Genomic DNA, 57671 nt, shown 5'->3' on the forward strand with positions numbered 1-57671 from the left:
TCATGATGATGCTTTCGTTAACTACGACGGCAACACGGTCCAGTGCAACGGGCTCTGCAAGCACGGAGCTGCTTGAGAGGGCAAAAATCGCCGATGCGATCAAATGTTTAAAAGTTGTCACGGTCATCCTCGTTATAACCCGTTAAATCCTCAAGGAACTGACGACCTTCGCTCTGGCCAAAGGCGCCCAGACCGCGAAGAATGAATTGAATGTAGAACTTGTTCTCACGTTCGAAATCGCTGCTGCCGTCGACAATGCTTCGCTGTCCGGTAAAGCGGACCTTCCAACAGCAGTTTTCGTACTCGATACCGGCAAGCGTCTCTAGGTTTTCAGACTCTTTGATATCTTGGGTGTATCGTGCAACGCCGCTCCACTCTGTCGTGATCGGCCAACGCGTGGCCAGATCGATCTGGTTGAAGGTGTTGTTGCCGTCACTGCTCTGCGTTTTACGTAGGTTTGCGTAGAGTAGTCGCTCATCATCTGGACGGTAGTAGGCACGATAGTTTTCGGTCAGTAGCGCAGCTGTTTCACGATCAATGCGCGAGTCATGGCTCAGCGTCAGCACTTCAGAGGGCTTCCAGCTGGCGTAGACAGCGTAATCCGATTGATCTGCTGTACCGGTTGAATCGCCTGGGCGAGCATCGTGATCACCAAAGTAGTGAGCCTGTGCAATGCCTGCCGAGATCAGCTCACGCCCCGTTAGACTGTAGACTTTGCTCTCTAGACCTAGGGTTGCTTGATCGGTATGGCTGACACGGTCATTACCGGAGTAGCCTAAATTATCGAACAGGTTGCCGTAGCTAAAGCCAAGGGCGCCTGAGTCAAAGTTAAGTGTGTCTGTATCCTCACCATCAACATGTATCAGTTTGATGCGTGGCTCTAGCGTCTGAGTGGCAATCTCGCCCTGACGTTCAAAGATCAGGCCTGAATCCAACGAGGCAAACAGGTTGGTGTGCGACGCACTGCTATTATCTGAGAAGTCATAGCTTGAGTGCCAAACGCCCGCTTCAGGTCGTAGGTAACCCCAAGTGGTCTCCGCGCTGTAACCGATTGACTGGCGGGCATGAAGACGACTGCCGTCGGTTGCGCTCTCATTGGTTGAATCAAACTGTGTGTACTGCACGGCGAGATTCAGCACTGTCTCATTCAGACTTTGGCTGGTACTGAAGTTGAGCTGAGGCATGCGCTTGTAGCTGGTTGAGTTATCTAGAATCTGATAATCATTAACCAGTGCCGATGCACTCCAGCCATTACCGCTATAGGCTACTTGAGCACGCTGAGAAAGTACATCAGCAGCCGGTACTGCCAGCGTTACCGGCGTTAGGTCGTCAAAGTAGTTGTCATCACTGACGCGAGTGAAGCTGACATCACTCGACCAGTTGGGTGCCGGAGTGCCGGTATGATTGAAGTCGATCAACCAACGTTCACTCCCCTGAAGATCATCATCGGGAAGCCAGCTGGTATTCAGCGTGTTCATGCTGAAGCTGTTGAGGTAGCGCGCCTCGTTTTCAAACAGTACGCCACGCTGTTCGATGATGCGCGTCGTTAGCGTGTCATCGATGTTAGGCGCAATGTTGAAGTAGTAGGGCAGAGCCAGATCGTAACCATCCTGCTCGCTGGTGCTGAGGGATGGATAGAGTAGGCCCGTTCTGCGCGTGTCATTCAATGGCCAGTAGAAGTAGGGCAGGTAGAAGACCGGTACACCAGCAACTTCAAAGCGGGTATTCCACGCCTCTCCATACCCCTCTTGAGGATAGAGCTCCATCTGCGCAGCTCGAATACCCCAATCGTTATTACCCGGTTCACAGTAGGTAATCAGTGTATCTTCGGCTTCAACGCGCTGATCACCAAAGCGAGTCATCGATTCTGCATCACCGCGCATATGTTGATCATGCATGACGAAACGCGCTTCATTGGCGATGGCGATCTTATTGTTCAGGTCAGCAGACATGGCATCTGCAGTCATCAACAGGTTGGGTTCACGGTAACGCACATCGCCACGCAGTAGGGCTTGTCGCGATTGCGCTTCAAACTCGGCAAGGTTGGACTTAATCTGGCGACCAGACTCTTCGATGATGACGTTGCCACGTAAAATGGATAAGCCATCGAGATCGGCATCGGACTCATCAGCGTTGATGACGGTGCTGCTCTCTTCGTTACCGGGAGCCAGATCGCCAACCCAGATGTCAGGCTCATCATAGCGACCTTTGCAGACCAGTCTTTCAGCATCCAGAGGTGCTAAACGAACCCAGTCTAAATTGATGTCACGTCGGTCATCACTTGGGTCACGAATGATGGCCCGAGCTGGAAGAGTGACTGCCTCAATCGGTTCATCTGGCGCTACGCTCGTTGCAGTCGTTGCAACAGCTTTTGTGTCAGGCTCTGGTTTAGCGTCCGTTTTAACGGGTTCAGGTTTGGCGGCGATTGTCTGTTCTGGTTTCTGCTCTGGCTCGGCGGTCAGAGAATTTTTGGGCTCTTGCTCTTTTTTGGGCTCTGGCAGCGGTTTAGGCAGCGGTTTTGTGATCTGTGCTTCGATCGCATCTTCAGTTGCTGAGATGCGAGTTAACGGAACCGGTTCAGGTTTGTAATCGGCAGAAGCACCGCAGCTCCAACCTCGGTCAGTCTGCTGACAGTCCCAGGCGCCCGCTGCATTAGCGGCGTTTGAACCACCTGCAACAACCAAGCCTAAAATGATTTTTGTAATTGCGTTTTTTTCGAAGGGCATTGAATGCGATCCGCTGGCTACCGAGACGACGTTTAAGTAGCCTCAAAAGTCGAGTAATATTGGGCACTTATAATAAAGATTCCCGCTCTTCAGTACCAGAGGTTAACGTAAATGGGTTCGCGCCAAGCGCAATTAAAAAACTGGGCTAGACAGGTTTGGCCCTATGCCGATCGCGACCAGCTAGAGATTACCCCTGTCAGCGGTGATGCCAGTTTCCGTCGATACTTCCGTGCGTCGACACCTACAGCAGAGTTAATCGCTGTGGATGCCCCACCAGAGAAAGAGAATTCAGAGCCATTTGTGCGTATCGCTAAAGAGTGGTCTGAAAAAGGCATTCATGTGCCTGAAGTGGTGGCTGATGATCTTGCTTTAGGCTTTATGCTGCTGGAGGATTTTGCTGATCAGCAGCTCTTAGATCGCCTGAAATCCGAAGGTGATGCGTCCTATCTTCAGGCATTAGAGACGCTGTTGGGTATTCAGATGCTGCCGGCTGAGGGCTTGCCCAACTATGATGCCGCCGTGCTGACACGTGAGATGAATCTTTTCCCAGAGTGGTTCTTAGGTGAGATGCTTGGCATCACAGAGGGCTGGGATAGCCTTCTAGAGAAGACCTATCAGCAGTTGATCGAATCGGCGTTCAGTCAACCTCAAGTTTGTGTGCATCGCGACTATCACTCGCGCAATCTAATGCCGTTAGTCGATGGCGGACTGGGTGTGATCGATTTTCAGGATGCATTGATCGGTCCTGTCACCTATGACTTGGTGTCACTGTTACGTGATAGCTACATCGAGTGGCCAGAGTCAACGGTCGCTGAATGGGTAGAAAACTACCGCCTCATGCTGATGGATGTCGGTTTCTCTTTGCCAGACTCAGTAGGGTTTAAAAAGCTCTTCGATCTGATGGGCATGCAGCGTCAGCTCAAGGTGTTGGGTATCTTCTCCAGACTATACCTGCGTGATGGGAAATCGGGTTACCTTAAAGATATTCCATTGACCTTCGAATACCTCTATCGAGCTGCTTCGACCCATTCGGAATTCTCCGATCTAAAAGAGGCGCTATCTGGGCTGATACCTGCCATGCGTCAACACGAGCTGCTTGGTCAGCATATCGCTTCAGAGTGGCCAAAACCGTGAAAGCTATGATTTTAGCGGCGGGCTTGGGAACTAGAATGCGCCCGCTGACACTAACAACCCCCAAGCCTTTGATACCGGCTTTGGGAAAGCCTTTGATTGTTTATCAGATCGAAAATCTGGTTCGCGCGGGCATCACTGATATTGTGATTAATCACGCTTGGCTCGGTGATCAGATTGAGCGAACACTGGGCAGTGGCGAGCAGTTTCGTTGCTCACTGCGATATTCAGCTGAGCAGGAGCCTCTTGAGACGGCAGGTGGTATTCGTAAAGCTCTGCCGATGCTCAAATCAGAAGATTCAGATCAGCCTTTTATTTTGGTCAATGGGGATGTCTATCTCTCCCAAGAGTACTCAGATCTGGATTTAACTCTGGATTCAGACGACCTGGCTAAACTCTGGTTGGTTGATAATCCAAGCTGGCACAGCGATGGCGACTTTGCCCTGTCTGATCAGCGAGTCTCACTTCAGGGTGACGAAAAGCTGACTTTTGCGGGTGTGAGTCTGTTACGACCTTCACAGTTTGATGAGTTGGCGCTTAACGAAAAAGCGGCATTAGCGCCGCTTTTACGCAGAATGATAGAGCAGTCTAAAGTGGCCGGTGCTAAGCTAGGCGGATATTGGAATGATGTGGGTACGGTGGATCGCCTTGCCGATGTTGAAACCTTTTTGAAAGAGGCGGGTTGATGAATCCTCAAGCCATAGGCGAACAAATTTTTCGATACCGTACCGGTGTAGTCTTAGGTGCACTGGTAGGCCTGTTTACCGGTGGTATCTGGGGTCTGATTTTTGGTGGTTTTTTAGGCTTTCAGTTAGAGCGTGGCATTCGTTCAGCTAAGCAGATGGCACCACAGTTAATATTCTTTCGAGCGACCTTTGCCGTCATGGGGCGTATCGCAAAAGCGGATGGGCGAGTGACCGAGGATGAGATCGCATACGCCCGCTCCGTGATGGATCGAATGCAGCTCGATGAGTCCAAGCGTAGAGAGGCGATAGAGTACTTTACCGACGGAAAGTCCCCTGACTTTGACTTAGACCCGCTGTTGCGTCCGTTGGCTGCGGTCTTTAGGCACCGTAATGACCTGCGCATGATCTTTTTTGAATTGCAGATGGCAGCGGCTTTTGCCGATGGTGAAATCAGCGATGCCGAGCGTTTGGTGATTGTCGATATCTGTCAGCGACTGGGTCTTAAACGCGATGCCATTGATGCTCTGATTCGTCGAATGCAGGCGCAAAGCAGTTTTCATCAGCACTGGCAGGGTGGTGCACCGACTCAGCAGCGTATCGATGAGGCCTATGGTGTACTCGGTGTCGATGCCAGTGCCACTGATGCACAGGTAAAAAGGGCTTGGCGTAAGCTGATGAGTCAGCACCACCCTGATAAGCTGGTCTCAAAAGGTTTGCCAGAAGAGATGATGCAGCTGGCTAAAGAGAAGGCACAAGAGATCCAGGCGGCCTATGACCTGATTCGAGAGGTCCGCAAAGCCAGTTAACGGCCCATTAAAAGAGTCTTCAGTTTTTCTTTCTGTTGTCTCTTTTAGCACTGACTTAAAATGAACCCAATTAAACAGCTAGGTTAGACCCATGAAAGATTTTTTGATTGCCCCTTCGATATTGTCAGCGGATTTTGCTCGTTTAGGTGAAGAGGTTGAAAACGTATTGGAAGCAGGCGCCGATATTGTCCACTTCGATGTGATGGATAATCACTACGTTCCTAACCTAACCATTGGCCCAATGGTCTGTAAGGCACTGGTTAACCATGGCATTAAAGCGCCAATTGATGTGCATCTGATGGTTAAACCTGTCGATCGTCTTATCGGTGACTTCATTGATGCTGGCGCCAGCTACATCACCTTCCACCCTGAAGCGTCTGAGCATATCGATCGCTCACTGCAGATGGTGCGTGACGGGGGTTGTAAGTCAGGTCTGGTGTTCAACCCAGCAACGCCGCTGCACTACCTTGATCATGTCATGGATAAAGTCGACATGATTCTTCTAATGTCGGTGAACCCGGGTTTTGGTGGTCAGAAGTTCATTCCAGGAACGCTGGATAAGTTGCGTGAAGCACGTCGTCGTATTGATGAGTCTGGTTTGGATATCCGACTGGAGATAGACGGTGGTGTAACGACCAGTAATATTGCAGAGATCGCTAAAGCGGGTGCCGATACGTTCGTTGCAGGCTCTGCGATCTTCAATACCGATGACTACAAAGCAACCATCGACACAATGCGAGCGGAGCTAGCTACCACGCGATGAGACTCTTTGCCGATCAAGCGCCCAAGCTCATCATGTTAGATCTGGATGGAACTCTAGTCGATTCCGTTCCAGATCTTACCGTCGCGGTTGATCAGATGTTGAAAGCTGTTGGTAAACCCGAGGCGGGTGATGCCAAAATTCGAACCTGGGTTGGTAATGGTGCGCATGCGCTGGTCGCTAGGGCGCTGTCGGATGCAATGGACTATCCAGCTGATCTTCAAAATACGCCGGAGTATCAGCACGCCTATCAGTTGTTTCTTCACTACTACGAAGCGTCTAATGGCGTGACGGCTTGTACCTACCCTGGGGTTAAAGAGGCGCTAGCGCGTTGGAGTCAAAAAGGCATTAAGCTGGCGGTTGTTACTAATAAGCCTATGCAGTTCACAACACCATTAATTGAAGGGGTGGGTATTGCTCATCTGTTTGATTTTGTGAGCGGTGGCGACTCGCTACCTAAACGTAAGCCCGAACCTGATCAGTTACTGGATATCATGGTTAAAGCGGGTGTGAATGCCGACGAATCGCTCATGGTGGGTGACTCTTCCAATGACATTAATGCCGCTCATGCTGCCGGCGTAGCCGCTCTGGCAGTGCCTTACGGATACAATCATGGGCGCCCTATTGAAGAGTGCAACCCAGATCAAGTAGTCGAGTCACTGGACTCTTTTCACCACTAATTGGCTATTAACTTTCAAGGATTGATGGTTAGCGCTTTATGGATAAGCTCTCCTTTTCGCTGTTCATTATTTTTGCTGGTCTGGGCAGTGGCTACCTGCTGCGCAGAGTCGTTGAAGCGTCTCTTATTAGGCTCCCTTTTGCGTTAACAACACTCAGTCGTGTGACGCGTGATTTAGGTATCATGGTGATGATACCCATCGCCTTTCTATTAGCGATCTGGGTGCTCGAGTTTACCGATACGACTCTGCTGGCACTGCCTTTGATCTGCCTATTTGCTTTGATAGTCGGCGGTCTGTTGGGGTATGGCTTAGGGCTATTGAATAAACAGGATCGTCCCGGTCGCGCTGTGATGGGTCTAACCACCAGCTTTACCAACATTGGTGCCATGGGCTCCTTGGTGGTCTACCTCTTTTTGGGTGAAGCAGGTTTTGCATTGGTTACCCTCTATCGCCTGTTTGAGGAGATCTTCTATTTTTTGGTGGGGTATCCGGTCGCGCAGTGGGTTTCAGGTAAAGGGAGTGAGGGGCTGACTCGTTTTCAGCGACTCATTAAGGTGATTAAGCAGCCATTTCTTATCGCCATTTTAACGGCGTTTAGCCTTGGGTTTCTGTTTAACCTCAGCGGAATAGACCGCCCTCTATTTCTAGACAGTGCGAATGATTGGGTCATTCCGATCGGGACCTTCAGTATGCTGGTGTCGGTCGGCTTGGGATTGAAAGTGACCAGTATCGCGCGCTACGCCAAATATTCACTGCAAGTGGCCATTACCCGCGTCACTCTGTTACCGCTGTTGACCCTCTCTATGGCCTGGTTGGTTGGATTGGGCGAATACGCCGGTGGCTTGGCGCTCGGCGTCGTGTTGATATTGAGCTCCATGCCCCCTGCGGTCAACTCAGTGGTGGCCAGCGCCTATTACGATTTGGATGTTGATCTGGCTAACTCAAATTGGATTGTCTCGACGCTTTCGATGGCGTTGGTGGTTCCTTGGCTCTACTTCGCTCTGCATTTAATGCAATTGGTCTAGGATCGCCTAAAGGCTAAGGATTTTCTTCTAAAGAGGTTGCGAACCCGATTGGGATTGGGCATCGTACAGCATCACCAAAAGATAACAGTGATTGTTATAACAGTTGCGCGTGCGCTGCGAGCACGAAGAAAGGAAATACCATGGATATTAAAGAGGCATTAGCCTTAGTTGTTGCGGGGCATCACCTATCGCGTGATGAGATGACCGCGGCTATGCGCCAGATCATGACAGGTGAGGCGACCGACGCACAGATTGGTGCTTTTCTAACAGCGCTTCGCATTAAGGGCGAAACGGTAGAAGAGATTACCGCAGCAGCCGATGTTATGCGCTCTCTAGCAGTGCCGGTGAGTGTCACAGACCCTCAAGCGGTCGACATTGTTGGTACCGGCGGGGATGGTTCAAACCTGTTTAATGTCTCTTCTGCGACCTCGTTTGTTGTCGCAGCTGCGGGCGGTACTGTAGCAAAGCATGGTAATCGTTCGGTCTCTTCAAAATCAGGTGCTGCAGATCTTCTTGAGGCGGCGGGTATTCACTTGGCGCTGAACCCAGAGCAGGTGGCTCGCTGTATTGATGAGGTGGGAGTCGGCTTTATGTTTGCGCCTCAGCATCACAGTGCGATGAAGCATGCCATCGGTCCTCGTCGTGAGTTGGCGATGCGTACGCTGTTTAATGTTCTGGGTCCTCTGACCAACCCAGCGGGTGCTAAGCACTACCTCATGGGTGTGTTTGATGAGTCTTTGTGTCGCCCAATGGCTGAAGCTTTGCGCAGCTTGGGTGCCGTGCACGCTTTGGTCGTTCACTCTAATGATGGTCTGGATGAGATCTCGCTTGCGACCACAACGCAGGTGGCAGAGCTGAAAAACGGTGAAGTGACTGAGTATGAAATTACCGCTGAAAGCGCCGGTTTAGAGGCGCAAACCTTAGAAGGTTTGCAGGTGGCTGATGCGAACGAAAGTCTTGCTCTGATTCGAGCAGCGATGAGTGGTGCCAACCCTAAAGCAGCCGATATGGTAGCGCTGAATGCGGGTGCTGCACTCTACGCGGCAGACAAGGTTGAATCACTTAAAGCGGGTGTCCAGTTGGCGGTCGAGACGATCGCATCCGGTGCGGCGTTAGCGAAAATGGAAGAGCTGGCTCGTTTCAGTCAGGCGTTTAAGGAAGCCTAATGTCAAATATCCCAACGGTACTAACCCGAATTATTGATCGTAAATTTGAAGAGATTGCCGAGCGTTCAGAGCAGGTCTCTATCACTGATCTGAAAGCTCAAATTGAAGCGAACCGAGGCGGTGCCACTGATCCGCGCGGTTTCGTGAAATCGATGCGAAATGCATTGGCAGAAGGTCGCTCGGCCGTCATTGCTGAGATTAAAAAAGCGAGCCCCAGTAAAGGGGTGCTACGTGAACAGTTCCACCCAGCTGATATCGCGCAATCTTATGCCGTCGGCGGTGCAAGTTGTCTGTCGGTATTGACCGATGTTGATTTCTTTCAGGGGGCTACTGAGTACCTACAGCAGGCTCGTGCAGCCTGTTCGCTACCGGTCATTCGCAAAGACTTTATTGTCGATGAGTACCAGGTCTATGAAGCGCGTGCCATGGGTGCGGATTGTATACTGCTGATCGTCTCGGCGCTGGATGATGCCAAAATGAAAGAGCTCAACGACCTAGCTATATCGCTGGGTATGGATGTGCTAATCGAAGTGCACGATCGTGACGAGCTGCTCCGTTCTCTGCCGCTGGGCAACACCCTAGTGGGTATTAATAACCGTAACTTGCACACCTTTGACGTTAGCTTAGATGCCACCATACAGCTGTTGGCGGACATTCCTGATGATCGTATTGTAGTCACCGAGAGTGGTATTTTAGGGCCCGACGATGTGGCGCTAATGCGTCAGCATCAGGTAAACGCCTTCTTGGTGGGTGAGGCATTTATGCGTGCCGACGTGCCGGGTGAACGTCTGGCTGAGCTGTTTAAATAAAAGGATTTTATTATGCATGTTGAAGTGAGCTGGGAAGGGGAAGAGCGTTTTAAAGCGATTACCGACTCTAAGTTTGAAGCACATATTGATCGTGATTTAGAGACTGGGCCGCGTCCAATGGAATACATCCTGGTTGGCTTAGGTGGCTGTGCCAGTGTTGATGTCATGAGCATTCTGAAAAAAGCGCGCCAAGATGTGGTGAGCTGTGTTGCCTCCATTGATGCAGAGCGAGCAGACGCTGTGCCTGCTGTCTTCACTAAGATCCATCTGACCTTTAAGGTCACTGGCCACAATCTTAAACCGGCCGCGGTTGAGCGCGCGGCTCGTTTATCGGCAGAGCAGTACTGTTCAGTCTCTAAGATGTTGGAAGGCGGTGGAGTCGAGATTACTCACAGCGTGGAGATCAACGACGTATAATCCCGCACTGGACTTGCAAAAGGGCGCGCAGATCAGTATGATCACGCGTCCTTTTTTATATCAACCTCCTTGCTTTTGGAAAGATCGGCTGTAAAGGGGCCGGTCACTGACGATCCAAAGGCTAATAAACCGTAAGGAGCTACAATGCGTCACTACGAAGTACTGTTCATGGTTCACCCGAACCAGAGCGAGCAAGTGCCTGCAATGATCGAGCGTTACACGACTCTGATCGAAGGCGATAACGGCAAGATCCACCGTCTAGAAGACTGGGGTCGTCGTCAATTGGCTTACTCAATTAACAATGTACACAAAGCACACTACGTTCTTATGAATATCGAAGCTACTCAAGCTGTAATGGACGAGCTAGAAAACTTGTTCCGCTACAACGATGCTGTGCTACGTAACATGGTTATTCGCACTAAAGAAGCGATCACAGAGCCATCTCCAATCAAAGCTGCTGAAGCACGTGAAGAGCGTAAGCCTCGTCGCGAAGAGCGTCCAGCGCCAGCTAAAACTGAAGAAACTGCTCCAGCAGCAGCTTCTGAAGAATAATTTAAGTAGGAGATATTCAGATGGCACGTTTTTTCCGTCGTCGTAAGTTCTGTCGTTTCACTGCAGAAGGCGTTACTGAGATCGATTACAAAGATCTAGACGTCCTAAAAGGTTACATCACTGAAACTGGCAAGATCGTACCTAGCCGTATCACTGGTACTAAAGCTAAGTACCAGCGTCAGCTAGCTACTGCTATCAAGCGCGCTCGCTACGTAGCACTTCTTCCATACACTGACGGTCACGACCGTTAATAGTGATTGATAGCTCTATAGCTATCTTTGGGTGATTGTTTAATTTTTTACTGCAGGTATACCTGCAGCCTAAATGAGGTTTGAGAGATGGAAGTTATCCTCCTCGAGAAGATCGGTAAACTAGGTGCACTAGGCGATAAAGTTAACGTTAAAGCTGGCTTTGGTCGTAACTACCTGATCCCACAAGGTAAAGCAGTTTCTGCAACTGCTGCCAACGTTGCACGCTTCGAAGAGCGTCGTGCTGAACTAGAAGCGGCTGCTGCTGAAGCACTTGCTGCTGCGACTGCACGCGGTGAAGCTCTAGAAGGCAAAGAAGTAACTATCACAGCTACTGCTGGTGATGAAGGTAAACTGTTCGGCTCTATCGGCGCACGTGACATCGCAGAAGCGATCACTGCGGCTGGTGCTGAAGTAGAGAAGAGCGAAGTTCGTCTTCCAAACGGTGTTCTACGTAACATTGGCGAATACGAAATCGTTGTTCAACTACACGCAGAAGTATCTGCTACAGTGAACCTTAAGATCGCTGCTGAGTAATCAGACGCTTTCTTAAAAAAAACCGCGCTTCGGCGCGGTTTTTTTATGCCTAAACAGGTATAGTTACTTGCTCTAATCATTTTATTTCTGCAGTAATTAGACCATGCTCGATTTCCAAGACGACGATCTCACACAGGCCAAAGTACCCCCTCACTCGATAGAGGCGGAACAGTCGGTGCTGGGTGGCTTGATGTTGGACAACAACGCATGGGACGTTGTGTCGGAAGTCTGTCTGGAACAGCACTTCTACACCGGTGGGCATCGCATGATGTTCCGCACCATGCAGAAGTTGATCGATCAAGGTCGTCCAATCGATGTGGTGACGCTTTCTGAAGAGCTGGACCGTACCGGCGAGCTGGAACGTGCTGGCGGGCTAGAGTATCTAGTTGATCTTGCGCGCAACACGCCAAGTACATCCAACATTCGAGCCTACTCAGAGATCGTTCGCGATCGTGCCTTGCTGCGTCAGATGATTTCGGTCTCAACAGAGATCTCAGACTCCTCCTTCTTCCCTGATGGTCGTTCGGCCGATGAGGTGTTGAATGAGGCGGAATCTAAGATCTTTCAGATTGCAGAGAACCGTCCCAACCAGAGTGGCCCTCAATCGGTTAACCCACTGCTTAAAGCGGCCGTTGAACGTATTGATGAGCTGTTCAGTAATGGCGATGCACTGACCGGTCTAACCACTGGCTTTGACGACCTGAACGAACGCACCGGTGGTCTCCAGCCGTCAGATCTGATCATCGTCGCCGCAAGGCCCTCGATGGGTAAATGCATTGTTTCAGGTTCACGATTAGTCGATCCTAAAACGGGTTCACGATTAACGATCGATGAGATGGTTGCCGAACAATATGGTTCAGTTACTGCAGTTAATGATCAGTTTAAGTTAGTGGAAGCCCGTGCTTCACAGTTTGTGGATGACGGCGTTAAACCTGTATTTGAAGTCAAAACCGCACTCGGTCGATCGATTAAAACAACGTTAACTCACCCATTTTTAACGGGTAAAGGGTGGAAGAAACTAGCCGATATTTCCACTGGTGAAAAAATTGGTGTGCCAAGGGTGCTGCCAATTTTTGGCTCGACACCCTTGCCAGAGTATCAAGTTAAAGCACTGGCTTATTTCTTAAGCGATGGCGGTACCACGCAAACTAACCCCATCTTTACTAATGTAAATAAAACCATTGTTGCTGACTTTAAACAGGCCGTTGAACAGTTTAATTCGGTTAAGGTGACTCGTACGAGTTACGATCATCGTGCGCCAAGCTACCGTGTTTCTGGGCGCTCTGAAAATACCAATCTAATGAGAGTTAGATTTGCAGCATATTTAGAAAACGCGATGCAAAGGTTTGGACTCTCAGGTAAGTCGTTAGCCAATAGATTATCACTCCAGCCGTCGACAATTAGTGCCTGGCGTAATGCCGTTTCTGTGCCAAATCCATTAGGTTACCAGTCCCTTTGTGATTTTTTTGGAAGCGAATTTCAACAGGAGACTCATGAGGTTTATGAGTCTAGTTCAACGTTAATTAACCCGGTGACAGTGTTCTTGAAAGAGCAGGGTGTTTGGGGTTGTTTAGCGCATGAAAAGGTTATTCCAGAAGCAGTTTTTAGCTTGCCAAAAAGTCATTTGAAGCTCTTCCTAAATCGTATTTTTGCATGTGATGGTGGAGTCTCATTCAGTTCAACTGGGCAGATTCGGATTAGTTACAGCAGTGCCAGTGAATCCCTAGCGAGTGATATCCAACATTTGCTTTTGCGTTTTGGAATAGTTGCCAAGCTAAGAACTAAGACGCACCACAAGCGTGACCAGTTCGAAGTTGAGCTGATTTCGCGCGAATCGATAGAAACCTTTATCAATCAGATAGGAATGATTGGTAAAGAGGATCGTCTTGCAAAAGCCAAAGCTGAGTTGTCATTAAAAAGATCTCACACAAACCGAGATGCACTGCCGGATTCAGTCAACGACTATATCCTTGAACTGAAAGGCGAGCAGAGCTGGCCAGATCTATTTGCACAGAAAGGGTTAGAGTGTCCGAATGGATTTAATCCACATTTACAGGGTGTAAGTAAGCGTTCGTTAAGTCGCCAAAAAGCTCGTTTTTATGCAGAGCTCTTTGATGATAGCTATCTGATGAGTCTCTCTAGTTCTGATCTATATTGGGATGAGATAGTTTCGATCGATTATGTTGGAAATGATCAGGTTTATGATTTAACCGTCCCTGAACTACACAACTTTGTCGCTGAAGATATTTGTGTCCATAACACCACCTTCGCTATGAACCTGGTGGAAAACGCCTTGATGGGGGATGACAAGCCGGTTCTAGTCTTCAGTCTTGAGATGCCTGCCGCTCAGTTGATGACGCGTATGTTGTCATCGCTTGGTCGTATCAACCAGACGCGTGTACGTAACGGTCAGTTGGAAGATGATGATTGGCCAAAGCTGACTGCGGCCGTCAACATGCTGAAGAACAAACCCTTGTATATTGATGATCAGCCGGGTATCAGCCCCAACGAGATGCGAACCCGTGCCCGTCGTATTGTGCGTGAGCATGGTGAAATCGGCATGATTATGGTCGACTACCTGCAGTTGATGCAGATTAAGACCGGTAAGAGTGAAGGGCGAACTGCCGAGATCTCTGAGATCTCTCGCTCGTTGAAGGCGCTAGCGAAAGAGATGAACTGTCCAGTGGTGGCACTGTCGCAGCTTAACCGTTCCCTAGAGCAGCGCCCAAATAAACGCCCAGTGAACTCCGACCTTCGTGAATCGGGCGCGATCGAGCAGGATGCCGACGTCATCATGTTCATCTACCGTGATGAGGTTTACAACGAAGATTCACCCGAGAAAGGCGTTGCAGAGATCATCATTGGTAAGCAGCGTAATGGCCCGATCGGTACCACTCGATTGGCCTTTATCGGTAAGTACACCCGTTTCGAGAACCTGGCACACAGCTACGAATACCCACCGGATGAGTAAACAGCAGGAAAGTGACTGGCTTTAGCCTGTCATCTGCTGTTGCAGCCTTTTCTAGAGATTCACTGTTTGTAGTGAGCGGATGACAGGCTGAAGCCAGTCACCAAGACCTTGGGAGCTCGCTGACACCGTCAATAAAACTCGGTCAGATGAAACGGCTCAGATGCTTTTAACGGCTTACACCACTCTACCAGTTTCGCTCTTTCGGTCGCGTTCATTTCTGGAAAGCGAAACTCTAAGTATTCAAGCGCACACAGTAATAGTATCTGGCCCATTCCAGGCGTGGCTCCAACGACTCTTGGCGGGTGTTCAGCGAGCTCATCTAACAGGCGTTCAATGGCTCGTAAGCGACGAGTAGGTAGTACGCTGTTACGGTTCTCGTCAGTCGCCAGTGATTTGTTAAAGAGCATCATCCAGACGGTTGCATCGAGTAAACCGATGGCTCTGCCTGCCAGCGACATCTCTTGAATGGCTTGAGCATTGGGAAAAAGCGGAGGGTTGGGTGCGCGGCGCTCCAAGTACTGCATGATCAGCAGGGTTTCGGTCAGGGTAGTGCCATCATCCAGAATCAGCGTGGGGACTTTGACACTGGGGTTGGCCTGAACCAGTTCAGGAGTGTTTGATGCGGGATCAACCCAAACCATGCTGCACTCTGAGTCTAGCCCTTTAAGCATGATCGCGATGCGCACCGCCCGTGCATAGGGCGAGGTATGTGAGAGCATTAACTGCATGACTAAGCCTCTTTTAACAAGTTAGCTCGAAACGCCTCTGGTAATCCCACCACTTTGCGTGCGTCATAATCAAAGAAGACGATGCCAGTTTTTACGTGGGCTATCTCAACGGCTGTGGCTCTGTTGGTCATCAGGTAGAAGATGTCGCAGCCATACTTGTTGAAGTCCCCGACCGTGATGTCGATCTGGATTTGGTCACCATGGAAGCCTTCCGCTTTGTAGACAATGGCGCTGTCGGTCATGATGATGCCTAACCCCTCCACGTCCAACTCTGTATATCCGTACTGTCGCAAAAAACGGGTACGTGACTCGTGTACAAAACTCAGCACACTGTCGTTACTTAGGTGGTTTGCGTAGTTGATATCGCTGATACGAACATCCATTACCGTCGAAAATAGGTAGTTATCGGGCATATCAATTTTAATACGTGCCATGGGCTGTAAATCCTTCTTGTAACACTAATCCCTATATGAGAACTTAGCCTGTTATCGCACACAGCACTAGTGCTTTTAAGGAAATCTTATGTCTTCTGCCTCAACCAATGTAAAACTCTACCCCGTTGCGCAAGCACTAGGGGCTTCGACCCCGCCGATCATCATCTCGTTGGGCGGCCTGGTCAGTCTCTCTCTTAATGCACCGCAAGATCTGATCACCATGCCGGTGTTTCTGTTCAATTTAGGTGTTGCACTCAGTACTTTGCCAGCGGCCTTTATGGTGCGACAGTTCGGTCGAAAAGCCGCTTATCTGTTTGCCGCCATGGTCTGCGTATTGGCGGGCATTGTCGCGGGGACGTCGATCATCAACCAGTCGTTTATCTGGTTCTGTAGCGGTACCTTCTTGGCGGGTTTCTACGCGGCGCATGTTCAGAGCTACCGGTTTGCCATTACCGAAGGGGTGGCGAGTGAAGAACAAGGTAAGGCGATATCACGCGTTATGATTGGTGGTCTAGCGGCTGCGATTATTGGTCCACAGGTCGTTGTCTGGACCGAAGGCGCACTAGAGGCGCAATATGCCGGTAGCTTCCTGTCCATGTCCGTGTTGGGTTTGCTGGCCATTGTGCTGCTGACTCAGCTGAAACCGGTAGAGTCTACCTCTAAAGTGAAGTCGGGTGGCTCAAAGCTGGAAGCGCTGGCTCTGCTTAAGCGCCCAGCCTATCTGACAGCGGTTGCTGCCGGTGTGGTCTCCTACGGCCTAATGGCCTTTATTATGACGGCCGCACCGATCGCCATGGTCTCGCACGGTCACGAGGTGCATCAAGCGGCGCTGGGAATTCAGTGGCACGTGTTGGCAATGTTTGCGCCGAGCTTCTTTACCGGGAAATTAATGGCTAAGTATGGCAAAGCGCGTATCACAGCCATAGGACTTCTACTCATTGCACTCTCTGGATTGATCGCGCTGTTTGGCTTGGAATTGACCCACTTCTGGGGATCGCTGATTCTGTTGGGTATCGGTTGGAACTTTGGCTTCATTGGTGCGACGGCGTTGGTGGCGCAGAGCGTTCCGGAAGAGGATAAGAGCGTTGCCCAAGGTTTAAACGACTTTTTGATTTTCTCAATTGTCGCGGTCGGCTCGTTTATGTCCGGTTTGCTGCTCAACTCGACCAGTTGGCAGGTACTTAATCTGGTGATCTTCCCGATTGTTGCGTTGGTACTTGGTTTGATGCTGTTTAATCAAAAGCGTTCTAGTTGAGGATAAGTTGGCCTGAAAATTGCTTAACTTTATTTAGGGCTTTATTGAGCTGTTTTAGCCCCATCTGTTTCGAATGAGCGGTGTTATTTTGCAAATTCTCTCTATGTATTTGCAATTTGCAACGCAAAATAGTTAAAAGTTGGTTGATATATGAACAGTGCTTCAAAAACGATTTATGACAAGTTAGCGATTAAAGTCGCCTTTTTTATGGTGTTGCTATCGCTGCCAGCACTTGTGCTGAGCCTGTGGGGCGCTATCGCTATTGATGGTTCGTTCGGGCCAGTGATGGCCCAGGGTGTCTTGTTCATCTGTTTGATCATAGCGTCGCTGCGTTCTATTCCGCTGCGTTATCAGCACCGACTAATGATTTCGATCCTGGTTATCTTTATAGCGGGTGCAGTGGCAACGCTTCGTTATTCAAACCCAACGGTAGGTTATACCTACAGCCTGATCATCACACTGTTGATGTGTCTGTTGCTTCCTCGTTTTGCGGTCTTTGCTCTCTTAGCCGTAATGAATGCCTCAGTAGGCGCTGCTGCCGTTTTTATCTTTGATCTATCAGTGGTTCGAGTGCTGCTTCAGTTCGTCACCTTTACCGGGTTGACGATCATTGGGCTTGAGGTGTTGTTTCAACTGTTAAGTCAACATATGAACTCTAATAAATGGTTTGAAGAGGAAAGTGCTCGACAAAAGGCGGTTTCATCTGAGGCTAACATCGCTTTTTTTGAATACGGTCTGGAAACTGGAATTTTAAAAGGGGATGCCGTCAATTCATCTCGATTCGGTCTGTCGGAGTCTGATACCCCGATAGTGTTTAGCGACTATACGCACTGCTTTCCAGAGGAGAGTCTGGCAGCTATTAGTGAAGTGTTTGATAAACTAATCAAAGGTCCGGTAGGCACTCATAAGAATTTTGTTCACGATATGCGTATCCAGCCAAGTGGAGTGTTGTGTAATTTTAAAGTGGTCGGTCAGTCCATAGAACGTGAGGGTGAAAAGCTATTTATCGGTGTTTCAATTGATATCACTGAAGAGGTTCAGTTCGCCAAAGAGGCCGAAGACTTAACCGACCAAATCAATCTTATTTCAAATGCTGGTGGAGTTGGTTTGATTGAGTTCTTCCCTGGGACTCGAACCTTTAAATGTAATTCTGAAGTCGCTAAGCGATTGGGTATTGATGACTCAGATGAGGAGCGTTCAATAGAGCTCTTTTACGCTCATCAGACGGAAGATATTAGACAAGCTTTTATCAAATCCAGAGAGGATTTGGCTCATTCTAACAAGGGTGAACTGCAATCTTTTGTGCACCCGTTTTACTTGGCTAATGGCGATCTGCATTACTACCGTGTGACTCGAATCAGGCGAGAGCTCAATGGTCGAGTTTCATTCCTTGGCTTATCTTTGGATATAACTGATGAGACTAATGCACAGAGATCGGCGCAACAGAAAAACCAGTTGTTGGATCTTATGGCTGAAAGTGGGAATTTCGGTTTCTTTGAGGTTGATCTAGAGTCTGGAACAATGACGGGTAACAAAGTTTTGATGGCTCGCGAGGGTCTCTCTGATACGGATACGGTTGGGATGGATCAGGTTCTGTCTAAAATACCTGAAGATGAGCGAACAGGGTTTAATGCAAATGTTCAGCATGCTATCGAGGCTGGTATCGGGGCGGTGACGTCGTTTACTCACACTTATCAACCGGTAAATTCCGATCCTATTGTTGTGAAAGTAACGGCAACAACCCTATTAAAAGACGATAAGTTATTTGCCTTTGGTACATCAATCGATGTTACCGAAGAGCACAAGGCTAAGGAAAAAGCGGTATCAGCTTCACAAAAATTACTTGCCGAACAAGAGCGGCAAAAGCAGATGTACGCCGTAATCGGCCATGAATTGCGCACCCCAGCGGCCAGTCTGCAGATGATGCTGGATGATCTTGAAGAGGGAGAGACGCTGGATAATGCGCTTGTCGGAAGCAATATTGAGCATCTGTTGGGTGTAATCGATACTTTGCGTGCAGTGGCTCAGCCGGAACGTATGGCGCAAGCCGCATTTAAAGATGTTGTGATAGATGAAATTCTCACGGCTCAGGTTGCAAACCTGTCGGGTCTTGCAGAGCGATCGGGTGTCGAACTTACCGCGAACTTAACGAGTTTAACCAGTGACACAGTTCATATTCAGTCTTCGTTACTCAGACAGGTCACCGCGAACCTCATTAAAAACGCCATCATTCACTCGGGTGGGGATAAGGTTCACCTCCATGCCAGTAGCGAATTAAAAGGGGATCACACCAAGGCGTTGACGATTCGAATCTCAGATAACGGTAAGGGTATTTCTGACTCTAAAATAGATACTCTGTTTGAGGCATATCAACGCGGTGACACTAACGCAGAGGGAACTGGCTTGGGTCTGTTTGTCTGCAAAGAGATAGTGGCTTTGATGGGCGGGGATCTTCATTATGAAACCTCTGAACAGGGCGGCGCTGAATTTGTGATCGAGTTAGTGGTCAATCTATCCAAACAGACTAGTGAAACTCCAGTGCCGATCGATAATCCACTGGAGGGTAAGCGAGTCTTGATGGCAGAGGATAATAACGTCATCCAGATGCTAACCGCCAAGATGTTGAAAAAGCAGGGCGCTAGTGTGGTTGTTAACAGCGATGGCCAACAGGCCCTAGACGCCTATGCCGAGGGTGCTTTTGATCTGGTGTTGTCTGATATCTTTATGCCGGAACTGGATGGCTACGGTCTAGTGAAAGGGCTGCGTGAGAGAGGCTATACTGGCCCCATTGTCGGTCTGACGGCAGCCACCATCGGCGCAGAGACCGATCTTATGTTAGAGGCCGGCGCTGATATCGTGATCTCTAAACCGATCGAACTGGCTAAACTCCAAGCCTTCTTGATTGAGTATGACAAATAAGCAGTGCAGTAAGTGAGTTCAGACAATAAAAAACGGGCCCTAGAGGCCCGTTTTTGTCAGTTTGAAAGGTTATTTCAAACCGAGAATGCGTGCAGCGTTCTCTTTCATGATCAGAGGTTTTACCTCCTCTTTAACGTCGAGTTTTTCGAAGTCAGCAATCCAGCGATCAGGTGTGATGACAGGCCAGTCAGAACCAAACAGCATCTTCTTCTTAAGCATACTGTTCATGTACTGCAGCAGGATTGGTGAGAAGTACTTCGGAGACCAACCAGATAGATCCATGTAGACGTTTGGCTTGTGTGTCAGTACTGACAGCTGCTCTTCCTGCCATGGGAAGGCTGGGTGTGCCATAACGATGGTCATGTCTGGGAAGTCCGCAGCGACGTCATCTAGGTAGATTGGCTGAGAGTACTTAAGACGCATGTTCATGCCGCCTGGAGCACCCGCACCTACACCGGTTTGACCAGTGTGGAATAGGGCGATAGCACCCTCTTCAGCGATCGCTTCGTATAGAACGTACGCCGAGCGATCGTTCGGGTAGAAGCCCTGCATGGTTGGGTGGAATTTGAAGCCTTTCACACCAAACTCACGAACAAGACGACGCGCTTCGCGAGCACCTAAGCGGCCTTTAGCAGGGTCGATTGATGCGAACGGGATAAGGATGTCATCGTTCTCAGCACAGATGCGCGCTACTTCTTCGTTTTCGTAACGCTTGAAGCCGGTGTTGCGTTCTGCGTCTACTGGGAAGATAACCGATGCGATCTTGCGCTCACGGAAGTAAGCCGCAGTCTCATCGGGTGATGGCATCATGTTGTGGCCAGCTGGGTTCTTGAAGTACTTCGCGAACGCTTCTTGGAACTCAAAGTAGCCGTCATCACGATCACAAGAGCAGGGCTCTTCCGCGTGTGTGTGGAAGTCGATGGCGATGATTTCGTCTAGATTAATCATTCTCTATCCCCTTAAAGTGAGATCACGTGGTCATCAGATGACTCAACGTATAGTGATTCCATTATATCAGCACGGCGAGCCATGACAGCGCGCTGGTTGATCGAGCCCTTGTCTGTGATCTCGTTGCCGTCGATCGATGGCAGTTCAGACAGTACTGTGATGCGTTTAACGCGTGTTGAACTACCGGTACTGGTGCCCGCCATCTGTTCAAGACGTTCTGCCATCACCTCTTTGACGTGTGGTTGAGCAACCAATGTCTCGTTGTCCATCTCTTTACCACCAGGAACCAGTGCCTGAAGGTGAGCCCAGTCTGGGAAGATCATCGCTGCAATGTAACCACGGTCACGGCCACAGATTACGGCATCTTGCACATAAGGGGCAAAGTGGTGAATCAGTGATGCACGCAGTGTGCCTACGCTGACCCAAGTCCCGGTATCGAGTTTAAAGTCTTCAGAGACACGGCCATCAAACAGAAGGCCGCGGTTAGGTTCGTTCGCGTCGATCCATTTAACCGCATCACCTAGACAGTAATAGCCCTCTTCATCGAACGCTTTCTTAGTCTGCTCTTCGTTACGCCAGTATCCAGGGGTGATGGTAACCGCTTTCACGCGGATTTCTGTTTTGTCACCGTTAGGGATGAGCTTAAGCGTGATGCCGGGTGCTGGGCTGCCAACAACGCCTGATGCAGACTCTTCAACGGATGCGAACAAGACAGACGGTGCCGTCTCAGTGGCGCCAAGACCTGTCACCATAGGTACTTTCTTACCAGTGTGTTCAACCGAAAGCTCGTCAAGCTGATCCCAGACGTGCTGAGCTAGGCCAGCACCGGCGAAGAAGAACATCTTCAAGTTTTTGAACAGCGATTTAGCGATTTCAGGGTTCGCTTTTAGCTCTTTCGCCATCAACTCGTAGCCTTTAGGCACATTGAAGTAGATGGTTGGCGAAATCTCTTTGAGGTTCTCCATAGTGTGGTGAATCATCTTTGGTACCGGTTTACCTTCATCAATATAGAAAGTACCACCGTTGTAGATCGCCATACCGATGTTCTGGTTACCACCAAAGGTGTGGTTCCATGGTAGCCAATCCAGAATAACGGGCTTCTCATCTTTAAGGAAAGCGTAGACAGAACGCACCATCTCTTGGTTGGCACAGATCATCTGCTGAGTGTTGATGACCGCTTTCGGCATACCCGTTGAACCCGAAGTCCAAAGGAACTTAGCGATGGCATCACCGGTTAGTGCGTTATGTGCTGCGTCTGCTTCGGCGGAAGCTGTGTAATTGATCGCATCATCTAGGTTACTTACGGCGTAGCTTAAGCCATCCGTTGCGTGGTCTGCTGAACAGGTCAGTACTGGTGCTTTATCGATGTTAACCGCGTCAATGGCATCACGGTAAGGACCTAGGTTATCGGTAAAGATAAGACCCGGTGTCAGTGTGTCAAAGACGTGACGCAGTTTGCCGTAGTCGCTCGAGATTAACGAATATGCAGTCGAGATGGGTGAGAAAGGTACACCGATGTACATCGACGCTAGAGCAACCAATAGGTGTTCTGTCGAGTTGCCTGACAGGATAACCACTGGGCGATCGTTGCTCAGGTTTTGCGACAGCATCCAGCTGGCAATTGAACGTACACGCTCAAGTGTCTGTGCGAAGGTGAGTGATTCCCACTCACCATTTTCACCGCGCTGGCTGATCAGTACAGTGTCTGGGGTCTCTTTAGCCCAGTGAACCAGTTTATCGGTTAGCTTAACTGGGTAGTCAGCCAATGGCTCTGCACTGGTGACGTATTGCACGCCTTCGGCAGCGTTCTCAATCGTCACGCCGAAGTCGTTGATATTTACTGAATGAAATTCTGCAGTCATTTTTATCTCCTGATGCCTAATGCATCTAAGCGTTAAGCATCAAATTTGTAGTCCGCAATTCCGTCAGCTGCGGAATTGAAGTTAGCCACTTTTGCATACACCTGAGGTAACTGGTGCGCATTGTAGAACTTGGCTAGCGCGATCATGTTGCCAAAGAACTCTGGATCGTTGCTCTGTTCAGCAGTTGCTTTCAATGCAATCTCGCCAAGTTGCCATGCTGTCAGTAAGAAGCCCAGTGCATCCAGCATTGGGACTGCGCCAGCATTCAGTTGCAGTAGATCAGCCTCTTCAGCCAGCAGGGCAGGGAGGGTGTCACGAACGGCTGCGGTTGCTGCGGTAAGGTCCTGGCCCAGTTTGGCAAGATCCGTGTTTGCAGTGAGCTCATTAGCGACAGCATCGATCTCTTCAAGTAACTGAGTCAGTGCTACACCCTTATCCATACGAATCTTACGGAACAGCAAGTCGCTACCTTGAACACCGGTAGTACCTTCGTAAATGGTCGTGATGCGCGCATCACGCATAAACTGTGCAACGCCCGTCTCTTCAACAAAGCCCATGCCGCCAAATACCTGAATGCCGGTACCGGTCATTAGGTTGGCCTGTTCGGTCGCGAACGCTTTAAAGATTGGAGTGAGCAGTGCAATGCGAGACTCAGCAGCTGCTTTTTCAGCTTCGTCCGTTGCTTGCTCTGACTTATCGAATAGGGCAGCGATTAGGTAGCCTAACGCACGCTGACCTGTTGCGAATGACTTCATGGTCATTAGCATACGCGCAACATCGGGGTGCTGTGCGATGGCTACGCGACGCTCACCAGTAGCAAAGTGACGACCCTGTGGACGTTCAAGTGCATATTCACACGCCTGCTGATATGCGATTTGAGAAAGAGCTACACCCTGTACACCGACAGATAGGCGAGCTTCGTTCATCAGAATGAACATTGCCATCAAGCCTTTGTTCTCTGGACCGACTAATTCGCCGAAACAGTTGTCCTTGTCACCGTAGCTCATTGAACAGGTCGGGCTACCGTGTAGACCGGTTTTGTGTTCGATGCCGGTACAGACAACGTCGTTAAATTCACCCAGTGAACCATCGTCATTAATACGGTAAGTGGGTACAGCAAATAGAGAGATGCCACGGCTACCTTCAGGAGCATCGGGTGTGCGAGCTAGAACAAAGTGAACCTTGTTCTCAGTCATGTCGTGCTCACCGTAGGTGATGTAGATCTTTTGACCTTTAATTAGGTATTGGCCGTTATCCTGAGGAATCGCTTTGGTTTTGAGCTCACCCAAGTCAGTACCAGCGCTAGGCTCAGTTAAAGCCATGGCAGCAGTCCATTCGCCGGTGATGAACTTCTCGATGTAACGAGCTTTCTGCTCTTCCGTGCCGAACTTCATTAGGATTTCGCTACAGCCCTGAATGACTGCGTGGAACATAACAAACGAAAGGTTAGCGCTATGCCACATCTCGTTAACAGGCTGCGCGATGAATTTAGGCAGCTCCTGACCACCGAAATCCATAGGTAGGGCTAGGCCCATCCAGCCGTCTGCTGCGAACTGATCGAACGCCTCTTTCCAACCGGTAGGTGTGAAGACTTTGCCATCTTCAAAGCGACAACCTTCGTTGTCACCCACAGCATTCATTGGCGAAAGCGATTTTCCAGCCAGTTCACTGGCCGCTTCTAGAATGGCTGCCACAGTATCGGCATCGAAATCAGCCAGCGCTTCATTTGCGTTCAGACCGGTATTTTCAACAGCGTTCTGAACCAAAAACTGCATCTCTTTTAGCGGAGCTTGATAGTCACTCATCGTTAACTTACCTCTGCTTAATGATTATTTGGCGGCCATGCGGATCGCACCATCAAGGCGGATCACTTCACCGTTTAACATCTGGTTTTCGATGATCTGCTGTGCAAGCATTGCAAACTCATCTGGATTACCAAGACGTGAAGGGAAAGGTACAGATGCCCCAAGCGCTGCCTGAACCTCTTCAGGTAGTTCGTCCATCAGCGGTGTGCGGAATAGACCTGGAGCAACCGTCATGATGCGGATGCCAAGTTTCGCTAGTTCACGCGCTAGTGGTAGTGTCATTGCTGCTACACCGGCTTTAGATGCAGAGTAAGCCGCCTGGCCAATTTGTCCATCAAAGGCTGCAACCGATGCCGTGTTGACAATCACACCACGCTCGCCAGAATCACCTGGTTCGTTGTTCTGCATGACGTTTGCAGTCAAGCGTGCAATGTTGAATGTACCGACTAGGTTGATGTTTACAATGCGCTGGAAGCTCGCAAGGTCGTGTGGGCCATCACGGCCAACCAGACGTTTAGCACCGCCAACACCAGCACAGTGAACAACCCCTGAGAGTGCACCAAACTTAGCTGTTGCTGCTTCAATACACGCGCTTACAGAAGCTTCATCAGAGACGTCAGTTTTACAAAAGATCGCCGAGTCGCCCAAATCGGCTGCAACACGGTTGCCGCCTGCTTCATTGATATCTGCGATACATACCTTGCCACCCATCGCACTTAGACGACGTGCCACTGCTTCACCAAGGCCTGAGCCAGCGCCAGTCACTAGAAATAGTTTATCTGCAATCTGCATAGTGAACTCCGGCCGCTTACTGCTGTGGCTGTTTTTTACGGTTTAGGAACTTCTCTAGACGAGCAACAACGTCTGGGTGAGTCTGTGTAATACCGCAAAGTAGAGACTCAGTGTACATGCCGTCGTCATGAGACATGCTGTCGATGTGACGAAGGCCTGTTGTCATAGCCCAGTTTGAGTAGGGTGAGTTGGTGGCAATGTGTGCTGCTAGCTCTTTTGCTTTCTCTAGTGACTGGCCATTTTCAACAACGTAGTGTGATAGGCCTAGGCGGTAGCCCTCCTCAGCGTCGACATCACGACCCGTTAGCATCATCTCAGTCATGCGGCCGGCACCGATAACGCGTGCAACGTTACGTGATGCACCACCACCCACGAAGATACCGTGGCGGCCTTCTGGTAGGCGGTAGTAAGTGCCTTTTTCAGAAACACGAACGTGTGCACAGGTTGCTAGCTCAAGGCCACCACCGATAACAGCACCCTGCATAGCGGCAATTACTGGAAGGCCTGAGTTTTGAATATGTCCAAAGGTGCGGTGCCACATGTTTGAGTGCTTAACAACATCTAGGCCTTGGCGTGCTTTGTGTTCCGCAAGATCAAGACCTGAACAGAACTCTGGGCCAGCACCCGAGAAAATCACGACACGTACATCTTCAGGCATGGTGATAAATACCTGTTCGATCTCAAGACACAGTTCGTCGTTGATCGCGTTTTTCTTCTCAGGACGGTTAAGGTGTAGGTGGCCGATGCCGTCTTCAACAGTGAACTGGATGTAAGTGTAGTTGCTCATAAGAAGCCTCATTTTGTTTGGGTGCTATGAAGCACAGTGTCTGTCTGATATTTGTTTATCATATAAACAATTAAAGGGTTCAGCAATATGCTTTGGTCTAAAACTGTTTAGTAACTAAACAATTTTAATTTAAGTACAAAGTGTGTTTACAATATCCCTATCTTTTTAAGTGCTTATAGCAGCTGTATTAGTGTTAAGGGTAAGGAATGGCGAGTCGTTCAAAGCGTAAAAATGAATTAGATGTGGATCTCGGGCTGCTGGGCAGCTCCCTAGGCTACCACCTGCGTCGTGCTCAGCTTGCTGCATTTAATGGCTTTTCTAAGGGGTGTGCTGAGTTAGGCATCAGTCCGGGGCTGTTTGCTGTGTTGGAAATTGTTTACCGTAACCCTGGCCTGACGCAGACTGCAGTGGCGAATACCCTTGGTACTGACCGTTCGGCTATGGTCGCAGCGATCGATAAGCTAGAAAAAATGAATCTGCTAGAGCGTTGTGCTGCCGAGAATGACAGACGATCCTATGCACTGAGAATGACTGAGCATGGTAATGAGTGGTACCAAGCAGCCGAGCAGAAGGTAAAGGCTAACGAAGAGGCCTTCTATGAGCCGTTGCAAGATTCAGAGCGTGAACTGCTGGTCGATATGCTGACTCGTTTATCGAATCGGGCTGAGGCTCAGTAAAAGCATGACCGCCTCAACGAGCATGAATCCCATTCCCCAGTTTGGGCTCTACGGTGAATCCAATATTGATGATCCGGTGTTTGTGCATGTTGAGAACATAGCCAGTCGCAGTCGCGATAATGGTTGGTCTATTCAACCACACCGACATGGACGAATGTTCCAAATCATTTTTGTCTTTGATGGCATGGCTGACGTCACTATCGATGATCATAATCACTCTTTGACAGGCCCCTTTGCGATTTCATTGCCTGCCGGTGTTGTACATGGCTTTCGATTCTCGCCCGAAACTGAGGGTGTCGTGCTGACATTGGCAGAACCGCTGTTGACCAACGAGTCCTATGAGCGTTGTGAACCCTATTTTGGTTCCCTGTTTGCTAGTGCATCGGTGATCTCTCTAGTCGGTCAAGAGCGCATTGTTCAGGAGATTCAGGGTTACTTAGGCATGATCGAGCGGGAACTGGCCTCTGTCGATATGGGGCACTCATTGGTCTCGGAATGGTTAGCCCGAGCGACGTTGATGCAGCTGCGCCGTTTGCTAGTCACTGATGCTGATAGCGCGCCATCACTTCAAGCCGCCAAACCGGTAATACGATACCGAAAACTGATCGAACAACACCTCTATGACCACCTGTCGGTAGAGCAGTATGCGTCGTTTATCGGTATCTCTGCTGATCATCTTAACCGCCTCTGTAAACAGGAGGTGGGTAAAACCGCCAAGGCGATGGTGCAAGAGCGATTGCTGTTGGAAGCCAAGCGCCGTCTGGTGTTCACCCGTGGTAGTGTCGAAGAGTTAGCCTTTGATCTGGGCTTTAAAGATCCTGCCTACTTCTCGCGTTTCTTCAAGAAACTCACTGATCAAACCCCTGCTGTCTACCGTAGTTCTCATAACTACGACTCTAATTAAGATCGGAAAAGTACTATTAATGATCGTTAATGGCCCTGTTGGGAGCAGAGCCGTCGGTCCATTATGTTTGAACGATTTTGAATCATCTCGAGAGCAGAATAATGAAAACATTGAAGACACAAGTAGCGATCATTGGTGGCGGCCCTTCGGGTCTGTTGTTAGGACAACTGTTACACAAGAAAGGGATCTCTAACGTCATACTTGAACGTGTAACGGGTGATTACGTATTGGGTCGTATCCGCGCAGGTATCCTTGAGCAGGGCTTTGCAGATCTAGTCCGTGAAGCCGGTGTTGCTGAAAACATGGACAAGTGTGGTCACGTTCATGAAGGTGTCGTCATTGCAGTAAATGGTGAAAATCATCGTATCGACCTTAAAGGTTTGACAGGCGGTGACGTCGTTGTCTGTTACGGTCAGGTCGATATTACTGAAGACCTAATGGCTGCTCGTGAAGCAACTGAAGGCTTGGATACTTACTATGAAGCATCGGATGTTCAGCCACATGATGTGAAGAGTGATAATCCTTATGTGACATTCACTCACGGTGGAGAAGAGTACCGTCTTGAGTGTGACTTCATCGCGGGTTGTGATGGCTTCCACGGCGTTTCACGTCAAACGATTCCTGAAGATGTACGTACTGAGCACGAGCGTGTCTACCCATTCGGTTGGTTAGGTCTACTGGCTGATGTGCCTCCATGTCACGATGAGCTTATTTATGCGAAATCAGAGCGTGGCTTTGCCCTAGCATCACAGCGCTCACCAACTCGTTCACGTTACTACATTCAGGTACCTTTGACTGACAAGGTTGAAGATTGGTCTGATGAAGCGTTCTGGGAAGAGCTTAAAAAGCGCCTACCTAAAGAGGCGGCTGACAATGTTACTACTGGACCAGCACTTGAGAAGTCTATTGCACCGCTCCGTTCATTTGTTTGTGAGCCAATGCAGTACGGCAATCTTTTCCTAGTCGGTGATGCGGCACACATCGTACCGCCAACAGGCGCTAAAGGTCTTAACCTGGCTGCTTCTGATGTGGCAACGCTATACAAGATTCTGACTAAAGTTTATGAAACGGGTGATCGTAAATACATTGATCAGTACTCTGAAATCGCACTGCGCCGCGTTTGGCACGGTGAACGTTTCAGCTGGATGATGACTAACATGCTTCACGACTTTGGTGACGAAGTTAGCGATGCAGGTACTGATCCAGAAATGCGTCAGCGCTTTATGGATTCTGAGCTCAGCTACTTCATGAACTACGAAAATGGTCGTCGTGTTATTGCCGAGCAGTATGTAGGTCTTCCTTACGAAGATGTAAAAGAGTAATTTTACGCATCTGCTAAAAACGCCAGGCTGCTTAGTTGCAGCCTGGCGTTTTTATTTGGTCATTCACTTCAGGTTATAGCCAATCTTATGCAGGAACAGCATGCCTGCAATCATCACAACCAATGCTCCAAGAAGTGCTCCAAGGTAGGAGCCAGATAGGTCTGCAACGTAACCGGCAAAAATCGGTGCAACGATCTGAGCAACCCCAAAGCTGATGGTCAGTTTTGCCATCGCTTTCGCTGGGTTGTAGGGGAATGCGCGTCCGACAATGGCCAGCGTTAAGCTGACGATTCCGGCAAAGGTGCCTCCCCAACAAGCGGCGGCAATGAAACTGGCCAAACTTTGGTCGGTCACAAGCGGCAAGATAAACGAAATGATTTGAATGATGTAGGCCAATTGCAGGGCTTGTATCTGTCCAATGCGGTTAGCTACCTTGTCCCAGATCAGTGCCGACGGCGCCGCACAAAGCCCCACGATGACCCACACCCAACCACCTTTGCCTGCTAACTGGGGTGTGTTTTGTAAAATATCGATAATGAACGTGGCACTGATCACGTAACCAACACCGGCACAGAAATAGGTGGCGATCAGTAGGTTCATAAACCGTGAATCAGGCTCTTCAGTTTGATTTGACGTACCTGCTTCAAATTTAGGTGGGTAGGGCATCCAAAGCCAAGCTGGAATTAGAAACACAGCGCCCATCAATGCAAGGTCTTGCCACTGTTGATCCCAGCTTAGATCGGCCGAAAATAGGGCTGTGATCAAACCGGTAAAGACAATACCGATGCCCATGCCGATGAAATGGACCCCTAATTGTGGCTTGAAATGATTGGCGCGCAACCAGTTTATGACCAGTCCAGAGGCGAGCAGCAGCCCCGCGGTACTGGAGATGCCAGAGAGAAATCTGAGTATTGACCAGAGCAGGTGATCCTCTGTAAGGCCAGTACCATACGTAGTGACCGTCGCAAGAATTAGATAAAAACGGTAGAGATGAAGTTTTGCTGACAGCTCTTTGATATTCGCCGCTAAGATAGCTCCGACTAAATAGCCGATGTAGTTGTAGGTTGCTAACCAGCCTCCCACTAACTTTGAGAGATCTGTCTGCTCTAGCATTTGCGGTAGCAGAGGTGTGTAAGCGAATCGAGCTATGCCAACCGTCAGGATCATTGAACAGATGCCAGCAAAGATAACTTTGTTGCGCTCAATGATTAAATGTCTGTTTGAATCTGTGCTGCTCACAATGCTCAATTCCTAAAGGTGATCGATCACTCTAATGCGAAAAAGTAGATAAATGTATAAAACCTTTAGTGCATCGATTTTAAGATGCGGAATGCCCATTGGATCTTAGTCGTTTCGATTTACAGAAAACCTTTAACAATAGGTCTGCTCTGGATATGAAAACCGCGAGCAGAATCAACGTGCAACCAAGTAGTTGTGACGCGGACATCGTCTCCTTCAGCCAAATCATACCTAAGATAGCCACCCAAACAGGCTCCAATGTCAGGATCAGAGCACCTCGGCTTGCGGGGCCAAGTTTCAGTGAGTAGGTCTGAACAAAAAAGCGCAGACTGGTCCCAATTAACACACTGGCAAGAAACCAGCCTAGAATCGAGATCTCGGCGTTAATGGTCCAGCTTTCGGTTAATAATGAGATCGGCAACAGAACAGCGCCCGCTGTCAGCAGTTGAATCGACGTCAGTGCTCTTAATGGTGTTTTACCGGCGGCGCGACTATTGATGTTTAGGTAGATTGCAAAAGAGATTGCTGACGCTAAGTAGTACCACTCACCCAAACCAAAGACAAAGTTAGATGTTAAGGTGAGAAAAGCAGCACCGATCACAGCAACCGGCACCGCGAACCAGGCAAAACGTGTGGGTTGGTCACCAAATAGTGGCGCCAAAAGAGGTGCAAAAATGGCACCTAAACTGGTCAGAAACGCGCCGATTCCGATATGAGTTCCGTGGAACAGGCCTAATATCCAAAACCCTAGGCCTGCGGCAAATATCACACCAACCAAGGTCACCCGCGAAAGGTCACGTAAGGTGAAGAGTAACAACTCACTGCGTGCGAACAGGGCAATCAGGAGCCCCGCCAACATAAATCGACAGCCCATGAATAGAATGGGTTCAAGACCTAGCAGAACCTCTTTAGAGAATATCCAGCTAATGGCAGCTAACAGGGAGGCCAGCAGCATGAGTAGGTCAGATTTAAGGTATTGAGGGTTCAATGTGTGATCTCGTAAGGTTGAGTGGATAGCATAAACAAAAAAGACGACCCAAGGGTCGTCTTTTTGTTGCTCAATGAAGATTACTTCATTGTTGGCATTGTGAACTCTGGACCAGCACTTAGACCGGTTGGCCAGCGAGCTGTGATTGTCTTCATGCGAGTGTAAAAGCGAACGCCGTCTGGACCGTGCATGTGCAGTGGACCGAATAGTGAACGTTTCCAACCACCGAAGCTGTGGAATGCCATAGGTACTGGGATTGGCACGTTGACACCGACCATGCCTACTTGTACGTTTTCACAGAAGTTACGAGCCGTGTCACCGTCACGTGTGAAGATAGCCGTGCCGTTACCGTATTCGTGTTCGTTGATTAGGTTCAGTGCCTCTTCATAGCTGTTAACACGAACAACCGAAAGCACAGGACCAAAGATCTCTTCGTTATAGATGCGCATGCCAGGCTTAACGTTATCGAACAGCGTTGGGCCAACAAAGTAGCCGTTGTCATGATCAACCACTTTGAAGTTACGGCCGTCAACGACAAGCGTTGCTCCTTCTTCTACACCTGAATCGATGTAACCCAATACTTTGTCAGCGTGAACACGGCTAACTAGAGGGCCCATGTGTGGCTCTGGTGAAGACATACCGTTGCCTACAGACATCTTCTCGATCTCTGCAGTCATATCTTTGATCAGGTGGTCAGCAACCGCATCGCCTACACAGACAGCAACAGAGATCGCCATACAACGCTCGCCTGCAGAACCGTATGCAGCACCCATTAGAGAGCTAACAACCTGTGATGGCTCAGCATCTGGCATTACGATCATGTGGTTCTTAGCACCGCCAAGAGCCTGAACACGTTTGCCGTGTGCACTCGCTGTTGAGTAGATGTACTCAGCGATTGGCGTAGAGCCTACGAAGCTTACTGCCTGAACTGCTTCATCTGTAAGAAGAACGTCTACTGCCTCTTTGTCACCGTTTACGATGTTGAATACACCATCTGGTAGGCCCGCCTCTTTAAGCAGCTCTGCTAGACGCATAGTCGTTGATGGATCTTTCTCAGATGGCTTCATTACGAAGGTGTTACCGCAGGCAATTGCTACTGGGAACATCCACATTGGAACCATTGCTGGGAAGTTGAATGGGCTGATACCCGCACACACACCCATAGGCATCATCTGACTGTAGCTGTCTACGCCACGGCCAACGTTTAGGCTGTGCTCGCCTTTCTGAAGGTGAGGGATACCACAAGCAAACTCAACAACTTCAAGACCACGAGTTAGTTCGCCTTTCGCGTCAGAGAAGACTTTACCGTGCTCAGAAGTAATTAGCTCAGCAAGTTCATCAGCGTTAGCTTCTACTAGCTCTTTAAACTTAAACATGACGCGAGCGCGCTGAAGTGGAGTCACTTTGCTCCAAGTTTTAAAAGCTTCTTGTGCATTGGCAATCGCTGCACGAGTCTCATCTGCAGTTGAAAGCGCAACCTCTTTAGTTTGTGCGCCAGTCGCAGGGTTGTAGACAGGTGCTGTACGACCTGAGTTTGAAGCGACGTGCTGGCCGCCGATGTAGTTACCTACGATAGACATAGAACTTCTCCTTTATTGGTATGGAGTTATTAGACATCATCATATTTGTTGTAACAATAGAAAATAATTAATGTATGATATATCAAAATTGATAGATCAATTGGGTGGGTTATGCGCAGTTCAACATTTAACTGGGAAGATGCTCGTTACTTTCTTGCCGTTGCTAGGGCAGGGCAGATGGGAAAGGCGGCTGAGAGCCTAAATATCTCGACGATTACACTGTCTCGTCACCTCTCTTATTTGCAACAGAGGACTGGAACTCCGCTCTTTATCCGCCTGAGTAAAGGACTGAAACTGACCGACGAAGGCGTGCGTTTGATGCATTACCTCGAGCGTGCAGAGGCCGAAATAGAAGCAGCCGGCGAAATCTTTGGTAGTGATAGCAGCTCCGTCAGTGGCACTGTGCGTGTCGCAGCGCCAGAGGGGTTTGCGCTGCGCGTGCTGACACCGCAGTTGTCATCTTTTCTTCAGGATAACCCAGATCTAAATATAGAAATTGTTCCTCAGTCACGCGGCTTTTCGTTATCAAGGCGTGAAGCCGATATTGCGGTGATGGTGGGTAAACCAACCGAACCCAAGCTGGACTCTATCTGCATAGGTAGCTATAGCCTTGGTCTCTATGCATCTCAACAATATATTGATCAATACGGTATGCCGGACTCTATTGAGGATTTATCGGAGCATCGTTTGATCGGTTATGTGGAAGACCTTCTTTTTTCGGACAAACTCAATACACCTCGCTCTGTATGGCCTCAGTGGCAATCACAAACAGCAATCTACTCTCCTATTGGTCAGGTTGAAGCAGTTAAAGCTGGTTTAGGTATCGGTATGCTGCACAGGTTTCTACTAAGAGAGAGTGATCAACTGGTACGTTTGACCCCTGAGATTGAGGTACAAAGAGAGTTTTATCTTGTATATCACCAGAGTACCGAGAAGGTACCTCGAATCGGTGCTACCCTCGAATTTATGAAGGGACTAAAAGCTGAGTAGTGTCTATGAATGATGTGATGATTTTAGGAGCTGGCGCACTGGGTGCATATGTCGGTGGGTGCATTGCTGAGGCGGGTTACAGTGTACAACTGGTCAATCGCTCAAGCAGTAATGCTGAAGTGGTAAACGCTCAGGGGCTCAAAGTTGAAACCAGTGATGATACCTTTGTTGTTCACCCAAGTGCGGTGCAGTTAGAGCACGCGTGCGATGCTCGTTTTGTACTGCTGTTCACTAAAACCTACCAAAGTGTAGAGGCTATCAAGGCCATTGAACCAAAACTATCACCTTCATCGATCATAGTAACGCTTCAAAACGGTTTGGGTAATGGTCTGCGAATCGCTGAACATGTTAAACAGTCTGTGATTCATGGCGTTACGATGATTCCCGCAACTCAGGTTGAGCCTGGCTTTGTTCGCTCGCACGGGTTTAGCGATACTTGGTTTGGCCCACTCAATCCGAATGATCAGCATGCGCTTTCTGCAGCGATTGAGTTGGAGAAAATATTAACAGAGGCGGGTATTACCGCTGCCAATGTCGATCAGCCTTTGAACAAGATCTGGCAGAAGGCCTGTTTCAATGTCGCTATGAACGGAGTTTGTGCTTTAACTGATGCCGGCCCGGGTATTGTTAATGACACTAAGGCGTTGAAGCGGGAAGCTCACGCGTTGGCCGATGAGGCTGTCAGCGTCGCGAACGCAATGAATGTGACTGTGGATACAGAGGCGCTGCATAACCTAATCAACTTCGCTTGTGCCGAACACCGCTTTCATCAGCCCTCTATGTTGCAGGACGTGCGGGCGGGCCGCTTAACCGAGGTCGATTCGTTGAATGGATTTGTTGTTGAACAAGCGAAGCGGTTGGGTGTTTCGGTTCCCAAAAATGAGCTAATGACGGCACTCATATTGGCACGCCAGATTTCATCTGAGTTCTGGTCAGGAGTGAAGTAACTGAGTGGCTACAACTCTTTAGGATAGGTGTGAATCAATCGCCAGTAGGTGTATCCAAACAGACCCGTAGCGAGTATTGACCAGAATGGGGCAGCACCCCAAAAGAACCACTCGGCTGCAGCCCAAAGTCCTGTAAATATGACAGTACCGTAGCGGCGAGCTTTGGGTTTGAAAAAAGCTAGGTCATCGTCGCGAATCACAATTTGTATCCTCAGGTGGATTGCATATAAAAATGAAGCGTTTATTCTAAACGCATATTAGATATTCGAGCTAATTGAGTTCGAACTGCACTATTAGGAAACAGCGTGTCTACGTCACATCATTACACACTCAAGGTTGAGTGTCCCGGCCGTACTGGATTGGTGGCCGCAATCACTACTTTTTTAGCGAATCGTGATTTTTTCATTGTCGAAATGAAGCAGTTTGATGACGAGGTGTCGGGTCGTTTTTTCAGCCGTTTAGAGTTTACTACTCACACGCCATTGGATTTAGACCTGATAGCCGACGAGTTTAATCGTGAAGTTGCGGATGCGTTAGAGATGAACGCTCAGTGGCGCAGCGCTAAAGCGCCCATGAAAACTCTGATACTGGTTTCGCAACACGATCACTGTCTGATGGAGCTGCTCTACCAGCAGAAACGTGGTGAGCTCAATATCGAAGTGACAGGCATTCTGTCTAACCACCCAGACCTTGAGCCTGTCGCCAATTTCTACGGCTTAGATTTCGAGTTGTTGCCTACCCTGGAGACAAAACTTGAGACCAAAGCTGCTCGTGAAAAGCGCATTCTGCAAGCGTTCAAAGAGACAGGTTCTGAGTTGGTGATACTGGCTCGATACATGCAGATTCTGTCGCCAGAGCTCTGTTCGGCGTTGGCAGGGCAGTGCATCAATATACACCACTCATTCTTGCCAGGCTTCAAGGGCGCTAGACCCTATTTCCAAGCCTATGATCGCGGTGTGAAACAGATTGGTGCGACCGCTCACTATGTTACTTCTGATCTTGATGAAGGTCCGATCATCGAACAAGAGGTGGGTCGTGTTGATCACAGTTTTGGCCCTGATGACTTGCGAGATATGGGTCGTAACATGGAGAACCTGGCGTTATCCAAAGCCGTTCGTGCTCACACCGAACAGCGCGTCTTTGTTAACGGTCTGAAAACTGTAGTGCTCTCATAGCTTTTCAAATTAGGTTATCGCTGCAAAGAGCTTATCAGTGCTCATTTGGGAGCCTATTCCATCCAACTGGTAACCTGGCAGGGCTTCGATGGCTGAGGTGAGTCCTGGGCTGGTGAGTTGCCCGATAAGTGCTTTAACCGGAGGGTGTTCAAGTCTGTTTGTTTTACAGACTAAAAGGTAGTGCTCCAGCGCAAGCGGGATAAAATCCAACCCGAAGTTTCGTGCCGGAGGTTCTACACCTAAGCCCACATCTGCCATGCCTGATGCCACATAGGCGGCAACGGCTGAGTGTGTGAACTCTCGAGTGGTGTAGCCATTAATCTTTTCCGGGTCCAGTTCTGCGCGATGAATCAACTCATTAAACAGTGCGCTGGTGCCGGAGCCCTCCTGCCGATTGATAAATCGAACATCAGAACGTATTAAATCGTTAAGCGACTTAATCTGTTTAGGGTTCCCTGATTGAACGATCAACCCCTGTTGGCGGGTAATATAGCGAATGACAGTAAGGTCATCACTTAACAGTTGTCGTTTGTGCTGTTCAATCAATTGGCTGCCGCCCACTCCCCTTGGAAGATGAAAGCCTGCAATATCACACTCCCCAGCGATCACAGCACGGATCGCTTGTTCGGCCGGCATGTATTGCAGATTAAGTTCTAGCTCTTCAATGTGTTCTGGGAGTAGTGCAACCGCGTAGCCGTGGCTGGCGTAAAGGCTTAGGATCGGGTTGTGTATCTCTAGCGCTTTATGGATCTCTAAATTCAATTCGGTTGCGAGGTTCTCCATCTGAGGTCCAAGTCTCGCTTGGACTCGCTCTTCGGCCCAAAGCAGTTTTTCCCCCAGTATTGTTAACTTCGCTCCACGACCTTTCTGCATCTCTACCAGAGGTGTTCCAAAAAAATCGGTCCACTGTTTGATCAGGTTCCAGCCGTGTCGGTATGAGATGCCAATCTGTTTAGCAGCGTCTGTCAGTTTCTCTGATTTTTTCAGTGCATGTAAGAGTGCAAAAAGCTGAGGACTTAGTTGCTGTCCGCTGCTGTCGGTAAATGTCCAGTTAGGCTCGACTTTGATCTTGTTCATATGAATAAAAATGCATATTTGTATAGGCTTTAACCAATGATAAGGTTCTTTAAACAAAAAATCAGCCAATATAGTGCGATTAAATATGAATATAAATGCATATTCAGAGGCGTCCTCTCTACCTACGGGTTTTACAACAGAACAGTGGGTTGATGGCGTTGTTTCTTCAATTGAGCAGTTGAAAGATAAGCCAGGCGCGCTGTTGCCTATTCTGCATGAGATTCAAAACGCCGTCGGTTACATTCCGCCTGAGTCGATCGATCTCATAGCGGCTGCGCTCAATCAATCTAAAGCCGATGTATATGGCGTGATTACCTTCTATCACCAGTTCAGAATGACACCGCCTGGGAAATATCAGGTCGAGATCTGTCGAGCAGAGTCTTGTCAGGCTATGGGTGGCCGCGCTTTAGAGGCTCACGCTAAACAAGCTTTGGGTATCGATTACCACCAGACGACCGCTGATGGCGAGATTACACTCGAGCCCGTTTACTGTTTGGGCAACTGTGCCTGTTCTCCCTCTATACGCATTGGCGATCAAACCTATGCTCGTGTCACGCTTGAACAGTTTGACGACCTGATGGATGGGCTTCGCACGCACAACTTGGAGCTAACCAATGGCTAAACTATTTATCCCGCAAGATATGACAGCAAAAGCCTTAGGTTCTGATGCCGTGGCTGATCTTATACTAGCGCTTGCCAGTGCATCAGGGCAGGAAATTGAGATTGTTAGGAATGGTTCTAGGGGCATGTTTTGGCTTGAGCCCTTAGTTGAGATCGAAACGCCAGAAGGGCGTGTTGGATTTGGCCCAGTAACAACTCAACAGGTTGATCAATCACTGGTAAATGCGATCTTGAATGCAGACAAATCTCACCCATTGTCTGTTGGGCTGACTGAAGAGATTCCCTATTTAAAACAGCAGCAGCGTTTTTCATTTGCCAGAGCTGGGTTGGATGATCCACTCTCAATCACATTTTACAAATCCACCGGTGGATTTGTCGGTTTGCGCCAAGCGTTAAATCTATCGGGGCAGCAGATTGTTGATGAGGTTAAAGAGTCAGGATTGCGTGGTCGAGGCGGTGCTGCCTTTCCAACGGGTATAAAGTGGCAAACGGTCCATGATGTGGATGCCGACCCTGGCCAAACGAAGTACATTGTCTGTAATGCGGATGAGGGTGACTCTGGCACATTTGCTGACCGTTTAGCTATGGAAGCGGATCCCTATCAGTTGATCGAAGGGATGACCATCGCGGCTCTGGCTGTGGGTGCTGAACAGGGTTACATCTATCTTCGATCTGAGTACCCTGAAGCGCACCGTATCCTTAATGCTGCGATTAACACTGCAGAGAGCGAAGGCTTCCTTGGCACTAATATCTGTGGATCGGGACGATGCTTCAATCTTGAGGTGCGTCTCGGTGCTAAAGCCTACATCTGTGGTGAAGAGACAGCGCTTCTAGAAAGCCTTGAGGGCAAGCGTGGTATGGTTCGTGCTAAACCGCCACTGCCTGCGATAAAAGGACTCTTTGGTCAGCCAACGATCGTCAATAACGTGCTTACGTTGGCTTCAGTTCCATTTATTCTTCGCGAAGGGGCTAAAGCCTATGCCGATGTTGGCTTTGGTCGTTCAAGAGGGACCCTGGCTTTTCAGTTGGCTGGAAACATTAAACGAGGCGGCCTCGTTGAACTCGGTTTTGGTCCTTCGTTAAAAACACTGTTGGACGATTTTGGCGGCGGTACCTTTACCGGCCGCCCTATGCGTGCTGTTCAAGTCGGTGGTCCTTTAGGAGCCTACCTTCCCGAATCACAATGGGATACGCCACTCGATTATGAATCCTTTGCTGCCAAGCAAGCCGTGTTAGGCCATGGTGGTGTTGTCGTGTTTGATGATCAAGTCGATATGTTGCAGCAAGCACGATTCTCAATGGAGTTCTGTGTCTCTGAGTCTTGCGGTAAATGCACACCCTGCAGAATCGGTTCTACCCGAGGGGTTGAGGTGATTGATCGAATTCAGCAAAACCAATCTCGTGAAGAGAATATGGCGTTGCTTGAAGATCTTTGCGAAACCATGGTGGATGGGTCGCTATGTGCCATGGGAGGAATGACACCCTTCCCCGTTATGAGTGCTGTACGTCACTTCCCTGAAGATTTTGCCAAGGTGGTCCACTAATGACCGTCCAATTTTTTGAAGCCGACAAAGATTACGGGACGCCTAAGCGTCAATCAGACAAAATGGTCTCTCTTTGGATAGATGACTTTCAGGTATCAGTTCCTGAGGGTACCTCTGTTATGCGTGCGGCAGCGGAGATCGGTATACAAATACCCAAGCTCTGTGCCTCTGATAATCTCGAGTCGTTCGGCTCTTGTAGACTCTGTGCCGTAGAGATTGAAGGCCGTCGAGGTAAACTTGCCTCCTGCACGACACCAGCAGAGGAGGGCATGCGTGTTACAACGCAAAATGACGCTCTGGCGAAGTTGCGTCGTAACATTATGGAGCTCTACATTTCTGATCACCCGCTGGACTGTCTGACCTGTCCGGCTAATGGTAACTGTGAGCTTCAAGATATGGCCGGTGCCGTTGGTCTGCGTGAAGTTCGTTATGGATTTGATGGTGAGAACCACCTTGAGGGTGAGAAAGATGAATCAAATCCATACTTCACCTTTGATCCGACCAAGTGTATTGCATGTTCTCGCTGTGTGCGGGCCTGTGGAGAAGTTCAGGGCACCTTTGCGTTAACCATGGGGCATCGTGGCTTTGAATCAAAGATCACCGCTGGCGCTGATGACAGTTTTATGGAATCAGACTGTGTCTCTTGCGGCGCCTGTGTCCAAGCCTGCCCGACCTCTACATTGATGGAAAAATCGGTCATTGATCAAGGTCAGCCTGAACACGCAGTTGTGACTACCTGTGCTTATTGTGGTGTGGGGTGCTCTTTTAAAGCCGAGATGAAAGGTGATCAGCTCATTCGCATGGTGCCTTACAAGGGTGGCGAAGCGAACATGGGACACTCCTGTGTTAAAGGTCGCTTTGCCTTTGGCTATGCAACACACAGTGATCGTGTGACCAAACCGATGATTCGTGACTCAATTGATCAGCCCTGGCAAGAGGTCTCTTGGGATGAGGCGTTCACTTATGCGGCTAACAAGATGCGATCTATTCAACAGAGATACGGTCGTGAAAGTATCGGTGGCATCACTTCATCACGCTGTACTAATGAAGAGACCTATCTAGTACAGAAACTGATCCGCGCTGGTTTTGGTAACAACAACACTGATACCTGTGCGCGTGTCTGCCACTCGCCGACCGGTTTTGGATTGAAAGTGACCTTGGGTGAATCGGCTGGGACACAGACATTTGAGTCTGTTTTGCACTCTGATGCTATTTTGGTGATCGGTGCCAACCCGACGGATGCACACCCTGTGTTTGGCTCGATGTTGAAGCGTCGTGTCCGAGAGGGTGCATCTCTGATTGTGGCAGACCCTCGCTCTACCAGTCTCGTCTCAAGTGCCCACATTAAAGCGTCACAACATCTTCAACTACTTCCCGGAACCAATGTTGCCGTCATTAATGCACTTGCTCATGTGGTGATTACTGAAGGTTTAGAGGATCGTGACTTTATTGCTTCGCGTGTCGATGATGGAAGCTATCAGCAGTGGCGTGAGCATATTTCAGATCCGAAACACGCACCCGAGGCCGTAGCAGAGATTACTGGTGTTGCAGCAGAGACACTTCGCGACGCTGCACGTACCTTTGCCAAAGCTCCTAATGGTTCAATCTACTATGGCTTAGGTGTTACCGAACACTCGCAAGGTTCCACAATGGTCATGGGTATTGCCAATTTGGCACTGGCGACCGGTAATATCGGCCGCTTAGGGGTTGGTGTTAACCCGCTACGTGGTCAAAACAATGTGCAGGGTTCCTGTGATATGGGTTCATTCCCACACGAGCTACCCGGTTACCAGCATGTGTCAGATGACAAGGTCAGAGCGAAGTTCGAAGCTGTCTGGAATGTGTCGCTTGATAACGAACCCGGTCTGCGTATTCCTAATATGTTTAATGCTGCGCTCGATGGTGACTTTAAAGGGATGTATGTGCAGGGTGAAGATATTGCCCAATCTGATCCGAATACGGCTCATGTTGAAGCTGCATTGAAGTCGCTTGAGTGCTTGGTGGTTCAGGATATCTTCTTGAATGAGACCGCCAAATTTGCCCACGTCTTCTTGCCGGGTTCTTCATTCCTAGAGAAAGATGGCACATTCACCAATGCTGAACGACGTATCAACCGTGTTCGCAAGGTGATGAAGCCGCTTGCTGGGATGGCCGACTGGGAGGTTACTCAGGCCTTTTCGAATGCTTTAGGCTACCCAATGAACTACCAGCATCCTTCAGAAATTATGGATGAAATCGCTCAATTAACACCCTCATTTGCAGGTGTGAATTATCAGCGTTTAGAAGAGCAGGGTAGCATTCAATGGCCATGTAATGATCAGCAGCCTGAAGGTACGCCGATTATGCACATGGATAGTTTTCCAATCGGAAAGGCTCAGTTCGCGATCACTGAGTATGTGCCGACTGAAGAGCGATCGAATCGACGTTACCCTCTGCTTCTGACCACTGGTCGAATCTTGAGTCAGTACAATGTCGGTGCTCAGACCCGTCGAACAGAGAACCAGCAGTGGCACCCTGAAGATCAACTCGAGCTCCATCCGATCGATGCCGAGGATCGCGGTATTCAAACAGGTGATTCGGTCAGTATTGCCTCTCGAATGGGCACCACTGTGCTCAAGGCGCTGGTCTCAGATCGTATGCAGCCAGGTGTGGTCTACACGACTTTCCACCACCCAGGTAGCGGGGCGAATGTGGTCACAACTGAAAATTCAGATTGGGCGACTAACTGCCCTGAGTACAAAGTGACAGCCGTGCAGGTTAATAAAGTCACCGGTGAGTCCGATTGGCAGTCTCAGTTTAAGCAGTTTGATAAACGTCAGAGAGACTTCTTGGCGTCAGCGACGGGTGAGAAAGCCTAACCCGTGATGAAGCAGAGTCGAACGCGACAGGTATCCCGATGGCAGGTTAATCAATCTGAGGTTAGCCTGTTTGATGAGGTAGCCGAAGAGATACCCACAGCGCTCGTCTATAACGGGCTCTCTTATGCGGTGATGATGACAACGCCAGCGGATTTTGAGGTCTTTGCCTATGGCTTTTCATTAACCGAAGGGGTTGTGGAGTCGGCTGACGAAATATTGGGTATCGATGTTGAGTATCTGCCTGATTCGGCAGGTGTTTCAATTGAAATTGAGGTGACTCAACGTGCCGCTCGTCGTTTGGGAGAGACGCGGCGTAACCTTGCAGGACGCACTGGCTGTGGCTTATGCGGTGTAGAGTCGATACAGCAGGCGATTCGACCTATTGCAGCTGTATCCCAGACAGTCAATGTTAACCCTGAATCGATCGACTTAACGGTTCAGCATTTGCAGTCACATCAAGCGCTGCAAACAGCAACCGGGGGAGTGCATGCTGCTGCATGGTGTTCTCTGTCGGGTGAGATCTTAAGAGTGTTTGAAGACGTTGGGCGTCACAATGCGATGGATAAACTGGTGGGTTATCTCATGCAAACAGGCGCTGAAGTGGAGAACGGATTTGTACTTATTTCCAGTCGAGGGAGTTACGAAATCGTTCAGAAAGCGGCCGTCATTGGCATTGCCCAGCTGGTTACTCTATCAGCTCCCACTGATCTTGCTTGTCGTCAGGCCGAGGCGGTTGGGATTCGTTTGATCGGTTTTGCTCGCCCCGGACGACAGGTGCAGTACACAAAGTTGAATAAGGAAATTTAGAATGTCACAGCATCAATTGGCATCGATGATCGAGATGGTTAATCAAATCGCCGCCAATATCACTTCTGGAGAGTCTCAAGATCAGGTGGCTGAGAAGGTCTCTGTGCACTTAAAACGCTTTTGGTCACGCGGTATGAAAGAGCAAATTTTTGCTTATCTAGAGGCGGATGGATCTGAACTGTCACACGCAGCGAAAGCCTCTTTAGAGCGATTGAAAGCGCTCTAATATCTCCTGCCACTCCTCTGGCGTATTGGCATTGAGTAGCTGTTGCTCGTCTATGCAGGGGATAGAGCGCTCTTCTCTTTCAGAAAAGAAACGCTTGAGAGAGAGTCTTTCACCCTCAACAAGTCGCTGCGTCAGTCCATCGATAAGAGATTCAGGATTCCAAATAAAGATGGGAATGTAGAGATCATCGAAGTGGCTAGTGCACTGATGGGTAAACCCCGCATCAATGAGTCGACTTAACTCGCTGCGTTGCATTAGTGGCAGATCAACGGGTATCACTAAGGTTGGCCGTGATGAGTCTTCAGCCAGTGCTGCATGTATGCCACCTAGAGGACCGGAGTCTTTAAACTGATCTTGTATATGAGCTGGATTGTCATCATTTCGGCAAACCCTTACTTTACCTGCCCCACATTCAGATAATAGCTGTTGGGCACGCGCTAACAGCGTTTCTCCATCCAGTGTCAGTAGAGCCTTATCAGCCCCCATTCTTGATGAGTGACCGCCGGCTAGAATGACTCCATTGAACTTATGCATCTTGCTCATCTTTCTAAAGGTTGCGAGGTCGTTTAGTTTACCCTAGAGCTCATTTAGGTTCTGCAAATAGTGCTCGGCTGTTTGCAGAATCTCTGACTTCTCCTCTTCAGGCTTTTTATCCCAGTTACGATAGACCATCGCGGTGCGTGGGTTGTTGCTGAAACGGCTGGCGTGGCGATGTTGGAAGTGCCAATAGAGGCTATTGAATGGGCAGCTGTTATCCCCCGAGCGTTGTTTCACATCGTAGTGACACCCTTTGCAGTAGTCGCTCATTCGATTGATGTACTGGCCTGATCCTGAATAGGGTTTGGAAGCTAGCAAGCCGCCGTCGGCAAACTGACTCATACCGAGGGTGTTGGGCATCTCTACCCACTCAATGGCGTCGATGTAGATGCCTAGATACCAGGCATCAACCTGTTTAGGATCAATGCCAGCCATTAAACAGAAGTTCCCTATAACCATCAGTCGCTGAATGTGGTGCGCGTAGGCGTACTCCAGTGACTGATCAATGCACTGGTGCATGCAGTTCATTTTGGTCTTACCATCCCAGAAAAAGTCGGGGAGATGCCTATCTGCATTCAGGGCATTCATGCTGGGGTATTCAGGTAGATTGATCCAGTAGATGCCACGAACAAACTCGCGCCAACCTAGAATCTGCCTGACAAAGCCCTCTATCTGAGCAAGATCGATACGTTCGGGTTGCTCGCGGTATGCTTGAATGGCTCGCTCAATCACCTGTGCCGGTGAGATCATTTTACAGTTCAGAGCGAAGGAGATTCGTGAATGGTAGAGACTCCATTTGTGCTCCGAGTTCGCCGTCATCGCATCCTGGAATTTTCCAAATAGAGGTAGGCAGTGAGTGCAGAAAAACTCCAGCAACTCCAGCGCTTCACTTCGTGTGATTGGCCAGACAAGTTGTGTGCCCATCTCACCAAAGTAGTTGATGCCGTGTCGATCTAAACGGTTTCGAATATCTTCTGTGTTGTGAGCAAACACCAGTGGTTCTGGAATGTCCGCAAGATCCGCTTTTTTAAACGCTTTTTGGTTCTCGGTATCGTAATTCCAACGACCGCCTTCGGGCTCTTTGCCCTGCATAAGGTAGCCATGTTTAACCCGCATGCGCCGGTAGAAGGCCTCCATACGGTGTCCAGTATTAGGTTTAAACTCTTTGCTGATCGCTTCAAATGGCAGTAGGAAGTGCTCGGTGTCGAACTCACGCAGACCGGTCCCTTCTGGTAGTGATAGGTTGCGACACTGTTCAAGAAGACGTATCTCATCAGGTCGCTGATACTCAATCTGTGTAAAACCGTGGCGTTTGATCAAATGGTTGATCAATGAGTCTAGGGATTCAAAATCGGCGGTCTCATCAAGCGTTAAATGAATGACCTGATGACCAGCGCTTTTAAGAGCCTCGGCAAAGCGCTGCATCGCCATAAAAAAAGCGGTGATCTTTTGCAGATGGTGTTTAACGTAGTTCTGCTCTTGGTGCAGTTCAGCAATGAGGTAGGTAACTTGGTCTGATTTGTCACGAAACCAGCTGTGTTTGGCGTTGAGTTGGTCGCCGAGTACCAGTCTAAGGGTGCTCATCGCTGTTGCTTAGCCTCGCGTCGACAGCGCTCCGAGCAGTACTTCACCTGCTCCCAATCGCGCTCCCACTTTTTGCGCCAGTTGAAGGGCTTTTGGCACTGCTCACAGATTTTGCTTGGTAGATTGAGTTTGTGGTGCATTATTTCATCTCGATGGGCCAGTCGTGGTAGTCGACACGATCGATTGGCAGCATCATCTCTTCACCGCCCCAACGCTGTATAAATAGCCCCTCAGGGTCATAGGTATGTGTCTGCTTCGCCAGATTGAATTGTCGATGGCCGCGCGGGTCTGCACCAACTCCACCTAAGTACTGCCAGTTCCCCCAATTACTGGCCAGATCAAAATCGATCAGCGCCTCTTCAAAGTAGGCCGCACCGTAACGCCAGTCAATGCCAAGCTCATGCACTAAGCAGCTCGCCACCAGCTGTCTGGCGCGATTGGATTGATAACCCGTTGCTTTCAACTGACGCATGGCAGCGTTGACGATTGGGTAGGGGGTGGTGCCTTCAATCCAGGACTTCATTCGTTCTGGGTAGAAAGAGGTTAAGGGCTTACGATTAAATGGCCCAGTCTGGTGATAGATCTTGTTGCCCCACTTGTGGGCATACCACTGGAAATAGTCACGCCACAGCAGTTCAAAAAATATCCAGTAGGTCGAGTCATTTGCAACCACATCTTCCTCATAACGATTCAGCCTCTCAATGATGCGCTTGGGTGACAATACCCCTAGCGCTAACCAGGGACTGAATTTAGTCGAGCACGCCCACTCATCCAGACCATTCCTAGTCTCCTTGTAGGTGGCGGGTAGATCACTGGAGAAATAGTGTTCGAGATGGTCTAACGCGCTCTGCTCAGAACCGTTGAAGGCATTCTCGCTAGAGCAATCAATGTTGAATGTGGAACCCTGTTTATCGCCGAGAGGAGGTAGGCTGTCAGGTTCAGCAATACGGGCATCAACCTCGATCGACTCTATCTTCTTTCTAAAGGGGGTGAAGCTATCCGGCAGTTCCGCTAGGGCAAAGGGAAGTTGTCGCTCACCGTAAAGAGTGTGCGTCTCTAACACTGTTATCACTAGGTGCGGAAAGCGTGATGCGATCTCTTTAAGAGCGCTCTGCTCATAGCTGCCAGTGTGTCGAGAGGTGACTAAATGCTCGACTTGATCACGTAAAATGACCTGGCTTAACGCTTCGACGTAATCGCTTTCAATCACTTCTAACGCCTGGTTCAGCAGGCTAAGTTTGCTGTGCAAGCTTGACAGTGCTTGGTTTAAAAACTGTTGGCGATGCTTACCGATTCCTTTGAAACCAAATCGATTGGTGCGCTTATCCCTGGGGTGTTGGATGAAGAGACAGGTTAGCTGTTCGCTGTTACGGGCTTTATTAAAGACGGGGTTGTCATCAAGGCGTAAGTTGTTGGTGAACCAGAGCAGTGTGTGTCGATACATGGGGCGATCCTATGGTTGAATCTTTGATACGCACTGCTCTGGGCTTTAGAGCACGGAGTGACTGGAATCAATCGGGTTGGAAAATAGATCCTTTGATAGCCGCTTTGACCGTTTTGACAATCAACACCGTTAGCAAAATAGAGACCAGTGTCAGCATCAGGTGGCTCAATGTTTGGAAGAAGAGAGTCTGGCTCTGCTCAAACATGATCAGTGTGCCAATGGTGAAGGCTGCAATTGGGAAAGAGTAGGCCCACCAAGAGACAAAGAAGGGGATTCTTGCAAAACGTGGAAGCTGCGACACAAGTAGCAGAACCAAGAACATCGCCGCGTAGTAGAGGATGTGTGCAAAGTTATCGACAACGCCCTGATTGAGCTTCAAATAGGCAATAAATCCGACCGCGGGCGGCGCGATCATGATAAACAGTGTCGGCAGTAACTTCTCTGGGAGTGGCTCGTGAAAAATGATGCGGTTAAAAACTAATACCTTTAACACAATCCAGTAGACTATTCCGATCGCAAAGAAGAACCAGCTGACCTCGGTAAAGCCCAGCGTAACCCCGCCAATGGGTGCAATGATGTTGCCCACAATCGGGATGAACCAAGCAGGGGTCGTGTGTTGTACCTGCCAGCGAGCGTGGTGTATCCATTGATTCATCAAATAGAGCGTCAAGATCAGTTGGATTGAAGCGCCCATCCACCATACGGCCGTTGCCAGAGGTGTCATGATCTCCGCCATTGCGACCGCGATCAGCATCAAACCGATGGAAAAAGCAGGGAAGAAGCTGATTTTGATGGGGTGATTAAACTCGGCAATCACCTGATGAGCATGACGGCGCATCTTTAATAGGTAGCTGATTGCCAGTGTTGCTAATAGAACGGCCGTAATCACTAACAGTACTTGCCACACAAGGTTAGTAATACCTAGAACCTCAGAGGCTTTTTTCCAAGCGAGGGTTAAGCCACCCATTCCCATTACCGTTGCGAACAGAGCCACCGGCATATGGGCTAGACGAGATGTCACATCATTCATTGTTTAATCCTGTGAAATTAGATGGATCTAATATAAGGGCTAACCTTAATGGCAACATTAAGATTGATCAATTGCTATCACCTCTATGGCATCTCTACTGATCGAAAACTGAATGTTGAAGCGCTCCAAACTGATTCCGTAAATACGTGTCTCATCAGAGTGAAAGGCTGGTCTAGGATCTTGCCTTAAGACCTCTTCAATGAGTGTCGATAGTTGTGGTTCTTTAGAGATAACCTCTAAGGCCTGATCAGAAAATTGAATAGGTTGTTGCAAGGGTTCGGGCTGTTCCATGCCGGGGTAAACGGCATCTGGCACTGAGTCGGAGTAGGGGATGTAGGGTTTGATATCAAAGACCGGGGTGCCATCGACAAGGTCGATGCCGGACAGATTCAGGTGAACCCCTTGGTTTGTATTGATTGAGTCGAGTTTCACAACCGATAACCCCATAGCGTTAGGTCTATGTGTGCTGCGTGTGGCAAACACGCCTAGCTTCTCGTTACCACCTAAACGGGGTGGTCGAGTTAAAGGCTTCCAGCCGGCATTCAGGTTCTCACTGAACTGAAAAATCAGCCAAACGTGAGAGCAGTTCTCTAACCCCCTAACGGCATCAGGGTCGTTGTAGGGTGAGACTAGCTCCAATACAGCTTGCGCGGAGGGCGCAAGGCCAGGCTGGCGCGGTGCGCCAAACTTCTCTTTGAATGGTGTTTTGATGAAACCGATCGGTTCAATACTGTGCATTCAGTTACATCTCTTCAATCGGTCTATCAGGAACGGCAGCGTCATCGTAGGCCCCCCAAATGGTTTGATCGAACTGAATGACGGATCCCGTCATCATGCCGCTGTCCTCTGAAGCCATCCATAGCACCGCTTTAGCGACCTCATCAGTCTGAAGAATTCTGCCTGCCGGAAGGGTGGCTGCTTTCCGATCAATAAATGAATCATCCCCCGTCTCTTGAGCGATCAGCTCTCGCTCGTGATCAGAGTTCATCCAGCCTATATCGAGCTGATTGACGCGAATTTGGTTTCTTAACAGGGCATAGCCAGAGTTTCTGGTGAGTGTCGCCAAGGCACCTTTTGATGCGCAGTAGGGGGATAGAAAAGGTTGTCCGGCATGTTCTGACATCGATCCAATGTTGATGATGGCTCCTTTGATCTTCTCGCGAATCATCACTTTGACACTCTCTTGCATGAGAAAGAAGGGCGCCTTTGTGTTGATGGCGAACATTTGATCGAACAGTTCTGGAGAGGTCGTCAGTAGGTTGCCTCTATCCGTTAATCCTGCCGCATTCACCAATAGATCAACCCGTCCAAACTGCTGATCGGTCTCGGCCACAATGTTGCGAACCTGGTCTATTTGATCGAGTTCAGCCGCAACAAAATGGGTTTTAATGCCATACTGTTCCGCGATCTCTGAAGAGACCTGTTTGCCTCTGATCTGGTTGCGGCCGGTGATAACAATTCCTGCTGCGCCTGCTTGGGCAAATTGGTGTGCGATGGCTGCGCCCAAGCCTTGAGTGCTGCCTGTAATGATTGCTACTTTTCCATCGATACGGTTCATCAATCTGTCCTAGTTTGATACTGACATCACCATACTGTTAAGAAAGGTTTGTGAAAAGTCTTATCGTCCTGGCGTTCTACAAATACTAATCGCTTCAATGTAAACCGTACCCGCTGCTTTGAGTGCTTCAGATGCTCGGTCAAAGGTGGTGCCGGTGGTATGAATATCATCGATCAATAGGACGTGACTGGGCGCTGGCTGATTGCAGTAGAAGGTCGAACCTAAATTGGTTTTACGTTCTGCACGATTGAGTGAGGCTTGATGGTCTGTTCGACGCTTTTTTTGAAGGGATTGTCGATCAAGGGGGAGCTTTAAATAGCGACTCAAATGTTGGGCAATGATCTCCGCTTGATTAAAGCCACGCAGTGCACAATCGATTGGGTGACTGGGTATCGGTATCAGTGTGGGTTGGGTGCCGAATCGAGAGAGATCGATCTGCTTTGCCAGCAGCTGGCTCATCCAGAAAAGGGGCTCTGGATTCTTTCCCTGTTTGATCTTCTGGAATAGCTCTCGCATGGGGAACTGGTAGATCAGTGGTGATTGTGCGGTATCAAAATGAAACCACTCGCCATAGCAGTCTGGGCAGGATTCGTCTGGTTGATTAAGAGGGTAAGCGCAGACCTGGCAGGGGGTGCTGTTTTTAGCAAGGTCTGCAAAGCAACCCAAACAGAGTGGCTCATTGAACGGTTTGCTTAGTCTGCATAATGGACATTTTGCTGAGTCAAATAGCCACTCAACGATCGACTCTATCTGAAACATCAGTCTGGCCTCCTTGCCTATGATAAATTTAGTTTAGTCAGCGTTTTTAACTCTGTAAAATAGTCGCTCAAACTTAATCTGAAAGGGGCAGTGCGCGGTATGAAGCAGCGTTTTTTTGTGACGGGCACTGAGGTCTCTTCACCCGTCAATGAATTCAGTTGTGCGCTTTTAAAGCAGGCTAATCAGAAAGGGTTTAGCTCTCTGGGTCTTAAGCCAGTAGCGACTGGCTGCAGTGATGTGGATGGAGAGTTAAAGAGTCAAGAGGCGCTAAATTTAATGGCTTGCTCCTCTATTGAGCTCTCCTATTTTCAGGTCAATCCTTTCTCGCTAGCCGCAAATGCTTCGCCACACATTGCTGCTGAGATGGCGGACGTTAGAATGAGTGCTGATCGAATTAAGGCCTACATGAGCGGCGCACTAATGCGTTCGGTCAACCTGGCATTGGTCGAGGGAGTCAGTGGATGGCGGGCGCCAATCAATGATCGCGAGTCGATGGCTAGCGTCGCCCAGGCTTTGGGCTTTCCAGTGATATTGGTCGTCAGTCTAAATGAGAATGCGATCAATCAGACCTTGTTAACTCTGGAAGCTATCCGTCGTGACGGTCTCACTTTGGCCGGCTGGGTTGTTTCGCATATTCAGAGTGAGGTTGAACAGCAGTCTGTGGATTGGTTACATCGAGTAGTACCGGCGCCTTTGTTGGGGGCTATCTCTTCAGAGGTCGGTGAATCAGATGAGTTAGATCTGGTACAGTTAGGATTGTAAAAACCGCTCAACGATTTTTGTAAACAGCGCAGGCTTCTCTGCATGTGGCCAGTGCCCAGTTCCTTCGATGATTCTTAGCTGTACTTTGGGGAAGCGTTTAACCACCTCGTTTTGGTATTCAGGTTTGATGTAGTCTGATTCGCTGCCTTTGATGAAAAGGGTTGGGCCTAGGTATTCACCCTCACTCATTGGGCTTGCGATCTGATCATACTCGCGCTCAAGTGCCTCTAAGTTCATTCTCCAATCAAAGCCCGCCTCGGTGCGATAGAGGTTCTTCAGCAGAAATGCTCGGATACTGGCGCTGTCAATGTGTTGACTTAGGTGTTGATCAGCCTCAGTTCGGCTTTTGATCGCGTTCAATGGGACCTGTTTAAGTCCTTTGAACACATCTGTGTGGTGGTGAGGGTATTGCACGGGGGCAATATCAACCACGATTAATCGTGAGACTCTTTCGGGTTGGTTTAGTGCTAGCTCCATGGCGATCTTTCCGCCCATAGAGTGTCCTAGCAGATTAAATTGCTGTAACCCCAGTTGGTCAGCCAGTGCCAGGACGGAGTCTGCAAAGGTGCTGTAGTTAAACTGATCAACCTGAGGAGAGCGGCCATGGTTAAGCATGTCGGGAGCGATGATATCAAACTGCTGTTGCAGTGCTTTGATGGGACCGCCAAGATTTTCCCAGCTGCCGAATAGGCCGTGTAACATCAAAAGCGGTTCACCAGAACCGCTTCGATGAAAGTGCAAGCTCATCGCTTACAGAACGTCCAGTAGCTCAACGTCGAAAAGAAGCGTTGAGTAAGGAGGGATGCCACCCGGAGAGCCTTGCGCACCGTAGGCTAGATTGTAAGGGATGAATAGGCGCCATTTAGAGCCTTTAGGCATCAATTGAAGGGCTTCAGTCCAACCTGCGATTACACCCGTCACTGGGAATTCGATCGGTTGACCGCGCTCGACAGAGCTGTCGAAGACAGAACCGTCTGTGAATGTGCCGTGGTAGTGAACGCGTACTTTGTTAGCCGTTGTTGGCTTCTCAGCATCCGCATCACCTGCCGATAGGATTTCGTATTGCAGACCCGATTCAGTCACTGTTACTTCATCACGCTTTGCGTTGTCGTCTAGGAACTGTTGGCCAGCAGCCGCTTTCTCTTTGGCTTCTGCTTCTTGTTTAGCGCGTAGGCGTTCAGTCAGCTCGTTGAATGCCGCTTGTAGATCTTCTGGTTCTACGTGCATCGCTTCGCCGGCGAAAGAGGCTTTAAGGCCAAAGGCAACTGCGTTGATGTCTACGCCGTCAAAACCGTTTTGTGCCAGTTGGTCACCCATCTGACGACCAATGCCGTAGCTGGCGCGCTGTTCAATTGTTTCTAATGTAATGTCGCTCATGATTATCCAAATGTTTCGTTTAAGAACGGCGCGCAGGGTAACATATTCGTTACTGTTGAACGAATAGCAGTGGGTCTACGCGTTGGTTATTCAGACTCACGCCCCAGTGTAGGTGGGGTCCCGTCACTCGTCCGGTGGCACCTACCAGACCGATCTGTTGTCCCAGATCGACTTGATCACCGACTTTAACGTCAATTTTGCTCATGTGGCAGTACATGGTGGATAGGCCATGGCCATGGTCGATGATCACGGTATTGCCATTGAAGAAGTAATCTCCTACGGCGGTTACTTTGCCTTTAGCCGCTGCTTTAATCGGTGATCGATCGGGTGCAGCAATGTCCAGTCCAGAGTGGGGTGCACGAGGCTGATCATTGAAAAAACGTTTAAGTCCAAAGGCGCTGGAGTAGGGGCCTTCAGCAGGCATAGCCAAAGTCAGTATTGGGTCTTCGTTTTTGGTAAACAGTTTGTAGGCGCTCTTTTGCTCAGCCGACTCTCGTTTCCAACGTGCAACCTGTTTGGGGTCGGGTTCGACGTATTTACGCTGCTTAATCTTCAAACGCTGTTCTGGATAGGCTTTATCGTCTAATTGAAAGGTTAGAGTCTTGCCACTGAATTTGAGCTCCTGTGCTTTGCCAACGGTTGCCTTAAGGCTAATGCCGGCAACGGCAGTCCACTGTCCCTCTTGATCGACAACCATCACTCGGTAACCGTCATACGTCACTTCAGGTGCAGGTTCGCTGCTGGGCAGGCCTAGGTCTACGATGGCGATACCGCCCGGTACACGAGACTCTGTGGGCAGTGCTTTTGCAGTTAGGCTGAATAGAGCCAGTGACAGTGTCATCAGAAACAGGGGTAATCGCATACTCTCTCCCTTAATTATTAGTGTGCTTATCAATCGTTGGTTTCGGTGTGGATATCTGTAACCGTTGATGTGATGGAGCCTTTTTGCAGTCGAATATTGATACTCTGCCCGGCCTTAACTTGGCGTGAATCGCGTATCACCTCGTGCTGATCAGTCGTCGCCAATGCATAGCCACGCTCAAGCGTCGCTAGCGGGCTAATGGCCTGAAGGCGGCCCACCTTTTCAGCCAGCTCCAGCTTTCGTCGATCAATTTTACTCTTCGTAAGACTCTCTAACCGACTCATCAGTTGTTTAACCTGTTCCTGATGAGCAGTAAGAGTTCTACTCGGATTGAGACGACTAAGCTGGCTTTGGTTCTGATTGAGTTGGCTGCGTTTGTCGCGCATCAATCGGTTCATCGCGCTGTGCAGTCTCAGCTCCAATTCGTCACTACGCTGAACCTGTTCGCGGATACGCTCTCCGGGGTGTCTAAGCCGCTGTTGTAGGCTCTTTAACTGTGCCTGTTTTGCTGACAATAACCAATCAAACCGCTGTTTAAGAGCGCGCTCAGCTCGATTGATGTTGGCTAATATCTCTGCGCCATTGGGGCTGAGTAATTCGGCTGCTGCTGACGGAGTAGGGGCTCTTAAATCCGCCACCATGTCGGCGATGGAGAAGTCGACTTCGTGCCCGACCGCCGAAACGGTCGGGATGTTTGAGTTGGCTAGACTGAGCGCAACGACCTCTTCGTTAAAGGGCCAGAGATCTTCAAGCGAACCGCCACCGCGACCCACAATGAGTACATCCGCGATCCCTTCGCGGTTTGCCAGTTCAATCGCCTTAACAATTTGCCCAGTGGCTTCATTGCCTTGAACCGCCGTTGGGTAAAGTCTGACGGGTAGTCCAGGGTAGCGACGTTTGAGTACCGTCAAGATGTCGTGAATCGCTGCTCCAGTGGGGGAGGTGATCACGCCTATGCATTTAGGGTGTTCAGGGATCGGTTTTTTGCGGTCCGCTTCAAATAGCCCTTGCGCTTGCAGTTTTAGCTTTAGTTTTTCGAATAGGACTTGGAGTTGCCCTTGGCCATCTTGCTCCATAGCGCTACAGATCATCTGATAGTCGCCACGCCCTTCGTAAAGACTCACGCGTCCGGTGACAACCACCTGGTCACCCTCCTTGGGGGCAAAGTTCACCCGCAAATTGTTACCACGGAACATGGCGCAGCGAACCTGAGCTTTCTGATCTTTAAGGGTGAAGTACCAGTGGCCAGAGCTTGGCTTGGCTAAGTTGCTGATTTCGCCAACGACCCTGATCGAAAGAAACGAGTTCTCCAACAGCGATTTTACCTGCTTGTTCAGTTCGCTAACTGCGATGGCTGTTCGATTTGAAGAGGTTTGAACATTCATCCGGTCATGCTAGCGGTTGTTGCTTCTTTTTAACAGAAAAAATCCTATTGTGCGGCGCAGAAAAAAGGGTGAAAAATGCCGCTATTTACTGCGACTTTAGATTGATAAAAAAGGCGAATTTTAGTAATGTATTGGGCTAATTTTTTGCCCATTTAGACAGGTTTTTTAGAATGTTACGAATTGTTGAAGAGGCTTTGACCTTTGATGATGTACTTCTCGTTCCCGCTTATTCAGAAGTGTTGCCTAACGCCGTTAGTTTGAAAACACGTCTGACCAAGGGTATCGAACTCAACATCCCACTGGTTTCTGCGGCGATGGATACCGTGACTGAATCTCGTCTTGCGATTGCTATGGCGCAAGAGGGTGGTATCGGCATCATTCATAAAAACTTAACCATCGAACAGCAGGCTGAAAATGTTCGCCGAGTGAAAAAGTTCGAGGCGGGTGTTGTTACTGATCCAGTCACTTGTCAGCCGACTACAACGGTTCGTGAAATCATCGCGCTGTCTCGTGAAGTGGGCTTCTCTGGTTTTCCTGTTGTTGAGAACGGCGACCTAGTCGGTATCGTCACTAGCCGTGATGTTCGCTTTGAAGAGAACCTAGACACCCCAGTCTCTAACATCATGACACCCAAAGAGCGTCTAGTGACGGTGGGTGAAGATGCGACTCACAAAGAGATCTCTGACCTTCTGCGTAAACACCGTATCGAGAAACTTCTAACCGTAAACGAGCAGTACCAACTGACCGGTATGGTGACGGTTAAAGATATGAACAAGGCGCAGGCTTACCCTAATGCGGCTAAAGATTCTCGCGGTCGTCTACTGGTAGGTGCTGCGGTAGGTACTGGTGCGGATACAGAAGCTCGCGTTGCAGCACTGGCTGAAGCGGGTGCCGATGTCATTGTTGTTGATACGGCACACGGTCACTCAAAAGGTGTTATTGATCGTGTTCGTTGGGTTAAACAGAACTTCCCAGATGTACAGGTGATCGGCGGTAACATCGCAACAGCAGATGCTGCCATCGCGTTAGCGGATGCGGGTGCTGACGGCGTTAAAGTAGGTATCGGCCCTGGTTCTATCTGTACGACACGTATCGTCGCAGGTATCGGTGTGCCACAGATCAGTGCGGTAGCCAATGTGGCTGCGGCGATGGCTGAGCGTGGCGTGCCTCTGATTGCTGACGGTGGTATCCGTTTCTCGGGTGATATCTCCAAAGCGATTGTTGCGGGCGCCTCTGCCGTCATGGTGGGCTCTATGCTTGCCGGTACTGATGAAGCGCCAGGTGAAGTTGAGCTGTTCCAAGGCCGTGCATTTAAGTCATACCGTGGTATGGGTTCTTTAGGTGCGATGTCAGGATCAACTGGCTCTTCAGACCGCTACTTCCAAGATGCGAAAGCGGGTGAAGATAAGCTTGTACCAGAAGGCATCGAAGGTCGTGTACCTTCGAAAGGTCCGCTGGCAGGCGTTGTACACCAGTTGATGGGTGGTCTTCGCGCCTCTATGGGTTACACCGGTTCAGGTGATATCGACACCATGCGCACTAAACCAGAGTTTGTTCGTATTACCAATGCAGGTATGAGCGAGAGCCACGTGCACGATGTCAGCATCACTAAAGAGGCACCAAACTACCGCGTCGGTTAAGACTCGATAGTTAGAATTTCAGTGGGGTAACTCAGGTTGCCCCATTTTTAGTTTTAAGGGCAGCTTGCCCGCAGTTGGAATCAGAAAGAAATGAGCCAAGATATCCATTCGCAACGCATACTTATTCTAGATTTTGGATCGCAGTACACCCAGTTGATCGCACGTCGTGTTCGTGAAATCGGCGTCTACTCTGAGATCTATGCTTGGGATATGGACGAAGCTGACATTCGTGCCTTCAATCCAAAGGGTATCATTCTAGCCGGTGGTCCTGAGTCTGTGACGGAGTTGGATTCGCCACGTGCTCCACAGGTGGTTTTCGATCTGGGTATTCCGGTTTTGGGTATCTGTTACGGCATGCAGACCATGGCAGAACAGCTTGGCGGTAAAGTGGCTTCGTCGGACGAACGTGAATTCGGTTATGCACGTGTCCGTTTGATGGATAACGCCAGTCGTCTACTTGAAGGTATCGAAGATCATATGGCAAACAACGGTGTCATGTCGTTGGATGTCTGGATGAGCCACGGCGATAAGGTCGTTGAGTTACCTGAGGGTTTCTCAATCATCGCTGCGACTGAATCAGCACCTGTTGCCGCTATGTGTGATCCTGCTCGTCAACTTTACGGCGTGCAGTTCCACCCAGAGGTGACTCATACGAAACAGGGTCTGCGTATTCTTGAGCGTTTTGTCCGTGACATCTGTGGTACTGAAGCACTTTGGACGCCGGCCAATATCATTGCGGATCTGGTTGAGCGTGTTCAAGCTCAGGTGGGTGACAATAAAGTATTGCTTGGCCTATCGGGAGGTGTCGATTCCTCTGTGGTTGCAGCGCTTCTGCATAAAGCGATCGGCGATAAGCTGACCTGTGTCTTTGTTGATAACGGACTTCTTCGCAAGAACGAGGGCGATCAGGTCATGGAGATGTTTGCGAACAACATGGGTGTTCGTGTTATTCGTTCTGATTCTGAAGATCTCTTCTTGGGTCGTCTTAAAGGTGAAGCGGATCCTGAGAAGAAACGTAAGATTATCGGTAATACCTTCATTGAAGTATTTGATGATGAGGCGGCTAAACTAACTGAGTGTCGCTTCTTGGCTCAGGGCACCATCTACCCGGATGTGATTGAGTCGGCTGCCTCGAAGACCGGCAAGGCGCATGTGATCAAGTCGCACCACAACGTGGGTGGTCTTCCTGAAGATATGGCATTTGAGTTGGTTGAGCCACTGCGTGAACTGTTTAAAGACGAAGTTCGCAAGATCGGTCTTGAACTGGGTCTTCCCTACGATATGGTCTACCGTCACCCCTTCCCAGGCCCTGGTCTCGGTGTTCGTATTTTGGGTGAAGTTAAGAAAGAGTATGCCGACATTCTTCGTGAAGCGGATGCGATCTTTATCGAAGAGCTGCATAAAGCGGATTGGTACCATAAAACGAGCCAAGCCTTTGCCGTATTCCTACCCGTTAAGTCCGTAGGGGTTGTGGGTGATGGCCGCCGTTACGAATGGGTCATTGCGATTCGTGCCGTTGAAACGATCGACTTCATGACCGCTCGTTGGGCTCACCTACCTTATGAACTGCTTGAAACAGTCTCTAGCCGTATCATCAACGAAATTCCGCAGGTCTCTCGTGTGACATACGATGTTTCGAGCAAACCACCTGCAACCATTGAGTGGGAGTGACGGGCACTGGCTGGCAATGTCTAGCAACGGCAGGCATTTCGGCTGAGGGTAAAAGAACTTTCC

General features: G+C 49.3%; 55 protein-coding genes (1 of these 55 cut by a window edge). 29 read left to right on the top strand and 26 right to left on the bottom strand.

The window, feature by feature from the left end; genetic code table 11:
* Both XMG59_RS06735 and lptD read right to left on the bottom strand, forming a co-directional pair.
* On the bottom strand, positions 1–121 hold the beginning of the coding sequence (locus XMG59_RS06735) for a peptidylprolyl isomerase (protein ID WP_371743733.1). 1166 nt of this gene lie to the left of the window's left edge; the window shows 121 of its 1287 coding nt (coding positions 1–121); it begins with the start codon at positions 119–121; the stop codon falls past the left edge of the window.
* Positions 108–2726 carry an LPS assembly protein LptD gene (gene lptD, locus XMG59_RS06740; protein ID WP_173498416.1) on the bottom strand — a complete coding sequence of 873 codons (2619 nt, stop codon included), beginning with the start codon at positions 2724–2726 and terminating at the stop codon, positions 108–110. Before lptD ends, XMG59_RS06735 begins: the two co-directional genes overlap by 14 nt.
* A 111-nt stretch (positions 2727–2837) precedes the next feature.
* Here lptD and XMG59_RS06745 point away from each other — a divergent pair, with 111 nt between their 5' ends.
* The 13 genes from XMG59_RS06745 (at position 2838) to dnaB (ending at position 14514) form a co-directional block, all read left to right on the top strand.
* A complete protein-coding gene (locus tag XMG59_RS06745; protein WP_173481242.1) occupies positions 2838–3860 on the top strand; it encodes an aminoglycoside phosphotransferase family protein in 1023 nt (340 codons plus the stop codon).
* A 5-nt stretch (positions 3861–3865) separates the two neighbouring features.
* On the top strand, positions 3866–4543 hold the full coding sequence (gene murU / locus XMG59_RS06750; protein ID WP_217363707.1) for an N-acetylmuramate alpha-1-phosphate uridylyltransferase MurU: 678 nt from the start codon (positions 3866–3868) through the stop codon (positions 4541–4543).
* Entirely contained in the window at positions 4543–5349 is an 807-nt protein-coding gene (gene djlA / locus XMG59_RS06755) for a co-chaperone DjlA (protein WP_173498417.1), read from the top strand. Before murU ends, djlA begins: the two co-directional genes overlap by 1 nt.
* Before the next feature lie 91 nt (positions 5350–5440).
* Entirely contained in the window at positions 5441–6112 is a 672-nt protein-coding gene (gene rpe, locus XMG59_RS06760; RefSeq protein WP_173483045.1) for a ribulose-phosphate 3-epimerase, read from the top strand.
* A complete protein-coding gene (locus XMG59_RS06765; RefSeq protein ID WP_173481238.1) occupies positions 6109–6789 on the top strand; it encodes a phosphoglycolate phosphatase in 681 nt (226 codons plus the stop codon). The genes rpe and XMG59_RS06765 overlap by 4 nt, the downstream gene beginning before the upstream one ends.
* A 38-nt stretch (positions 6790–6827) precedes the next feature.
* Entirely contained in the window at positions 6828–7814 is a 987-nt protein-coding gene (locus tag XMG59_RS06770; protein ID WP_173484355.1) for an AEC family transporter, read from the top strand.
* Positions 7815–7954: 140 nt separating this feature from the next.
* Entirely contained in the window at positions 7955–8980 is a 1026-nt protein-coding gene (gene trpD, locus XMG59_RS06775; RefSeq protein ID WP_173481236.1) for an anthranilate phosphoribosyltransferase, read from the top strand.
* A complete protein-coding gene (gene trpC / locus XMG59_RS06780) occupies positions 8980–9789 on the top strand; it encodes an indole-3-glycerol phosphate synthase TrpC (protein WP_173481235.1) in 810 nt (269 codons plus the stop codon). Before trpD ends, trpC begins: the two co-directional genes overlap by 1 nt.
* A 12-nt stretch (positions 9790–9801) precedes the next feature.
* Positions 9802–10206, top strand: a complete 405-nt coding sequence (locus XMG59_RS06785) for an OsmC family protein (RefSeq protein WP_173481234.1) — start codon at positions 9802–9804, stop codon at positions 10204–10206.
* A gap of 144 nt (positions 10207–10350) precedes the next feature.
* Positions 10351–10758 (top strand): 30S ribosomal protein S6, encoded by a 408-nt coding sequence (gene rpsF, locus XMG59_RS06790; RefSeq protein WP_173481233.1) that lies wholly within the window; start codon positions 10351–10353, stop codon positions 10756–10758.
* Between the two features lie 20 nt (positions 10759–10778).
* Positions 10779–11009: a 30S ribosomal protein S18 gene (gene rpsR, locus XMG59_RS06795; RefSeq protein WP_173481232.1), complete on the top strand. Its 231-nt coding sequence runs from the start codon at positions 10779–10781 to the stop codon at positions 11007–11009.
* A gap of 87 nt (positions 11010–11096) precedes the next feature.
* Complete coding sequence (gene rplI / locus XMG59_RS06800) at positions 11097–11543, top strand: 50S ribosomal protein L9 (protein WP_173481231.1); 447 nt, start codon at positions 11097–11099, stop codon at positions 11541–11543.
* Positions 11544–11646: 103 nt separating this feature from the next.
* Positions 11647–14514, top strand: coding sequence for a replicative DNA helicase (gene dnaB, locus XMG59_RS06805; RefSeq protein ID WP_173498418.1), 2868 nt, complete (start codon positions 11647–11649; stop codon positions 14512–14514).
* Positions 14515–14642: 128 nt separating this feature from the next.
* Here dnaB and XMG59_RS06810 read toward each other — a convergent pair whose 3' ends face one another.
* Together XMG59_RS06810 and XMG59_RS06815 are read right to left on the bottom strand one after the other, a co-directional pair.
* Positions 14643–15242, bottom strand: a complete 600-nt coding sequence (locus tag XMG59_RS06810; protein ID WP_173483038.1) for a glutathione S-transferase family protein — start codon at positions 15240–15242, stop codon at positions 14643–14645.
* Between the two features lie 2 nt (positions 15243–15244).
* Positions 15245–15676: a thioesterase family protein gene (locus XMG59_RS06815; RefSeq protein ID WP_173484356.1), complete on the bottom strand. Its 432-nt coding sequence runs from the start codon at positions 15674–15676 to the stop codon at positions 15245–15247.
* Between the two features lie 88 nt (positions 15677–15764).
* On the opposite strand from XMG59_RS06815, the gene XMG59_RS06820 reads away from it, so the two are divergent.
* Together XMG59_RS06820 and XMG59_RS06825 are read left to right on the top strand one after the other, a co-directional pair.
* Positions 15765–16931 (top strand): MFS transporter, encoded by a 1167-nt coding sequence (locus XMG59_RS06820; protein ID WP_173484357.1) that lies wholly within the window; start codon positions 15765–15767, stop codon positions 16929–16931.
* A 150-nt stretch (positions 16932–17081) separates the two neighbouring features.
* On the top strand, positions 17082–19850 hold the full coding sequence (locus XMG59_RS06825) for a PAS domain-containing sensor histidine kinase (protein WP_173498419.1): 2769 nt from the start codon (positions 17082–17084) through the stop codon (positions 19848–19850).
* 69 nt (positions 19851–19919) lie between these two features.
* Here XMG59_RS06825 and XMG59_RS06830 read toward each other — a convergent pair whose 3' ends face one another.
* From XMG59_RS06830 to XMG59_RS06850, 5 genes are read right to left on the bottom strand one after another with little or no spacing between them, the layout of a single operon-like run.
* Positions 19920–20798, bottom strand: a complete 879-nt coding sequence (locus XMG59_RS06830) for an amidohydrolase family protein (protein ID WP_173481225.1) — start codon at positions 20796–20798, stop codon at positions 19920–19922.
* 11 nt (positions 20799–20809) lie between these two features.
* Positions 20810–22660, bottom strand: a complete 1851-nt coding sequence (locus tag XMG59_RS06835; RefSeq protein WP_173498420.1) for a feruloyl-CoA synthase — start codon at positions 22658–22660, stop codon at positions 20810–20812.
* 32 nt (positions 22661–22692) lie between these two features.
* Positions 22693–24465 carry an acyl-CoA dehydrogenase gene (locus XMG59_RS06840; protein WP_173498421.1) on the bottom strand — a complete coding sequence of 591 codons (1773 nt, stop codon included), beginning with the start codon at positions 24463–24465 and terminating at the stop codon, positions 22693–22695.
* Between the two features lie 24 nt (positions 24466–24489).
* Entirely contained in the window at positions 24490–25257 is a 768-nt protein-coding gene (locus XMG59_RS06845) for a 3-hydroxyacyl-CoA dehydrogenase (RefSeq protein WP_173483032.1), read from the bottom strand.
* A 16-nt stretch (positions 25258–25273) separates the two neighbouring features.
* On the bottom strand, positions 25274–26044 hold the full coding sequence (locus tag XMG59_RS06850; RefSeq protein ID WP_173481221.1) for a crotonase/enoyl-CoA hydratase family protein: 771 nt from the start codon (positions 26042–26044) through the stop codon (positions 25274–25276).
* A gap of 206 nt (positions 26045–26250) precedes the next feature.
* Here XMG59_RS06850 and XMG59_RS06855 point away from each other — a divergent pair, with 206 nt between their 5' ends.
* The 3 genes from XMG59_RS06855 (at position 26251) to pobA (ending at position 28947) form a co-directional block, all read left to right on the top strand.
* Complete coding sequence (locus tag XMG59_RS06855; RefSeq protein WP_173484362.1) at positions 26251–26721, top strand: MarR family winged helix-turn-helix transcriptional regulator; 471 nt, start codon at positions 26251–26253, stop codon at positions 26719–26721.
* A 22-nt stretch (positions 26722–26743) separates the two neighbouring features.
* Complete coding sequence (locus XMG59_RS06860) at positions 26744–27625, top strand: helix-turn-helix domain-containing protein (RefSeq protein ID WP_173498422.1); 882 nt, start codon at positions 26744–26746, stop codon at positions 27623–27625.
* A gap of 110 nt (positions 27626–27735) precedes the next feature.
* Positions 27736–28947, top strand: a complete 1212-nt coding sequence (gene pobA / locus XMG59_RS06865) for a 4-hydroxybenzoate 3-monooxygenase (RefSeq protein ID WP_217362084.1) — start codon at positions 27736–27738, stop codon at positions 28945–28947.
* A 63-nt stretch (positions 28948–29010) separates the two neighbouring features.
* Here the strand turns inward: pobA and XMG59_RS06870 are convergent, their stop codons facing one another.
* From XMG59_RS06870 to XMG59_RS06880, 3 genes are all read right to left on the bottom strand, one after another.
* Entirely contained in the window at positions 29011–30186 is a 1176-nt protein-coding gene (locus XMG59_RS06870) for a YbfB/YjiJ family MFS transporter (RefSeq protein ID WP_371731454.1), read from the bottom strand.
* 79 nt (positions 30187–30265) lie between these two features.
* Positions 30266–31174 (bottom strand): DMT family transporter, encoded by a 909-nt coding sequence (locus XMG59_RS06875; RefSeq protein ID WP_173481217.1) that lies wholly within the window; start codon positions 31172–31174, stop codon positions 30266–30268.
* An 80-nt stretch (positions 31175–31254) separates the two neighbouring features.
* Entirely contained in the window at positions 31255–32754 is a 1500-nt protein-coding gene (locus tag XMG59_RS06880) for a CoA-acylating methylmalonate-semialdehyde dehydrogenase (RefSeq protein ID WP_173488672.1), read from the bottom strand.
* A 111-nt stretch (positions 32755–32865) separates the two neighbouring features.
* Here XMG59_RS06880 and XMG59_RS06885 point away from each other — a divergent pair, with 111 nt between their 5' ends.
* Together XMG59_RS06885 and XMG59_RS06890 are read left to right on the top strand one after the other, a co-directional pair.
* Positions 32866–33744, top strand: a complete 879-nt coding sequence (locus XMG59_RS06885; RefSeq protein WP_173484364.1) for a LysR family transcriptional regulator — start codon at positions 32866–32868, stop codon at positions 33742–33744.
* 5 nt (positions 33745–33749) lie between these two features.
* Positions 33750–34691: a ketopantoate reductase family protein gene (locus tag XMG59_RS06890; protein ID WP_173483028.1), complete on the top strand. Its 942-nt coding sequence runs from the start codon at positions 33750–33752 to the stop codon at positions 34689–34691.
* Positions 34692–34699: 8 nt separating this feature from the next.
* Here the strand turns inward: XMG59_RS06890 and XMG59_RS06895 are convergent, their stop codons facing one another.
* Entirely contained in the window at positions 34700–34891 is a 192-nt protein-coding gene (locus tag XMG59_RS06895; RefSeq protein WP_173481213.1) for a hypothetical protein, read from the bottom strand.
* A 105-nt stretch (positions 34892–34996) separates the two neighbouring features.
* Between XMG59_RS06895 and purU the strand changes: the two genes are divergently transcribed.
* On the top strand, positions 34997–35866 hold the full coding sequence (gene purU / locus XMG59_RS06900; protein WP_173481212.1) for a formyltetrahydrofolate deformylase: 870 nt from the start codon (positions 34997–34999) through the stop codon (positions 35864–35866).
* A 9-nt stretch (positions 35867–35875) separates the two neighbouring features.
* Here purU and XMG59_RS06905 read toward each other — a convergent pair whose 3' ends face one another.
* The gene (locus XMG59_RS06905; protein WP_173483027.1) at positions 35876–36943 is read right to left on the bottom strand and encodes a substrate-binding domain-containing protein; all 1068 of its coding nucleotides are present in this window, start codon (positions 36941–36943) and stop codon (positions 35876–35878) included.
* An 85-nt stretch (positions 36944–37028) separates the two neighbouring features.
* On the opposite strand from XMG59_RS06905, the gene XMG59_RS06910 reads away from it, so the two are divergent.
* Genes XMG59_RS06910 through XMG59_RS06930 form a run of 5 tightly spaced genes read left to right on the top strand, consistent with a single transcriptional unit; the run spans position 37029 to position 42999 of the window.
* The gene (locus tag XMG59_RS06910) at positions 37029–37565 is read left to right on the top strand and encodes a formate dehydrogenase subunit gamma (protein ID WP_173498423.1); all 537 of its coding nucleotides are present in this window, start codon (positions 37029–37031) and stop codon (positions 37563–37565) included.
* Positions 37558–39108: an NADH-quinone oxidoreductase subunit NuoF gene (locus tag XMG59_RS06915; protein WP_173483025.1), complete on the top strand. Its 1551-nt coding sequence runs from the start codon at positions 37558–37560 to the stop codon at positions 39106–39108. The genes XMG59_RS06910 and XMG59_RS06915 overlap by 8 nt, the downstream gene beginning before the upstream one ends.
* Positions 39108–41966 (top strand): formate dehydrogenase subunit alpha, encoded by a 2859-nt coding sequence (fdhF, locus tag XMG59_RS06920; protein ID WP_173498424.1) that lies wholly within the window; start codon positions 39108–39110, stop codon positions 41964–41966. The genes XMG59_RS06915 and fdhF overlap by 1 nt, the downstream gene beginning before the upstream one ends.
* Before the next feature lie 6 nt (positions 41967–41972).
* Positions 41973–42773 carry a formate dehydrogenase accessory sulfurtransferase FdhD gene (fdhD, locus tag XMG59_RS06925; RefSeq protein ID WP_217363625.1) on the top strand — a complete coding sequence of 267 codons (801 nt, stop codon included), beginning with the start codon at positions 41973–41975 and terminating at the stop codon, positions 42771–42773.
* Position 42774: 1 nt separating this feature from the next.
* On the top strand, positions 42775–42999 hold the full coding sequence (locus tag XMG59_RS06930) for a formate dehydrogenase subunit delta (RefSeq protein ID WP_173483023.1): 225 nt from the start codon (positions 42775–42777) through the stop codon (positions 42997–42999).
* Here the strand turns inward: XMG59_RS06930 and XMG59_RS06935 are convergent.
* The 8 genes from XMG59_RS06935 to XMG59_RS06970 form a co-directional block, all read right to left on the bottom strand.
* On the bottom strand, positions 42976–43533 hold the full coding sequence (locus tag XMG59_RS06935; RefSeq protein ID WP_173494909.1) for a molybdenum cofactor guanylyltransferase: 558 nt from the start codon (positions 43531–43533) through the stop codon (positions 42976–42978). The two genes, XMG59_RS06930 and XMG59_RS06935, sit on opposite strands and share 24 nt — an antisense overlap.
* Before the next feature lie 42 nt (positions 43534–43575).
* Positions 43576–45120 carry a cryptochrome/photolyase family protein gene (locus XMG59_RS06940; protein WP_173498425.1) on the bottom strand — a complete coding sequence of 515 codons (1545 nt, stop codon included), beginning with the start codon at positions 45118–45120 and terminating at the stop codon, positions 43576–43578.
* Positions 45117–45260 carry a DUF2256 domain-containing protein gene (locus XMG59_RS12195; RefSeq protein WP_173481210.1) on the bottom strand — a complete coding sequence of 48 codons (144 nt, stop codon included), beginning with the start codon at positions 45258–45260 and terminating at the stop codon, positions 45117–45119. Before XMG59_RS12195 ends, XMG59_RS06940 begins: the two co-directional genes overlap by 4 nt.
* Positions 45260–46564: a DASH family cryptochrome gene (locus XMG59_RS06950; RefSeq protein ID WP_173498426.1), complete on the bottom strand. Its 1305-nt coding sequence runs from the start codon at positions 46562–46564 to the stop codon at positions 45260–45262. The genes XMG59_RS12195 and XMG59_RS06950 overlap by 1 nt, the downstream gene beginning before the upstream one ends.
* A 67-nt stretch (positions 46565–46631) precedes the next feature.
* Complete coding sequence (locus tag XMG59_RS06955) at positions 46632–47594, bottom strand: SLAC1 anion channel family protein (RefSeq protein WP_173494912.1); 963 nt, start codon at positions 47592–47594, stop codon at positions 46632–46634.
* A 57-nt stretch (positions 47595–47651) separates the two neighbouring features.
* Positions 47652–48332 carry a tRNA (N6-threonylcarbamoyladenosine(37)-N6)-methyltransferase TrmO gene (gene tsaA / locus XMG59_RS06960; RefSeq protein ID WP_173498427.1) on the bottom strand — a complete coding sequence of 227 codons (681 nt, stop codon included), beginning with the start codon at positions 48330–48332 and terminating at the stop codon, positions 47652–47654.
* 4 nt (positions 48333–48336) lie between these two features.
* A complete protein-coding gene (locus XMG59_RS06965) occupies positions 48337–49152 on the bottom strand; it encodes an SDR family oxidoreductase (protein ID WP_173481206.1) in 816 nt (271 codons plus the stop codon).
* 60 nt (positions 49153–49212) lie between these two features.
* Entirely contained in the window at positions 49213–49911 is a 699-nt protein-coding gene (locus XMG59_RS06970; protein ID WP_173481205.1) for a ComF family protein, read from the bottom strand.
* Positions 49912–50010: 99 nt separating this feature from the next.
* On the opposite strand from XMG59_RS06970, the gene bioD reads away from it, so the two are divergent.
* Positions 50011–50673, top strand: a complete 663-nt coding sequence (gene bioD, locus XMG59_RS06975) for a dethiobiotin synthase (protein ID WP_173498428.1) — start codon at positions 50011–50013, stop codon at positions 50671–50673.
* Here bioD and XMG59_RS06980 read toward each other — a convergent pair.
* From XMG59_RS06980 to xseA, 4 genes are read right to left on the bottom strand one after another with little or no spacing between them, the layout of a single operon-like run.
* Positions 50662–51420, bottom strand: a complete 759-nt coding sequence (locus XMG59_RS06980) for an alpha/beta fold hydrolase (RefSeq protein WP_173498429.1) — start codon at positions 51418–51420, stop codon at positions 50662–50664. The two genes, bioD and XMG59_RS06980, sit on opposite strands and share 12 nt — an antisense overlap.
* 3 nt (positions 51421–51423) lie before the next feature.
* Positions 51424–52050 carry an FKBP-type peptidyl-prolyl cis-trans isomerase gene (locus XMG59_RS06985; RefSeq protein WP_173481202.1) on the bottom strand — a complete coding sequence of 209 codons (627 nt, stop codon included), beginning with the start codon at positions 52048–52050 and terminating at the stop codon, positions 51424–51426.
* A 49-nt stretch (positions 52051–52099) separates the two neighbouring features.
* On the bottom strand, positions 52100–52912 hold the full coding sequence (locus XMG59_RS06990; protein WP_173481201.1) for a peptidoglycan DD-metalloendopeptidase family protein: 813 nt from the start codon (positions 52910–52912) through the stop codon (positions 52100–52102).
* 29 nt (positions 52913–52941) lie between these two features.
* Positions 52942–54297, bottom strand: coding sequence for an exodeoxyribonuclease VII large subunit (gene xseA / locus XMG59_RS06995; RefSeq protein WP_173481200.1), 1356 nt, complete (start codon positions 54295–54297; stop codon positions 52942–52944).
* A gap of 170 nt (positions 54298–54467) precedes the next feature.
* On the opposite strand from xseA, the gene guaB reads away from it, so the two are divergent.
* The gene (guaB, locus tag XMG59_RS07000; protein ID WP_173481199.1) at positions 54468–55937 is read left to right on the top strand and encodes an IMP dehydrogenase; all 1470 of its coding nucleotides are present in this window, start codon (positions 54468–54470) and stop codon (positions 55935–55937) included.
* 90 nt (positions 55938–56027) lie between these two features.
* A complete protein-coding gene (gene guaA / locus XMG59_RS07005) occupies positions 56028–57608 on the top strand; it encodes a glutamine-hydrolyzing GMP synthase (protein ID WP_173483014.1) in 1581 nt (526 codons plus the stop codon).
* The last annotated feature ends 63 nt before the right edge of the window (positions 57609–57671 follow it).

Source organism: Marinobacterium sp. xm-g-59, assembly GCF_013283315.1.
Lineage (GTDB): Bacteria > Pseudomonadota > Gammaproteobacteria > Pseudomonadales > Balneatricaceae > Marinobacterium_E.

What these genes read in the sequence shown, in the direction of transcription:
- XMG59_RS06985 (WP_173481202.1), bottom strand. Translation starts at nt 52,050, where the DNA reads ATGAGCGACATTACATTAGAAACAATTGAACAGCGCGCCAGCTACGGC.
- XMG59_RS06890 (WP_173483028.1), top strand. Translation starts at nt 33,750, where the DNA reads ATGAATGATGTGATGATTTTAGGAGCTGGCGCACTGGGTGCATATGTC.
- XMG59_RS06765 (WP_173481238.1), top strand. Translation starts at nt 6,109, where the DNA reads ATGAGACTCTTTGCCGATCAAGCGCCCAAGCTCATCATGTTAGATCTG.
- djlA (WP_173498417.1), top strand. Translation starts at nt 4,543, where the DNA reads ATGAATCCTCAAGCCATAGGCGAACAAATTTTTCGATACCGTACCGGT.
- XMG59_RS06930 (WP_173483023.1), top strand. Translation starts at nt 42,775, where the DNA reads ATGTCACAGCATCAATTGGCATCGATGATCGAGATGGTTAATCAAATC.
- rpsF (WP_173481233.1), top strand. Translation starts at nt 10,351, where the DNA reads ATGCGTCACTACGAAGTACTGTTCATGGTTCACCCGAACCAGAGCGAG.
- XMG59_RS06885 (WP_173484364.1), top strand. Translation starts at nt 32,866, where the DNA reads ATGCGCAGTTCAACATTTAACTGGGAAGATGCTCGTTACTTTCTTGCC.
- XMG59_RS06785 (WP_173481234.1), top strand. Translation starts at nt 9,802, where the DNA reads ATGCATGTTGAAGTGAGCTGGGAAGGGGAAGAGCGTTTTAAAGCGATT.
- XMG59_RS06835 (WP_173498420.1), bottom strand. Translation starts at nt 22,660, where the DNA reads ATGACTGCAGAATTTCATTCAGTAAATATCAACGACTTCGGCGTGACG.
- XMG59_RS06940 (WP_173498425.1), bottom strand. Translation starts at nt 45,120, where the DNA reads ATGAGCACCCTTAGACTGGTACTCGGCGACCAACTCAACGCCAAACAC.
- XMG59_RS06980 (WP_173498429.1), bottom strand. Translation starts at nt 51,420, where the DNA reads ATGAGCTTGCACTTTCATCGAAGCGGTTCTGGTGAACCGCTTTTGATG.
- XMG59_RS06990 (WP_173481201.1), bottom strand. Translation starts at nt 52,912, where the DNA reads ATGCGATTACCCCTGTTTCTGATGACACTGTCACTGGCTCTATTCAGC.
- guaB (WP_173481199.1), top strand. Translation starts at nt 54,468, where the DNA reads ATGTTACGAATTGTTGAAGAGGCTTTGACCTTTGATGATGTACTTCTC.
- fdhD (WP_217363625.1), top strand. Translation starts at nt 41,973, where the DNA reads ATGAAGCAGAGTCGAACGCGACAGGTATCCCGATGGCAGGTTAATCAA.
- XMG59_RS06820 (WP_173484357.1), top strand. Translation starts at nt 15,765, where the DNA reads ATGTCTTCTGCCTCAACCAATGTAAAACTCTACCCCGTTGCGCAAGCA.
- tsaA (WP_173498427.1), bottom strand. Translation starts at nt 48,332, where the DNA reads ATGCACAGTATTGAACCGATCGGTTTCATCAAAACACCATTCAAAGAG.
- XMG59_RS06860 (WP_173498422.1), top strand. Translation starts at nt 26,744, where the DNA reads ATGAATCCCATTCCCCAGTTTGGGCTCTACGGTGAATCCAATATTGAT.
- XMG59_RS06770 (WP_173484355.1), top strand. Translation starts at nt 6,828, where the DNA reads ATGGATAAGCTCTCCTTTTCGCTGTTCATTATTTTTGCTGGTCTGGGC.
- trpD (WP_173481236.1), top strand. Translation starts at nt 7,955, where the DNA reads ATGGATATTAAAGAGGCATTAGCCTTAGTTGTTGCGGGGCATCACCTA.
- XMG59_RS06850 (WP_173481221.1), bottom strand. Translation starts at nt 26,044, where the DNA reads ATGAGCAACTACACTTACATCCAGTTCACTGTTGAAGACGGCATCGGC.
- trpC (WP_173481235.1), top strand. Translation starts at nt 8,980, where the DNA reads ATGTCAAATATCCCAACGGTACTAACCCGAATTATTGATCGTAAATTT.
- XMG59_RS06815 (WP_173484356.1), bottom strand. Translation starts at nt 15,676, where the DNA reads ATGGCACGTATTAAAATTGATATGCCCGATAACTACCTATTTTCGACG.
- fdhF (WP_173498424.1), top strand. Translation starts at nt 39,108, where the DNA reads ATGACCGTCCAATTTTTTGAAGCCGACAAAGATTACGGGACGCCTAAG.
- XMG59_RS06840 (WP_173498421.1), bottom strand. Translation starts at nt 24,465, where the DNA reads ATGAGTGACTATCAAGCTCCGCTAAAAGAGATGCAGTTTTTGGTTCAG.
- XMG59_RS06855 (WP_173484362.1), top strand. Translation starts at nt 26,251, where the DNA reads ATGGCGAGTCGTTCAAAGCGTAAAAATGAATTAGATGTGGATCTCGGG.
- bioD (WP_173498428.1), top strand. Translation starts at nt 50,011, where the DNA reads ATGAAGCAGCGTTTTTTTGTGACGGGCACTGAGGTCTCTTCACCCGTC.
- XMG59_RS06970 (WP_173481205.1), bottom strand. Translation starts at nt 49,911, where the DNA reads ATGTTTCAGATAGAGTCGATCGTTGAGTGGCTATTTGACTCAGCAAAA.
- lptD (WP_173498416.1), bottom strand. Translation starts at nt 2,726, where the DNA reads ATGCCCTTCGAAAAAAACGCAATTACAAAAATCATTTTAGGCTTGGTT.
- rpsR (WP_173481232.1), top strand. Translation starts at nt 10,779, where the DNA reads ATGGCACGTTTTTTCCGTCGTCGTAAGTTCTGTCGTTTCACTGCAGAA.
- XMG59_RS06745 (WP_173481242.1), top strand. Translation starts at nt 2,838, where the DNA reads ATGGGTTCGCGCCAAGCGCAATTAAAAAACTGGGCTAGACAGGTTTGG.
- murU (WP_217363707.1), top strand. Translation starts at nt 3,866, where the DNA reads ATGATTTTAGCGGCGGGCTTGGGAACTAGAATGCGCCCGCTGACACTA.
- guaA (WP_173483014.1), top strand. Translation starts at nt 56,028, where the DNA reads ATGAGCCAAGATATCCATTCGCAACGCATACTTATTCTAGATTTTGGA.
- XMG59_RS06880 (WP_173488672.1), bottom strand. Translation starts at nt 32,754, where the DNA reads ATGTCTATCGTAGGTAACTACATCGGCGGCCAGCACGTCGCTTCAAAC.
- XMG59_RS06935 (WP_173494909.1), bottom strand. Translation starts at nt 43,533, where the DNA reads ATGCATAAGTTCAATGGAGTCATTCTAGCCGGCGGTCACTCATCAAGA.
- XMG59_RS06810 (WP_173483038.1), bottom strand. Translation starts at nt 15,242, where the DNA reads ATGCAGTTAATGCTCTCACATACCTCGCCCTATGCACGGGCGGTGCGC.
- XMG59_RS06910 (WP_173498423.1), top strand. Translation starts at nt 37,029, where the DNA reads ATGAATATAAATGCATATTCAGAGGCGTCCTCTCTACCTACGGGTTTT.
- XMG59_RS06825 (WP_173498419.1), top strand. Translation starts at nt 17,082, where the DNA reads ATGAACAGTGCTTCAAAAACGATTTATGACAAGTTAGCGATTAAAGTC.
- XMG59_RS06845 (WP_173483032.1), bottom strand. Translation starts at nt 25,257, where the DNA reads ATGCAGATTGCAGATAAACTATTTCTAGTGACTGGCGCTGGCTCAGGC.
- XMG59_RS06965 (WP_173481206.1), bottom strand. Translation starts at nt 49,152, where the DNA reads ATGAACCGTATCGATGGAAAAGTAGCAATCATTACAGGCAGCACTCAA.
- rplI (WP_173481231.1), top strand. Translation starts at nt 11,097, where the DNA reads ATGGAAGTTATCCTCCTCGAGAAGATCGGTAAACTAGGTGCACTAGGC.
- XMG59_RS06830 (WP_173481225.1), bottom strand. Translation starts at nt 20,798, where the DNA reads ATGATTAATCTAGACGAAATCATCGCCATCGACTTCCACACACACGCG.
- dnaB (WP_173498418.1), top strand. Translation starts at nt 11,647, where the DNA reads ATGCTCGATTTCCAAGACGACGATCTCACACAGGCCAAAGTACCCCCT.
- XMG59_RS06915 (WP_173483025.1), top strand. Translation starts at nt 37,558, where the DNA reads ATGGCTAAACTATTTATCCCGCAAGATATGACAGCAAAAGCCTTAGGT.
- xseA (WP_173481200.1), bottom strand. Translation starts at nt 54,297, where the DNA reads ATGAATGTTCAAACCTCTTCAAATCGAACAGCCATCGCAGTTAGCGAA.
- XMG59_RS06950 (WP_173498426.1), bottom strand. Translation starts at nt 46,564, where the DNA reads ATGTATCGACACACACTGCTCTGGTTCACCAACAACTTACGCCTTGAT.
- XMG59_RS06955 (WP_173494912.1), bottom strand. Translation starts at nt 47,594, where the DNA reads ATGAATGATGTGACATCTCGTCTAGCCCATATGCCGGTGGCTCTGTTC.
- XMG59_RS06905 (WP_173483027.1), bottom strand. Translation starts at nt 36,943, where the DNA reads ATGAACAAGATCAAAGTCGAGCCTAACTGGACATTTACCGACAGCAGC.
- rpe (WP_173483045.1), top strand. Translation starts at nt 5,441, where the DNA reads ATGAAAGATTTTTTGATTGCCCCTTCGATATTGTCAGCGGATTTTGCT.
- XMG59_RS12195 (WP_173481210.1), bottom strand. Translation starts at nt 45,260, where the DNA reads ATGCACCACAAACTCAATCTACCAAGCAAAATCTGTGAGCAGTGCCAA.